Origin of the sequence: Cupriavidus sp. U2 (assembly GCF_009663685.2) — a bacterium.
Classification (GTDB): domain Bacteria; phylum Pseudomonadota; class Gammaproteobacteria; order Burkholderiales; family Burkholderiaceae; genus Cupriavidus; species Cupriavidus necator_C.
The window spans coordinates 510,103-567,773 of the sequence record NZ_RCOG02000002.1 but is presented as its reverse complement, the minus strand read 5'-3'; the positions used below and the strand labels follow the sequence as shown (position 1 = coordinate 567,773).

At 64.8% G+C, this 57,671-nt stretch carries 45 protein-coding genes and 3 tRNA genes (1 of these 48 running past the window's edge); 25 read left to right on the top strand and 23 right to left on the bottom strand.

Features of this window, described 5'->3' with window-relative positions; translation table 11 throughout:
- The first annotated feature begins 91 nt into the window (after positions 1-91).
- Both D9X30_RS04140 and D9X30_RS04135 read left to right on the top strand, forming a co-directional pair.
- Positions 92-178, top strand: a tRNA-Leu gene (locus D9X30_RS04140).
- A 360-nt stretch (positions 179-538) separates the two neighbouring features.
- A complete protein-coding gene (locus tag D9X30_RS04135; protein WP_153948151.1) occupies positions 539-1,282 on the top strand; it encodes a phosphatase PAP2 family protein in 744 nt (247 codons plus the stop codon).
- Between the two features lie 96 nt (positions 1,283-1,378).
- On the opposite strand, the gene D9X30_RS04130 is transcribed toward D9X30_RS04135, so the two are convergent.
- The 3 genes from D9X30_RS04130 to D9X30_RS04120 all read right to left on the bottom strand — a co-directional run bounded on the left by D9X30_RS04130 (position 1,379) and on the right by D9X30_RS04120 (position 4,129).
- On the bottom strand, positions 1,379-2,602 hold the full coding sequence (locus D9X30_RS04130) for a glycosyltransferase family 87 protein (protein ID WP_153948152.1): 1,224 nt from the start codon (positions 2,600-2,602) through the stop codon (positions 1,379-1,381).
- Positions 2,603-2,800: 198 nt separating this feature from the next.
- The gene (locus D9X30_RS04125; RefSeq protein ID WP_249640876.1) at positions 2,801-3,169 is read right to left on the bottom strand and encodes a VanZ family protein; all 369 of its coding nucleotides are present in this window, start codon (positions 3,167-3,169) and stop codon (positions 2,801-2,803) included.
- 102 nt (positions 3,170-3,271) lie between these two features.
- Positions 3,272-4,129 carry a 23S rRNA (adenine(2030)-N(6))-methyltransferase RlmJ gene (locus tag D9X30_RS04120; RefSeq protein ID WP_153948153.1) on the bottom strand — a complete coding sequence of 286 codons (858 nt, stop codon included), beginning with the start codon at positions 4,127-4,129 and terminating at the stop codon, positions 3,272-3,274.
- 135 nt (positions 4,130-4,264) lie between these two features.
- On the opposite strand from D9X30_RS04120, the gene mnmC reads away from it, so the two are divergent.
- From mnmC to D9X30_RS04080, 8 genes are all read left to right on the top strand, one after another.
- Entirely contained in the window at positions 4,265-6,277 is a 2,013-nt protein-coding gene (mnmC, locus tag D9X30_RS04115; protein ID WP_153948154.1) for a bifunctional tRNA (5-methylaminomethyl-2-thiouridine)(34)-methyltransferase MnmC2/FAD-dependent 5-carboxymethylaminomethyl-2-thiouridine(34) oxidoreductase MnmC1, read from the top strand.
- A gap of 154 nt (positions 6,278-6,431) precedes the next feature.
- Entirely contained in the window at positions 6,432-7,781 is a 1,350-nt protein-coding gene (gene tig, locus D9X30_RS04110) for a trigger factor (protein WP_153948155.1), read from the top strand.
- 105 nt (positions 7,782-7,886) lie between these two features.
- Entirely contained in the window at positions 7,887-8,537 is a 651-nt protein-coding gene (gene clpP, locus D9X30_RS04105) for an ATP-dependent Clp endopeptidase proteolytic subunit ClpP (protein ID WP_008651661.1), read from the top strand.
- 275 nt (positions 8,538-8,812) lie between these two features.
- Positions 8,813-10,090 carry an ATP-dependent Clp protease ATP-binding subunit ClpX gene (gene clpX, locus D9X30_RS04100; protein ID WP_066738113.1) on the top strand — a complete coding sequence of 426 codons (1,278 nt, stop codon included), beginning with the start codon at positions 8,813-8,815 and terminating at the stop codon, positions 10,088-10,090.
- Between the two features lie 267 nt (positions 10,091-10,357).
- Entirely contained in the window at positions 10,358-12,769 is a 2,412-nt protein-coding gene (gene lon / locus D9X30_RS04095; RefSeq protein WP_153948156.1) for an endopeptidase La, read from the top strand.
- A 225-nt stretch (positions 12,770-12,994) separates the two neighbouring features.
- Positions 12,995-13,070 (top strand) — tRNA-Val (locus D9X30_RS04090).
- Positions 13,071-13,113: 43 nt separating this feature from the next.
- Positions 13,114-13,190: transfer RNA gene (locus D9X30_RS04085), tRNA-Asp, on the top strand.
- A 206-nt stretch (positions 13,191-13,396) separates the two neighbouring features.
- Positions 13,397-15,343 carry a SurA N-terminal domain-containing protein gene (locus tag D9X30_RS04080; RefSeq protein ID WP_153948157.1) on the top strand — a complete coding sequence of 649 codons (1,947 nt, stop codon included), beginning with the start codon at positions 13,397-13,399 and terminating at the stop codon, positions 15,341-15,343.
- A gap of 89 nt (positions 15,344-15,432) precedes the next feature.
- Here the strand turns inward: D9X30_RS04080 and D9X30_RS04075 are convergent, their stop codons facing one another.
- Positions 15,433-16,029: an arylesterase gene (locus tag D9X30_RS04075; RefSeq protein ID WP_228770945.1), complete on the bottom strand. Its 597-nt coding sequence runs from the start codon at positions 16,027-16,029 to the stop codon at positions 15,433-15,435.
- A 97-nt stretch (positions 16,030-16,126) separates the two neighbouring features.
- On the opposite strand from D9X30_RS04075, the gene D9X30_RS04070 reads away from it, so the two are divergent.
- Positions 16,127-16,825 (top strand): ABC transporter ATP-binding protein, encoded by a 699-nt coding sequence (locus D9X30_RS04070; RefSeq protein WP_153948159.1) that lies wholly within the window; start codon positions 16,127-16,129, stop codon positions 16,823-16,825.
- A 58-nt stretch (positions 16,826-16,883) separates the two neighbouring features.
- Here the strand turns inward: D9X30_RS04070 and pgi are convergent, their stop codons facing one another.
- The 7 genes from pgi to D9X30_RS04035 form a co-directional block, all read right to left on the bottom strand.
- Positions 16,884-18,512 (bottom strand): glucose-6-phosphate isomerase, encoded by a 1,629-nt coding sequence (gene pgi, locus D9X30_RS04065; RefSeq protein WP_153948160.1) that lies wholly within the window; start codon positions 18,510-18,512, stop codon positions 16,884-16,886.
- 279 nt (positions 18,513-18,791) lie between these two features.
- Positions 18,792-19,739, bottom strand: a complete 948-nt coding sequence (locus tag D9X30_RS04060) for a DMT family transporter (protein ID WP_153948161.1) — start codon at positions 19,737-19,739, stop codon at positions 18,792-18,794.
- Positions 19,736-21,361, bottom strand: a complete 1,626-nt coding sequence (locus D9X30_RS04055; RefSeq protein WP_153948162.1) for an NAD(P)H-hydrate dehydratase — start codon at positions 21,359-21,361, stop codon at positions 19,736-19,738. The genes D9X30_RS04060 and D9X30_RS04055 overlap by 4 nt, the downstream gene beginning before the upstream one ends.
- A 55-nt stretch (positions 21,362-21,416) precedes the next feature.
- Positions 21,417-22,727, bottom strand: a complete 1,311-nt coding sequence (locus D9X30_RS04050; RefSeq protein ID WP_153948163.1) for a TRAP transporter large permease — start codon at positions 22,725-22,727, stop codon at positions 21,417-21,419.
- Entirely contained in the window at positions 22,727-23,278 is a 552-nt protein-coding gene (locus D9X30_RS04045; RefSeq protein WP_153948164.1) for a TRAP transporter small permease subunit, read from the bottom strand. Before D9X30_RS04045 ends, D9X30_RS04050 begins: the two co-directional genes overlap by 1 nt.
- Positions 23,279-23,402: 124 nt before the next feature.
- Complete coding sequence (locus D9X30_RS04040; protein ID WP_153948165.1) at positions 23,403-24,374, bottom strand: TRAP transporter substrate-binding protein; 972 nt, start codon at positions 24,372-24,374, stop codon at positions 23,403-23,405.
- Between the two features lie 133 nt (positions 24,375-24,507).
- Positions 24,508-25,878 (bottom strand): amidase, encoded by a 1,371-nt coding sequence (locus D9X30_RS04035; RefSeq protein ID WP_153948166.1) that lies wholly within the window; start codon positions 25,876-25,878, stop codon positions 24,508-24,510.
- Positions 25,879-26,082: 204 nt separating this feature from the next.
- Here D9X30_RS04035 and D9X30_RS04030 point away from each other — a divergent pair, with 204 nt between their 5' ends.
- Together D9X30_RS04030 and purL are read left to right on the top strand one after the other, a co-directional pair.
- The gene (locus tag D9X30_RS04030) at positions 26,083-26,679 is read left to right on the top strand and encodes a winged helix DNA-binding protein (protein WP_153948167.1); all 597 of its coding nucleotides are present in this window, start codon (positions 26,083-26,085) and stop codon (positions 26,677-26,679) included.
- Between the two features lie 301 nt (positions 26,680-26,980).
- Entirely contained in the window at positions 26,981-31,027 is a 4,047-nt protein-coding gene (gene purL / locus D9X30_RS04025) for a phosphoribosylformylglycinamidine synthase (RefSeq protein WP_153948168.1), read from the top strand.
- Between the two features lie 66 nt (positions 31,028-31,093).
- Here purL and D9X30_RS04020 read toward each other — a convergent pair whose 3' ends face one another.
- From D9X30_RS04020 to D9X30_RS03985, 8 genes are all read right to left on the bottom strand, one after another.
- Positions 31,094-31,234 (bottom strand): hypothetical protein, encoded by a 141-nt coding sequence (locus D9X30_RS04020; RefSeq protein WP_153948169.1) that lies wholly within the window; start codon positions 31,232-31,234, stop codon positions 31,094-31,096.
- Positions 31,235-31,276: 42 nt separating this feature from the next.
- Positions 31,277-31,720, bottom strand: a complete 444-nt coding sequence (locus D9X30_RS04015) for a hypothetical protein (protein ID WP_153948170.1) — start codon at positions 31,718-31,720, stop codon at positions 31,277-31,279.
- A 163-nt stretch (positions 31,721-31,883) separates the two neighbouring features.
- Positions 31,884-32,225, bottom strand: coding sequence for a hypothetical protein (locus D9X30_RS04010; RefSeq protein ID WP_153948171.1), 342 nt, complete (start codon positions 32,223-32,225; stop codon positions 31,884-31,886).
- Between the two features lie 201 nt (positions 32,226-32,426).
- Entirely contained in the window at positions 32,427-33,221 is a 795-nt protein-coding gene (locus tag D9X30_RS04005) for a peptidylprolyl isomerase (RefSeq protein ID WP_092595716.1), read from the bottom strand.
- A gap of 35 nt (positions 33,222-33,256) precedes the next feature.
- Positions 33,257-33,541 (bottom strand): BolA family protein, encoded by a 285-nt coding sequence (locus D9X30_RS04000; protein ID WP_092595714.1) that lies wholly within the window; start codon positions 33,539-33,541, stop codon positions 33,257-33,259.
- Positions 33,542-33,588: 47 nt separating this feature from the next.
- Complete coding sequence (locus D9X30_RS03995) at positions 33,589-34,143, bottom strand: septation protein A (protein WP_153948172.1); 555 nt, start codon at positions 34,141-34,143, stop codon at positions 33,589-33,591.
- 94 nt (positions 34,144-34,237) lie between these two features.
- Positions 34,238-34,645, bottom strand: a complete 408-nt coding sequence (gene msrB / locus D9X30_RS03990; RefSeq protein ID WP_153948173.1) for a peptide-methionine (R)-S-oxide reductase MsrB — start codon at positions 34,643-34,645, stop codon at positions 34,238-34,240.
- A gap of 38 nt (positions 34,646-34,683) precedes the next feature.
- The gene (locus tag D9X30_RS03985) at positions 34,684-36,234 is read right to left on the bottom strand and encodes a protein adenylyltransferase SelO (RefSeq protein WP_153948174.1); all 1,551 of its coding nucleotides are present in this window, start codon (positions 36,232-36,234) and stop codon (positions 34,684-34,686) included.
- A gap of 324 nt (positions 36,235-36,558) precedes the next feature.
- On the opposite strand from D9X30_RS03985, the gene D9X30_RS03980 reads away from it, so the two are divergent.
- The 6 genes from D9X30_RS03980 (at position 36,559) to D9X30_RS03955 (ending at position 43,459) form a co-directional block, all read left to right on the top strand.
- A complete protein-coding gene (locus D9X30_RS03980) occupies positions 36,559-38,184 on the top strand; it encodes a 3-(methylthio)propionyl-CoA ligase (RefSeq protein WP_153948175.1) in 1,626 nt (541 codons plus the stop codon).
- A 162-nt stretch (positions 38,185-38,346) separates the two neighbouring features.
- Entirely contained in the window at positions 38,347-39,606 is a 1,260-nt protein-coding gene (locus tag D9X30_RS03975; protein WP_153948176.1) for a branched-chain amino acid ABC transporter substrate-binding protein, read from the top strand.
- A gap of 105 nt (positions 39,607-39,711) precedes the next feature.
- Positions 39,712-40,659: a branched-chain amino acid ABC transporter permease gene (locus D9X30_RS03970; RefSeq protein WP_249640875.1), complete on the top strand. Its 948-nt coding sequence runs from the start codon at positions 39,712-39,714 to the stop codon at positions 40,657-40,659.
- 3 nt (positions 40,660-40,662) lie between these two features.
- Positions 40,663-41,976, top strand: coding sequence for a branched-chain amino acid ABC transporter permease (locus D9X30_RS03965; RefSeq protein ID WP_153948177.1), 1,314 nt, complete (start codon positions 40,663-40,665; stop codon positions 41,974-41,976).
- Positions 41,973-42,749 carry an ABC transporter ATP-binding protein gene (locus tag D9X30_RS03960; RefSeq protein ID WP_153948178.1) on the top strand — a complete coding sequence of 259 codons (777 nt, stop codon included), beginning with the start codon at positions 41,973-41,975 and terminating at the stop codon, positions 42,747-42,749. Before D9X30_RS03965 ends, D9X30_RS03960 begins: the two co-directional genes overlap by 4 nt.
- Complete coding sequence (locus tag D9X30_RS03955) at positions 42,746-43,459, top strand: ABC transporter ATP-binding protein (protein ID WP_153948179.1); 714 nt, start codon at positions 42,746-42,748, stop codon at positions 43,457-43,459. The genes D9X30_RS03960 and D9X30_RS03955 overlap by 4 nt, the downstream gene beginning before the upstream one ends.
- 43 nt (positions 43,460-43,502) lie before the next feature.
- Here D9X30_RS03955 and D9X30_RS03950 read toward each other — a convergent pair whose 3' ends face one another.
- A complete protein-coding gene (locus D9X30_RS03950; RefSeq protein WP_153948180.1) occupies positions 43,503-44,852 on the bottom strand; it encodes a dicarboxylate/amino acid:cation symporter in 1,350 nt (449 codons plus the stop codon).
- A 381-nt stretch (positions 44,853-45,233) separates the two neighbouring features.
- Here D9X30_RS03950 and D9X30_RS03945 point away from each other — a divergent pair, with 381 nt between their 5' ends.
- On the top strand, positions 45,234-46,739 hold the full coding sequence (locus D9X30_RS03945; RefSeq protein ID WP_153948181.1) for a DASS family sodium-coupled anion symporter: 1,506 nt from the start codon (positions 45,234-45,236) through the stop codon (positions 46,737-46,739).
- A 45-nt stretch (positions 46,740-46,784) separates the two neighbouring features.
- Here D9X30_RS03945 and D9X30_RS03940 read toward each other — a convergent pair whose 3' ends face one another.
- From D9X30_RS03940 to D9X30_RS03930, 3 genes are read right to left on the bottom strand one after another with little or no spacing between them, the layout of a single operon-like run.
- Positions 46,785-48,029 (bottom strand): complex I 51 kDa subunit family protein, encoded by a 1,245-nt coding sequence (locus tag D9X30_RS03940; protein WP_153948259.1) that lies wholly within the window; start codon positions 48,027-48,029, stop codon positions 46,785-46,787.
- Between the two features lie 8 nt (positions 48,030-48,037).
- Positions 48,038-49,687, bottom strand: a complete 1,650-nt coding sequence (locus D9X30_RS03935; RefSeq protein WP_153948182.1) for an FAD-binding protein — start codon at positions 49,685-49,687, stop codon at positions 48,038-48,040.
- A 12-nt stretch (positions 49,688-49,699) separates the two neighbouring features.
- A complete protein-coding gene (locus D9X30_RS03930; protein WP_153948183.1) occupies positions 49,700-50,344 on the bottom strand; it encodes a 4Fe-4S dicluster domain-containing protein in 645 nt (214 codons plus the stop codon).
- A 554-nt stretch (positions 50,345-50,898) separates the two neighbouring features.
- On the opposite strand from D9X30_RS03930, the gene D9X30_RS03925 reads away from it, so the two are divergent.
- From D9X30_RS03925 to D9X30_RS03905, 5 genes are all read left to right on the top strand, one after another.
- Entirely contained in the window at positions 50,899-52,980 is a 2,082-nt protein-coding gene (locus D9X30_RS03925; RefSeq protein WP_153948184.1) for a 3-hydroxyacyl-CoA dehydrogenase NAD-binding domain-containing protein, read from the top strand.
- Positions 52,981-53,029: 49 nt separating this feature from the next.
- Positions 53,030-53,695 carry a bifunctional nicotinamidase/pyrazinamidase gene (pncA, locus tag D9X30_RS03920; protein WP_153948185.1) on the top strand — a complete coding sequence of 222 codons (666 nt, stop codon included), beginning with the start codon at positions 53,030-53,032 and terminating at the stop codon, positions 53,693-53,695.
- 80 nt (positions 53,696-53,775) lie between these two features.
- Complete coding sequence (locus tag D9X30_RS03915) at positions 53,776-54,954, top strand: acetyl-CoA C-acyltransferase (protein WP_153948186.1); 1,179 nt, start codon at positions 53,776-53,778, stop codon at positions 54,952-54,954.
- Between the two features lie 183 nt (positions 54,955-55,137).
- Positions 55,138-56,997 carry an acyl-CoA dehydrogenase gene (locus tag D9X30_RS03910; RefSeq protein ID WP_153948187.1) on the top strand — a complete coding sequence of 620 codons (1,860 nt, stop codon included), beginning with the start codon at positions 55,138-55,140 and terminating at the stop codon, positions 56,995-56,997.
- A gap of 39 nt (positions 56,998-57,036) precedes the next feature.
- Positions 57,037-57,671, top strand: the 5' portion of a protein-coding gene (locus tag D9X30_RS03905) for an SDR family oxidoreductase (RefSeq protein ID WP_153948188.1). 148 nt of this gene lie beyond the right edge of the window; the window shows 635 of its 783 coding nt (coding positions 1-635); the start codon lies at positions 57,037-57,039; the stop codon falls past the right edge of the window.

Here is a 57,671-nt window from a genome sequence, read left to right as displayed (position 1 = left end):
CGGCGCGCAATGCGCCAAAGCAAGCCACAAGCAGGAAAAGGCGGGCAGTCCAGCCGCCTTTTTTGCTTTGTGAATGCCCGGTTCCAGGACTGCGAGGGTGGCGAAATTGGTAGACGCACCAGGTTTAGGTCCTGACGCCAGCAATGGTGTAGGGGTTCGAGTCCCCTCCCTCGCACCAACCTACCTTTTTGTTGCGTAATCGCAACTTTTACACTCTGCGCCATTTGGTGGCACTAGACGCCGGAAAGTCAGGGCCAGCTACACGCACCATAGTGCGTTCCCCTCGCGCGCACGTACCAATGGCTTGTCGAGCTTGGCTTTCTGCACCGAGCAAAAGCCGCGCCCAGCGCGAACAGGCGAGACCTCGGTGCTGTACGCAGGCTCTCGTCTATTTTTCAAATCACTCAAGGATTAACCGCCGATTAACCAGTGTGGGGATACCCACATGTGCCCGGCGGGCCAGGCAACTCAGGGGCCGCGGCGACCCTATACTTCGGCCCCATAGAGCTGACTATCTCCAGCGCAGTCGAAAGCAGCCATGAATCCATTTGACGCCAGCCTGTTGCACGCGCTAAACCACTTTGCGTTCCGCTCGGAACTGTTCGATCGGCTGGCCATGGCGACCACGCAGTTCTACCTGCTGCGCGGCGTGCCGCTCATCGCTATCCTCTGGTGGCTGTGGTTCCATGAGTCGGACCCCGCCCGGCGCGACAGGAACCGGGAGATCATCATTGCGACCGTATTGGCGGGGCTGTGCGCGTTGCTGATTGGCCGTCTCCTCGCCCATTGGGTGCCGTTCCGCCTCCGGCCCTTCGCCAATCCGCAGCTCGGCCTGCACTTCCCTATGTCGTCCGAGGACCGGATCAGAACGTGGAGCGCCTTTCCCAGCGACCACGCCATGCTTTGGTTCGCCATTGCCACGGGCATCTGGGTGGCTTCGAAGCGGCTGGGCATTGTGGCACTGCTCTACACGCTGGTATTCATCTGCCTGTCGCGGGTGTACGTGGGCCTGCACCATCCGACCGACGTATTGGGTGGCGGCGTCATCGGGATTGTCGTCTGCCTGGTAATGACGCGCCCCTTCTGTCGCCGGCTCCTCGCCGAGCCATTCCTGGTCTTGTCCCGACGATTCGAAGCCACGTTCTACGTTTGTATGTTTCTGCTCAGCTTCGGGCTTGCGACACATTTCGACGAGGCGCTGATGATCGGCTCAGGCGTCCTCAAGACCCTCCGCAGCGACCACGAACGGCCACCGGCCTCCTCAGCCAGCGCTCGGTTCTAGACAACGCCGATCGATGCCCTGAAAACGCAATGCGCGGGAAACGCAGCATCGTAGATCATCAGCCGGCCACTGCTGCCTCAAAAGGCCCCAAGCACCTCAACAAGTGCGCCGCGATGGCTCACCCGAGGGGTTGGTGAATTCGGGTGCCGTCGCCCCATGCCGCCGCACCACGATGATGACCAAGGCAATCATCACGGCCGGGAGAATGTTCAGGTATTGGTGAAGGTACGCCGAGAGGACTGCTTGTGCTGGCGCCAGCCAGGCTGCGCCGATGACAATCCATTCCATGCGTCCCAGCGCCACGGTCCGGTGGTCACGAACGAGAAAGACAAGCGGCAAGATCAGCCACACCAGGTCGTAGAACATGATGTAGGGCTGCACCAGCAACGTGGCGATAATGAGCGAGGCTGCGCGAAGTTCGAATCTGGCCCGCCGCATCCACAGGTAAGCCATCGCAAGCACTGCAGGTGCCGCGACAACGCCGTGCAACAGATAAGAAGCATTGACTGACAAGCCGGCACTGCGGCCAAGCGCGAAGGCGGTTGGCATACCCGGCCACATCATGATGCCACCTTGCTCTACCGCCAGCGTGCTGAATTGCGGCAGGAATTCTGCAAATGCCAGCCAGGCATCCACGCCGAACGCCACAAGGCTAGCCCCGACGATTGCGAGGGTGCAGAGTGCGGAGACGCCAAACGTCTTCCATTGTCTGCCGCAGATCAGGGCCAAAGGAAACAGGACGCCAAACTGCGGTTTGATGGCAAGTATGGCGATGCACGCTCCGGCAAGAGCGGTTTCAACCTCGATCATGGCCAGTGCAGCACCAGCGGCCGCGACCGTGAACAGGGAGTTCTGCCCCAGCCCGATCGCAATGGCGACGCCGGGGAATGCCAGCACCAGCGGCAAATATGCGCGGTCGATCCCGCGGCAGAGTCGCGCGAGCACGGCCCCATAGGCCAGCAATCCCAGTATGGAGTAAATGGACAGGGCAATACCAAACGGCAGCCGTCCGAACGGCAAGACTGCCAGCAGAAAAGTCGGCGGATAGGGCCAGGGGGAATAGTTGTCGAGCCCCAGCGCGAGCTCCATCGGCAGCATCCACTGCGGCGAAAAGACGTAGGCGGCCCCATGCGCCATGGCCACCCTTGCCGCTGACCAGAAAATCGCGAAGTCGATACCAACCATCGGAGACGAGTGGTCTTCCAGGATGTAGAACCGGAAGATCCATATCCCCAGTGCAAGGATCTGGATGGCGAGAGCCGCCAAGGCGTAGACCGTCACGCGGCGCGTGGCCGGGCGCTCGTTATTCGTCGACGGCATAGGCTCCCTACGGGATGGCTCGTTTGCCGAGTCTACTTCCCTGAACTCCGCGCACACACCGCCCAGTAGGGGGAAGTGTTTTCCCTCACCAACCGGGGCCTAGGACGGAAACTGGCGACGCGCGATGAATCGGGCCCACCGACGGCGCAAACTTGTACGTTGAAAGTGCGCCACTCGGCTCTTTATCCCACCGGGGGTTCAGGGTCGGATGCCGCCGGATGTCGATCGTCCGGCGCGGATCGCGCGAAAACTGAGTGCCATCCCTATCGCGATGCCCAGCACATCGACCAGCAGGTCAGCCCAGGACGACGTGCGATAGGGCGTCAACGACTGAAGAACCTCGATTGCCGCGCCGTAAGCCGTCAGGGCCAGGGCCAGCTGCCAGATCCGCCCGGGCCAGGCGCGGAGGCCCAGTACGGCCAGTGTGCCGAACGCCAGCAGGTGATTGGTCTTGTCCCAGCCCGTGGTTGGTTGCGCCATATCCGGCGGCAACAGCGACAGCACCAGCACCGCCAGTGCGCAGATCGAGAAGAGCCAGCGATAGTAGGTTGGTGTCAGGCGTGTCACGGCAATCTCGGCGGTCCGGGCATCTGCGGGAATCTGTCATCATCGCGCGCCCGATCGCGTTCATCTGTGTGCTGCGGCACAGAAGGCCCCGCGCCCGCACCGTCAGCTGTCCAGCGATTCCAGGGTGAAGCCGGCGCCGGCGTCCTGCCCTAGCAATTCCACGAGTTTTGGCATCGCTTCCTGCAGTGCAGCCTTCAACGTCCAGGGCGGATTGACGACGAACATGCCGCTGCCATGCAGACCCAGGCCGCCTTCCACCGGATGCTTGACGGTCAGCGTCACATGCAGCCAACTCTTGAGCGGCAGCCGCTTCAGTTGCGCTGGCAACTGGACAGACTCGCGCCGCTGCACTTCGGGATACCAGATCGCATAAACGCCATTGGCGAACCGTTCCAGCCCGGCCTTGAGTGTGTCAACCGTGCGCGCATAGTCCTGCTTGTCTTCATACGACGGATCGATCAGCACCAGCGCGCGGCGCGGTGGCGGCGGCAGGATGGCCTTGATGCCGTTGAAGCCGTCGCCGTCGTAGAGCATGACCTTGCGGCCGGCGCCGCGGAAGTTGTCGCGGAGCACCTGGATCTCGGTGCTATGAAGCTCGAACAGCCGCAAACGGTCGGCATCGCGCAACATCTGCCAGGCCAGCCAGGGCGACCCCGGGTAGTGCTTGAGATTGCCATCCTGGTTCAGCGCGCGAACCTGCTCGAGATAAGCGTCGAGCAGTTCAGGCAAGGCCTGGCCGCTGGCCGCGGCCCGCCAGAGCGGCCCCACACCGGTTTCGAATTCCGACTTCTTCTGGGCGTAGGCGTGATCCAGTGCGTACAGGCCGGCCCCGGCGTGCGTGTCGACGTACCAGAACGGTTTGTCCTTCTGCGTCAGATAGTCCAGCAACTGGACGACAACGGCGTGCTTGAGGACATCGGCGTGATTGCCGGCGTGAAAGGCGTGACGATAACTGAGCATGGCAAGGCGGGATGACGGCGCGCAAACTCCAGTCAGAGAGGGGCAGGCGGGCGGTTGGCGCGAAGGGCGCTATGCTACCATCCGCCGCCATTTCCGGCCGTTTTCCTGTCGTTTTTCCCTTTTTTCCGTCCTTCCATGCCGCGTACCCTCGAGGCCGCCGAGCCCATCCTGTCCGATGACGGCATCCCGTATTCGCCGCGTTACGACGATGTCTATCACAGCACCGCGGGCGGCCTGGCACAGGCCCGGCACGTCTTCCTGGGCGGCAACGGATTGCCGGGCAACTGGGCGGGGCGCGAACAATTCGTCATCGTCGAGACCGGTTTCGGGCAGGGGCTGAACTTCCTGGCCACGTGGCAGGCATGGCGCAACGCGCCGCAGCCCTGCGCGCGCCTGCATTTTGTTTCCATCGAAAAGCACCCGTTCACGCGGGAAGGGCTGGCGCAGTTGCATGCCCAATTGGGCGACCTGCTGCCGCGGGCCACGCAACTCCAGCAGCAGTGGCCCGACGCGCTGCCGGGCCTGCATCGCCTGACGTTCGAGGGCGGGGCGGTGACGCTGACGCTGGCGTTCGGCGACGTGCAGACGATGCTGCCGAAGCTCGTGGCTGGCGCCGACGCGTTCTACCTCGACGGCTTCTCGCCGTCGCGCAACGCCGACATGTGGTCAGACACCGTGTTGCGCGGGCTGGCCCGCCTGGCACGGATGGGGGCGACGCTGGCCACCTATACGGCGGCCGGATTCGTGCGCCGCGGCCTGCAGGCGGCCGGTTTCGAAGTCAGCAAGGCGCCGGGGTTTGGCGGCAAACGCGACATGACGGTCGCGCGCTTTGCGCCCGTCTGGAAGAATCGCCGCCACGCGCCGCCGGACGCTGCCCGCTGGGCTGCGCGGCATGCCATCGTCATCGGCGCGGGGCTGGCCGGATGCGCAGTCACCGAGCGGCTGGCCGCGCGTGGCTGGCGCGTCACGCTGTTCGATGCCCACGACGGACCGGCGCGCCAGACCTCCGGGCATCGCGCGGCGGCCATGCACGCGCACGTTTCGGCCGACGACAGCCTGCTGTCGCGGCTGTCGCGCGCCGGCAACCTGCATGCCCTGCGCGCGTGGCAGTCGCTGGCCGATGCCGGTCACCCGGTGGGGTGGCATGGCTGCGGCGTGCTGCAGACCGGCGAGGACGATACCGAAAATGCGGCGCAACATGCCGCACTCGATGCACTGGGCTTTCCTGAATCGTTCGTGCGATGGATGGCGCCCGACGAGGCTGCGGCGTCCCACGGCGCCCCGGTGAGCCGTGGCGGGCTCTGGTTTTCGCAGGGCGGGTGGGTGGCGCCTCCCGATATTTGCCGCGCCCAGCTAGCCGCCGCCGGCAACCGGCTCGATGCCCGCTTCGGATGTCGGGTGGCGGGCATCGAGCATGTCGATGGAAAGTGGCTCGCTCGCGATGCCTCGGGCGCGGTACTGGCCAGCGCGCCCGTACTGGTGTTGGCCAATGCGCACGAGGCCGAACGGCTGGTGCCGGCCCGCTTCCTGGCGCTGCGCCGCGTACGCGGGCAACTGACCGACCTGACCCCGGCCCAGGTCGAGGCGCTGGGCGGGTGGCCCGACTGCGTGGTGACCGGCAGCGGTTATCTGTTGCCGCGTGGCGAGCAGGGTGGGGCCCGGGTGGGGTCCAGCTATGAACCCGATACGGGCCCGCTGGCCGAAAGCGCCGCAGTGCATGCCGCCAACCTGCGGCGTGTGGCGTCGCTGCTGCCCGACCGGGCGGCCGCGCTGGCCCGGATCGACCCAGGGACGCTAACGGGTTATGTCGGCGTGCGCACCGTCACGCACAACCGCTTGCCGCTGATCGGCCGCATGGCCGACGAGGCGCAGGCGCTGGCACATGCGGGTGCGCTCCGCGGCGCGCACTTGCGCGAGTTGCCTCGTCTGCCCGGGCTCTACGCGGCTCTTGCATACGCGTCGCGCGGCCTCACATGGGCCGCACTGGGCGCCGAACTGATCGCCTGCCAGGTTGAGGGTGAACCGCTGCCACTGGAGGCGGATCTCGCCGATGCCGTCGATCCGGCCCGTCTGCTGCTGCGGGCCCTGCGTCATGGGCAGGCGGCAGACCCGTCGGGGCAGGATCCGGGCCGGATCCTGACTGACTAGGGTAAAAACTGCCGGAAGCGAATGAAAACCGTGCGATAATCCGCGTTTTCCGTTTGCGCGGAGACCTCCGCTCGCGAGCACTGGCCGCGGCCAGGCGGCAAGGTGCGCAGGCGGATGCGCTGACAACAACTATTTCTGGATTGGATTAACGACCATGTCGAACGTCATTGAAAACCTCGGCAAGCTGGACCGCAAGGTGACCCTGGCTATTCCCAAGGCCGAAGTGCAGAAGGAAACGCAGGAACGCCTGGTACGTCTGTCGAAGACCGTGAAAATGTCCGGCTTCCGTCCGGGCAAGGTGCCGATGAAGATGGTCGAGAAGCAGTACGGCCAGCAGGTGGAATTCGAGGTGCGCTTCGACAAGGCCGCCCGCAAGTTCTTCGACATCACCCAGGCCCAGGACGTGAAGGTGGCCGGTCAGCCGAAGTTCGACATCAAGACCGAAGGCGTTGCCGAGGACGAACTGGCTTTCGAAGCCACCTTCGAGGTGTATCCGGAAGTCAAGATCGGCGATCTGGCCTCGGCCGAAGTGACCCGCACGAAGACCGTGATCGGCGACGCCGAGATCGACAAGACCGTCGACATCCTGCGCAAGCAGCGCGTGCACTACCACCACCGCGGTGAAGCCGGCGCCCATGGCGACGGCGGCGGCGAAGTGGATGCCAAGAACGGCGATCGCGTGACGATCGACTTCGTCGGCAAGATCGACGGCGTGGAATTCGCCGGCGGCAAGGCCGAGGACTTCGTGTACGTGCTGGGCGAAGGCCGCATGCTGCCCGAGTTCGAACAGGCCACGCTGGGGCTGAAGGAAGGCGAGAGCAAGACGTTCCCGCTGACCTTCCCTGAGGACTACCACGGCAAGGAAGTGGCCGGCAAGACCGCCGAGTTCACGATCACGCTGAAGAAGGTCGAGTGGGCGCACATGCCGGAAGTGGACGATGCGTTCGCCAAGTCGCTCGGCATCGCCGACGGCAGCGTCGAAAAGATGCGCGCCGACATCCGTGAAAACCTGGAGCGCGAAGTCAAGCGCCGCACGCATTCCATGCTGAAGGACGAAGTCATGGAAGCCCTGCTGAAGGTGAGCGAGCTGGACGTGCCCAAGGCCCTGATCGAACAGGATCAGGAACGCCTGGTGGAAATGGCGCGTCGTGACCTCGAGCAGCGTGGCATGCCAAACGCCAAGGACATGCCGATTCCGGCCGAGATGTTCGCCCAGCAGGCCGAGCGCCGCGTGAAGCTGGGCCTGATCCTGGCCGAGATCGTCAAGGCCAACGGCCTGGAAGCCAAGCCGGAACAGGTCAAGGCCGAGATCGAGGACTTCGCGAAGAGCTACGAAGACCCGAAGGAAGTCATGCGCTGGTACTACGGTGACCAGCAGCGCCTGGCCGAGATGGAAGCCTACGTGCTCGAAAACAACGTGGTAAATTTCGTGTGCGACAAGGCCAAGGTTACGGACAAGTCGGTGTCGTTCGAGGAACTCACCGCCGCGCCCGCACAAGCCTGAGGTCGGGCAAGGCCGGATGCCGCGCATTGACGCGGCGACGGTCCGTGTCAACCGGCCTCGCGCGCTGGCCGGTTGACACCATTCCTGAATATCTGGAGAACCTGCATGACCCGCAATGATTTGCTTGATCGTCTCGCCACCACGCAGGCTTCTGCCCTGGAGACCCAGGGTCTCGGACTGGTGCCGATGGTTGTCGAGCAGTCCGGCCGGGGCGAGCGCGCGTATGACATCTACTCGCGCCTGCTCAAGGAACGCGTCGTCTTCATGGTTGGCGAGGTCAACGACCAGACCGCCAACCTGGTGGTGGCCCAGCTGCTGTTCCTGGAAAGCGAAAACCCGGACAAGGACGTGTCGCTGTACATTAATTCGCCCGGCGGTTCGGTTTCGGCTGGCCTGGCGATCTACGACACGATGCAGTTCATCAAGCCTGACGTGCAGACCCTGTGCATGGGCATGGCGGCGAGCATGGGCGCTTTCCTGCTCGCTGCAGGTGCCAAGGGCAAGCGCAGCGCGCTGCCGAACTCGCGCATCATGATTCACCAGCCGCTCGGTGGTGCACGTGGCCAGGCCTCGGACATCGAGATCCAGGCGCGCGAGATCCTGTACCTGCGCGAGCGACTGAACAGCATCCTGTCGGAAGTCACCGGGCAGCCGGTCGAGAAGATTGCCCGCGATACCGATCGCGACAACTTCATGAGCGGCGACCAGGCGGTGGACTACGGTCTGATCGACAAGGTGATCACCCGCCGCAGCTGAAATCTGGCCGGTGTGCCGGCACATGGGCCCGGAGGCATCCTGTCGGAAGCATCCGGGCGGTGACCGCAGGCCGGGCACCTGCCGTATTGGCCTGCGTCGTGCGCCAAATGACGAAGGCTACACCGGAACGAGGCTGTGCGCCTCGTTTTTGCGTTTTGCCCCACACGCAGGGGATGCCGCCGACTGTGCCAATTGTTTTGGCGTATGATGCGTTTAATGCGTTTCCCGCCGGGACGTTTCTGGCGAGATCCACACTGCTAATGTGACTGATTCCTATGGCGGACAAAAAAGGTTCATCCAGCGAGAAACTTCTCTACTGCTCGTTCTGCGGCAAGAGCCAGCACGAGGTAAAGAAGCTGATCGCGGGCCCGTCGGTGTTCATTTGCGACGAATGCATCGACCTGTGCAACGAGATTATCCGTGACGAGGCCGCCGCGACCGACAAGGACGCCGCCGCTGTCACGCGCTCGGATCTGCCCACGCCCCACGAAATCCGCGAAAGCCTTGACCAGTACGTGATTGGTCAGGAACAGGCCAAGAAGATTCTGGCCGTGGCGGTCTACAACCACTACAAGCGTCTGAAGCACCTCGGCAAGAAGGACGACGTCGAGCTGTCGAAGAGCAACATCCTGCTGATCGGGCCCACCGGCTCGGGCAAGACGCTGCTTGCCCAGACGCTGGCGCGCCTGCTGAACGTGCCGTTCGTGATCGCCGACGCCACCACGCTGACCGAAGCCGGTTACGTGGGCGAGGACGTCGAGAACATCATTCAGAAGCTGCTGCAGAACTGCAATTACGAGGTCGAGAAGGCCCAGCGGGGCATCGTCTACATCGACGAAATCGACAAGATCTCGCGCAAGTCCGACAACCCGTCGATCACGCGCGACGTGTCTGGCGAGGGCGTGCAGCAGGCGCTGCTGAAGCTGATTGAAGGCACCATGGCCTCGGTGCCGCCGCAGGGCGGCCGCAAGCATCCGAACCAGGACTTCCTGCAGGTGGACACGACGAACATCCTGTTCATCTGCGGCGGCGCATTCGACGGCCTGGAAAAGGTCATCATGCAGCGTTCGGACAAGACCGGCATCGGTTTTGACGCGCAGGTGCAGAGCAAGGAAGAACGCGAGGTCAGCGAGGTGCTTCCGCAGACCGAGCCCGAGGATCTGATCAAGTTCGGTCTGATCCCGGAACTCATCGGGCGTCTGCCGGTGGTGGCAACGCTGGCCAAGCTGGACGAGGCCGCGCTGATGCAGATCCTGGTCGAGCCGAAGAACGCGCTGGTCAAGCAGTATCAGAAGCTGCTGGCCATGGAAGGCGTCGAGCTGGAGATTCGCCCGGCTGCGCTGACCGCCATTGCGCGCAAGGCCATCCGTCGCAAGACGGGCGCCCGTGGCCTGCGTTCGATTCTCGAACAATCGCTGATGGACGTCATGTACGACCTGCCCAATTACAAGGGTGTGCAGAAGGTGGTGATCGACGAAAGCACGATCACTGGCGACGCACCGCCGCTGCTGATGTACGAAGAGCAGCAGCCCAAGGTGGCAGGCTCGAACTGAGCGAGGTCCAACTGACGCCGAACGTGCCGGACCCGCGTGGTCCCAACCATACTGGCGACACTTTCAAGCTGCCGTTCGCTGGAAAGCGAGCGGCTTTTTTTCTTCAATTCCACAAACTAACGGGAGCAAACGCGGGTATGCTGTTTCAGAGTGGGTCCCGGGTGCAGTTTGCGGCACGTTTTTTAAGTGCCGGGAATTGATGATGGGTATCTTGCAATCGAATCCCGAGACCCTATTTACGCCTTAAATGACTGACTGGGGAAAATGATGTCCGGAACACAACTCCTCCCGGCTGAGCCGATTCGCCTGCCACTGTTGCCGCTGCGCGACGTGGTGGTGTTTCCGCACATGGTGATCCCACTGTTCGTGGGACGCCCGAAGTCCATCAAGGCGCTCGAGACTGCGATGGAGTCGGGCAAGAGCATCATGCTCGTGGCACAGAAGACGGCCGCCAAAGACGAACCGACAGCCGAAGACCTCTACGAGGTTGGCTGCATCGCCAATATCCTGCAAATGCTGAAGCTGCCCGACGGTACCGTAAAGGTGCTGGTCGAGGGTACGCAACGTGCAAACATCACCGAGGTGAGCGAGGACGATTCGCACTTCATGTGCGAAGCCGTGCCTGTGCCGCCCGCACCGGCTGAATCGGCCGAGACCGAGGCCCTGCGCCGCGCGATCGTGTCGCAGTTCGACCAGTACGTAAAGCTCAACAAGAAGATCCCGCCGGAGATCCTGACGTCGCTGTCGGGCATCGACGAGGCGGGCCGCCTGGCCGACACCATTGCCGCGCATCTGCCGATCAAGCTCGAGCAGAAGCAGAAGATCCTGGAAATGGTGAAGGTGACGGAACGCCTGGAGAGCCTGCTGTCGCAGCTCGAGGGCGAGATCGACATCCTGCAGGTAGAAAAGCGCATCCGTGGCCGCGTCAAGCGCCAGATGGAAAAGTCTCAGCGCGAGTACTACCTGAACGAGCAGGTCAAGGCCATCCAGAAGGAACTGGGCGAGGGCGAGGAAGGTGCAGACCTTGAAGAGCTGGACAAGCGCATCAAGGCCGCACGCATGCCCAAGGAGGCCAAGAAGAAGGCCGACGCCGAGTTCAAGAAGCTCAAGCTGATGTCGCCGATGTCGGCCGAGGCGACCGTCGTGCGCAACTACATCGACACGCTGGTCAACCTGCCGTGGCGCAAGAAGAGCAAGGTCAATAACGACCTGGCCAACGCCGAGCGCGTGCTGGACGAAGACCACTACGGTCTCGAGAAGGTCAAGGAACGCATCCTTGAGTATCTTGCCGTGCAACAGCGCGTGGACAAGGTCAAGGCGCCGATCCTGTGCCTGGTCGGGCCTCCCGGCGTGGGCAAGACGTCGCTGGGCCAGTCGGTGGCGCGCGCCACGAACCGCAAGTTCGTGCGCATGGCGCTGGGTGGCGTGCGTGACGAGGCCGAGATTCGCGGTCACCGCCGTACCTACATCGGGTCGATGCCGGGCAAGATCCTGCAGAGCCTGTCGAAGGTTGGCGTGCGCAATCCGCTCTTCCTGCTCGACGAGATCGACAAGATGGGCATGGACTTCCGTGGCGACCCGTCGTCGGCCCTGCTCGAAGTGCTGGACCCGGAACAGAACCACACGTTCCAGGACCACTACATCGAAGTGGACTTCGACCTGTCGGACGTGATGTTCGTGGCGACGTCGAACTCGCTGAACATTCCGCCGCCGCTGCTGGACCGGATGGAAGTCATCCGTCTCTCGGGTTACACCGAGGACGAGAAGGTGAACATCGCCACGCGCTACCTGCTGCCGAAACAGATCCGCAACAACGGTCTGAAGCAGGGCGAGATCGACGTCACCGAGGCGGCCATCCGCGACATCATTCGCTACTACACGCGTGAAGCGGGCGTCCGTTCGCTGGAACGCGAGGTGTCGAAGATTGCCCGCAAGGTGGTCAAGCTGCTGCTGCTGAAGAAGGAGTCGAACGCGGTCAAGGTGGATTCCGAGAACCTCGACAAGTTCCTTGGTGTGCGCAAGTACGACTTCGGCCTGGCCAACAAGGAAAACCAGGTGGGCCAGGTGACCGGTCTGGCGTGGACGGAAGTGGGCGGCGATCTGCTGACCATCGAAGCCGCGATCATGCCGGGCAAGGGCAACATCTCGCGTACCGGCTCGCTGGGCGACGTGATGAAGGAGTCGGTCGAGGCCGCGCGGTCGGTGGTGCGTTCGCGGGCACGTCGCCTGGGTATTACGGATGAGATGTTCGAGAAGCGCGACATCCACATCCACGTGCCAGAAGGCGCCACGCCCAAGGATGGTCCGTCGGCAGGTATCGCGATGACCACCGTGCTGGTGTCAGTGCTGACGGGGATTCCCGTGCGTGCCGATGTGGCGATGACCGGCGAGATCACGCTGCGCGGCGAAGTGCTGCCGATCGGTGGCCTCAAGGAGAAGCTGCTGGCTGCCCACCGTGGCGGTATCAAGCTGGCGCTGATCCCCGAGGAAAACGTGAAGGACCTGGCGGACATCCCCGACAACGTCAAGAACGCCATCGAGATCGTGCCCGTGCGCTGGATCGACAAGGTGCTGGAGCTGGCACTCGAGCGCAAGCCCGAGGCGCTGCCCGAGGAAGATGCCAAGCCTTCCGAAGTGGCGGACAAGGGCGAGGCCAAGGTCGAGCGCATTCATCACTGATCGACGCCATCGTTGAAACGCCAAAAGCCGCGGGTTTGCGCCCGCGGCTTTTTGTTTGCGTGGCGCGCGTGACGCAAGAGAATCGTGCAATCAACGCTTGGCAAATTGAAAAGTCTCGTATTACAATCGCGGCCTCGCAACGCAAACAGCGGCAACGAAGCAGCAACCGCCGAATCGTGCGTAGCGAGAATTACCTTGCAGGCAACTGGCTTGCGTGGTCCATGTGGGTGCTTAGCTCAGCTGGTAGAGCGGCGCCCTTACAAGGCGTAGGTCGGGGGTTCGAACCCCTCAGCACCCACCACACTGGATCGCAGCGCACAGGTCTTGCAGGAACACCGACGCAAGGAGTGGTAGTTCAGTCGGTTAGAATACCGGCCTGTCACGCCGGGGGTCGCGGGTTCGAGTCCCGTCCACTCCGCCAACATAAAAGCCCGCATCTGCGGGCTTTTTGTTTTTGCATATTCTGATCCGCGCAGCGGGCGTTCCAGTTCGTTGGCGCGAACGTGCAGGCATCCTGACCCAAACGCACTCCGCGCCACATATTCCGCAGGTCTGGCGTCCCGCTCCTGATAGAATCGCGAAGTTTGACTGTCGGCCCAAAGGCCCCAACCCTTTCACCCGAAAAGCATGCTTGATTTCGTACGCAACAACCGGCGCCTGATGCTTTTGCTGCTGCTGGTGCTTGTCTTCCCGTCGTTCGTGTTCTTCGGTGTCGAGAGCTACTCGCGCTTCATGGACAGCTCGCATGACGCCGCCAAGGTCGATGGCCGTACCATCACCGTGCAGGAAGTCGACAACGTGGTGCGTGACCAGACCGAGCGCATGCGCCAGATGCTTGGCAGCAATTACGACCCGCGCATGTTCGAGAGCGCCGCGGCACGCCAGTCGGTGCTGGACCAGCTGATTCTGCAGCGCGTGGTGGCCGACGCCACGGCCAAGAAGAATCTGACGGTGTCGAACGAGCAACTGCGCCAGGCCATCGAGTCCATTCCGGCGATCGCCCAGCTGCGCAGTCCGGACGGCAAGCTCGACGAGAAAGCCTATATCCAGCTGCTGGCCCAGCAGGGCATGACGCCCGAACAGCTCGACGCTCGCATGCGCTTCGAAATGGCGACGCAGCAACTGGGCGGCGCGGTGGGCACCACCGCTTTCGTGCCGAAGTCGCTGCTCGATCGACTGATCGCCATCCGCGACCAGCAGCGCGACGTGCAGGCCCTGCTGATCAAGCCCGCTGATTTCACTTCGAAGGTGACGCCTGATGCCGCCGCGCTGAAGGCCTATTACGAGTCGCATCTGTCGGCCTACACCACGCCCGAGCAGGCCAAGGTGGAGTACGTGGTGCTGTCTGGCGATGCCATGGCAGCCAGCCAGGCCGTCACGCCGGAAGAGCTGAAGTCCTACTACGACAGCAATGCCCAGCGTTTCCGTACGGAAGAGCAGCGTCGCGCCAGCCATATCCTGATCACGGTTCCGAAGGATGCCAAGGACGCGGATCGCAAGGCTGCTAAGGAGAAGGCCCAGAAGCTGCTGGACGACGTGCGCAAGCACCCGGAAACGTTCGCGGACGTGGCGAAGAAGAACTCGCAGGACCCGGGCTCGGCAGAGAAGGGCGGCGATCTGGGGTTCATGGGGCGCGGTGCACTGGTCAAGCCGTTCGAGGACGCCATGTACGCGCTCAAGGACGGCCAGATCAGCGATCTCGTGGAGACCGACTACGGCTACCACATCGTCAAGCTGACCGGCATCAAGCCTGCTGCCACCCAGCCGCTGGACGAAGTGCGTCCGGAGCTTGAGGCGGAGCTGAAGAAGCAGCTGGCCAGCAAGAAGTACACCGAGCAGGCGGACGCCTTCGGCAACACGGTCTACGAGCAGTCCGACAGCCTGAAGCCGGCTGCCGACAAGTTCAAGCTGACGATCCAGACCGCCGACAATGTCACGCGTCAGCCGAATCCGGCCCTGGGCAAGGACAATCCGCTCAACAACGACAAGGTTCTGAAGGCCCTGTTCAGCGACGACACGATCAAGAACAAGCGCAATACCGAGGCCATCCAGGTGGGCCCGACGACGCTGGTGGCGGCGCGTATCGTCGACTACCGCCCGGCGACCGCGCGCAAGTTCGAGGACGTGGAAGCCCAGGTGCGCCAGGCATATGTTGCGCAGCAGGCGGCCGAACTGGCCCGCAAGGATGGCGAGGCCAAGCTTGAGGCGCTGAAGAAGGCCGACAGCGCCAGCGGGTTCGGCCCGACTGTTACGGTGTCGCGCGCCAAGGCCGACAACCTGTCGCCGAAGGCCGTCGATGCCATCATGCGTGCCGACGCCACCAAGCTGCCGTCGGTGGTCGGTGTGGATCTGGGTGCGGACGGCTATGCGATCTATCGCATCAGCAAGGTCAGCACGCCGACCGAAGCCAATGCCGCGCAGCGCCAGGCCGATGCGCAGCAGCTGAGCCAGCTCGCTGGCCAGACCGAACTGGCAGCCTACTATGACGCCCTGAAGGCCAAGGCGAAGGTCAAGATCCTGCATCCGGTGAAGTCGGAGGACCTGGCCCCGGCCAGCGAAGCAGCCGCACACTGATACGCCGTCGCGACGCCGGATGGCAAAAAGCCCCTGCAGTTCACACCGCAGGGGCTTTTTCTTTTCTGCCGGGGACGCCCGGCGCAGGATCAGTGGCGCCTGGCAGGCGCCTTCAGCAGCGGCTTCAGCGCGGGCCAGACCGTGTCGAGCAACGCGGGCTGGGCGGCCGATGTCGGGTGAATCCGGTCCTCCTGAAACCACTCCGGGCGTGTCACCACCTTGTCGAGCAGGAACGGTACCAGCTGGGTCCGGTATTCTCCCGCGAGCTTCGGGAAGAGTCCGAAGAACCGTTCGGTGTAGTCGGCCCCGTAGTTTGGTGGGATGCGCATGCCCACCAGCACCACTTGTGCGCCGGCCTTCTGGGCATCCCCGATGATGCTGCGCAGGTTGGTTTCGGTCGATGGCAGCGACAGGCCGCGCAGCGCGTCGTTGGCGCCCAGTTCCACGATCACGATGGCGGGCTTGTGCCGCTTGAGCAGGTCCGGAAGCCGGGTCTTGCCGCCGACCGTGGTCTCGCCGCTGATGCTGGCATTCACGACGCTATAATCAAACCGCTCGCGGCGCAGGCGTTCCTGCAGCAGGCTTGCCCAGCCCGTGCCGCGTGCAATGCCATATTCGGCCGACAGGCTGTCTCCCAGCACCAGCAGCGCGGGCCCGGCCGACGCAGTGGCCGCGCCCTGCGCCATGGCGCGCGGCGTCAGCAGTGAACCGAACAGGGCGACCGCTGTCGCACTACAAGCTGCCAGCATCCGCCGGCGACCAACGTTTGCCATCCTCTCGCGCATGTCCTCTTCCATTCTTGCTGTCGAGTCACTCGGAAAGACCGTAGCTGACACGACGGGTTCGCTGACGATTCTGCACGACGTCTCGTTTTCCGTCACGGCCGGCGAAACGCTGGCCATCGTCGGCGCTTCGGGGTCGGGCAAATCCACGCTGCTCGGCCTGCTGGCCGGGCTTGACCTGCCCAGCAACGGATCGGTTCGCCTGCACGGGCAGGATATCTTCCAGCTCGACGAAGACCAGCGCGCGGCGCTGCGCGGGCGCCATGTCGGCTTTGTGTTCCAGTCGTTCCAGCTTGTCGGGCACCTTACGGCGCTGGAAAACGTGATGCTGCCGCTGGAGCTGCGCGGAGAAACCGCGCGCGTACGCGAGCGTGCCACGGAAATGCTCGAGCGCGTGGGACTGGGCAAGCGCCTGACGCACTATCCGCGCACGCTGTCGGGTGGCGAGCAGCAGCGCGTGGCGCTGGCCCGCGCCTTCGTGGCACGGCCGGACATCCTGTTTGCCGACGAGCCCACCGGCAGCCTGGACACCGCCACCGGCGAAGCCGTGATCGCGCTGATGTTCGAACTCAATCGCGATGCCGGATCCACACTGGTACTGGTGACGCACGACCGCTCGGTGGCCGCGCGTTGCGGACGTGTCCTGACGATCGATGCCGGCCGGGTGGCCAGCGACGAACTGATGGGAACGGAAATCTAGCCGGCTACTGGCCACGCAAAAAGGCAAGGGCTGCGAAGGCAGCGATCCCGCCGCCCCCTCAGCCGCGCCCGAGCACGCCACGTGCGCGGGCGATCAGCGCAGCGGTCGACGCATCATGCGTGGCTGTGCCTTGCCCGGTCAGTTCCTGTTCGATCGGCCGCGCCAGGATCTTGCCCAGTTCCACACCCCACTGGTCGAACGAATTGATGTTCCACACCACGCCCTGCACGAAGGTGCGGTGCTCGTAGAGGGCGATCAGTGCGCCCAGCACGTGGGGCGTCAGGTCTTCCATCAGCAGCGTATTGCTGGGGCGGTTGCCCTCGAAAACCATATGCGGGATGCGGGCCTCGTCGGTGACACCGGCGGCGCGCAGTTCATCGGCGCCACGGCCGCGCATCAGCGCCTCGGCCTGGGCAAAGCAGTTGGCCAGCAGCTTGGCGTGATGGCCGGGCAGGTCGCGCGGCGGCACCAGCGGCGCCACGAAGTCCACGGGCACGATCTGCGAACCTTGGTGGATCATCTGGAAGTAGGCATGCTGGCCGTTGGTACCCGCCGTGCCCCAGACGACAGGCGATGTTTCCGCGTGTACCGGGTCGCCGTTCAGTTGCACCGACTTGCCGTTGCTTTCCATCTCCAGTTGCTGCAGGAAGGCAGGAAACAGTTCGAGCGAGGTGGAATAGGGCGCCATGCAGCTGGTCGGCATTCCAAAGAAATTGCGATACCAGATGCCCAGCATGCCCATGACCACGGGCATGTTGCGGGCCAGCGGCGCCGTGCGGAAATGATCGTCCATGGCCCGGCCACCGAGCAGCAGGTCTTCGAACGCGTCGAAGCCCACGGCCAGCGCAATCGACAGGCCAACCGACGACCAGAGCGAGAAACGGCCGCCGATCCAGTCCCAGAATTCGAACATGTTGGCCGGGTCGATACCGAACTTGACCACGGCTTCGCGGTTGGTGGACACGGCAACGAAATGGCGTGCCAACTGGTTCTCGGCCACGCCGTGGCGCAGGAACCAGTCGCGCATGCTGCACGCGTTGGCCATGGTCTCCAGCGTGGTGAACGTCTTCGAGCACACGATGACGAGCGTGCGCGCTGGGTCCAGCCGTACTAGCGTCTCGGCCAGTTCGGTCCCGTCGACATTGGACACGAAATGCATGCGGGGCCCTTGCGGGTCCGCCAGGTGGGCCAGGGCGCGGCACACCATGCGTGGCCCGAGGTCCGAACCGCCGATGCCGATGTTGACGATGTCGGTGATGGTCTGGCCGTTGAAGCCAGTCCAGCCGCCGTTGCGCACGCGGGCGGCGAAATCGCGCATGCGGCCGAGCACGTCGTTGATGCCGGGCATGACCGATGACCCGTCCACCTTGAACGGCGCGTCGGGCAAGGCGCGCAACGCCACGTGCAGCGCGGCGCGGTCTTCCGTCGTATTGATATGCTCGCCGGCGAACATGGCATCGCGGCGCTGGGCCACGCCCGCTTCCTCGGCCAGCTTCATGAGCAGGGCGAAGGTCTCGAACGTAATGCGGTTCTTCGAGAAGTCGAGGTACAGGCCGGCGGCTTCCAGCGAGAAGTCCTCGACGCGGCGGGCGGCTTCGGCCTCGGCGAACCACTGCTGCATCGGCGTGTGGCGGATGGCATCGTAGTGGTGGCGCAGGGCAGTCCAGGCGTGGAGTTCAGTCGGCATGGGGGTGTTCTGGAGATCTCGGGCATTGGCCAGCCGTAACGGGCCTGAGCGCAAGTATATCGCTCCGATGTGATGTCAAAAGCCGAAAGTAGCAGCAAAACGTAACGCCACTTGCGGCATCTGCAAAACCTTAACAGTCGAGTCGCTCCCGCCGTATCGGGCGTTGTCCGACGTGGGGCCGGGTTTGTGCGCGGGGCTGCGCAGTGGTTGTGCGCCGTCACGAACGCGGAGTATGTGCGCCAGCGCGCGTTCGCCGCCGTCGGCGGCAGCCTGGGGCGACTAGCGGCGTAGCCGCGTGGCCACCCGGCGCAGCACGGGTTCGCCGCCTGCCACGCACAGGCCGCCGGCGCAGATCACCGCAATGCCCAGGGCGGTGGTCCAGTCCGGCAGGTGGCCGAATGCGAAGTATCCGACCACGGTAGCGGAAAAGATCTGCAGATACAGGAACGGGCTCAGGAACGAAGCGTCTGCATACTGGAATGCGCGGATCACAAAGTAGTGTCCAAGCGACCCGGTGAGGCCTGCCGAAAGCAGAAGCGCCGCTTGCGTCGGCGTCGGCACGGACGCGAACCAGAAGAACGGTACCAGCAGCGTGGTCAGCGCGGCACCCGTCACGCCGCTCTGGATCAGCGTTGTCATGGGCGCGTCATGCGCGGCGATGCGGCGCGTCAGCATTTGCAGCAGCGCAAACAGCAGCGCCGACAGCAGGCCCAGCCCCACGCCCACGGCGTCGAGTTCGCCGCCGGGGCGGACCACCACCAGCATGCCGGCGAAGCCGATGCCGACGCCGATCCAGCGCGTCCATCGCGCATGTACGCCGGGGCGCTCGCCCAGCAACCACGGCGACAGCGCCACGACGATCAGCGGCGCACAGAAGTTCAGCGCGGTGGCGGTGGCCAGCGGCATCAGCTTCAGCACGCTGAAGAACACCAGCGTCGAGGCCAGCATCAGCGCGCCGCGCAGCCACTGCAGGCGCGGCGCGGCGGGACGCGACTGCCGTTGCCAGCGCGCCGGCCCGATCAGCAGGAAGATCGCCACGACGTGGCCCAGATAACGGACCCACGCCACGGCCACCACGGGCAGGCCCTGCTGGGTCAGCGTCTTGCCCGTGGCGTCGAGCAGGCTCAGAATCCATTGCCCCATAACCAGCAGGGCGATGCCGGTCAGCAGGCGCCGCCGCGCGCCATCGCCATTTTCGCCGCCGGCCAGTGTGCCAACCTGGGTCATGCCGCGCCGCCTTGCAGCAACGCGTTGAAGATGGCCCGTGCGGGCAGGTAGAGCTCGCTCGCGGTCAGACCGGCGGGACCGGTGCCGGCGTCCACCAGCCGATCGGCGGCGCGCCCGTGAATCCATACCCCGGCACGTGCGGCGGCCAGCATCGGCACGCCTTGCGCCAGCAACGCGCCGATCATGCCGGCCAGCACATCGCCGGTGCCGGCCGTGGACAACCCGGCATTGCCGGTGGGATTGAGGGTGGCGGGAGCGCTCTCGGCCGTTGCGATGACCGTGCCGGATCCCTTCAGTACGACCGTGGCTTGCCAGCGGGTGGCCAGTGCGTGCGCGGCAGCCAGGCGGTCGCGCTGCACGTCGGCCACATGGCTGCCCAGCAGGCGCGCGGCTTCGAGCGGGTGCGGCGTCATCACGTAGTCCAGCCCGCTGTCGATCAGCGACTGGTTCAGGGCTTCGTCAGCCGCCAGCAGGTTCAGGGCATCGGCGTCGAGCACCAGCGGCAGCTCCGCATTGGCACAGAAGTCGATCAGCTTGACCAGTTGCTTGCGCGCTGCCGTGCCACTGCCCATGCCGGGCCCGACCACGAAAGCCGACATCGCATCGAGCGACAGTTCGTTCACCTGATGCAGCATCAGTTCCGGGTGAACCGGATCGATGGCCGGTGCCGGCTGGGCCAGGAAGCCCACGTGCACGCGGCCCGCGCCGAGATGCAGCGCGGCGCGCGCACCCAGCAGCGGTGCGCCGGTCATGCCATGGTTGCCGCCGATCACGGCCAGGCTGCCGAAGCGGCCCTTGTTCGCGGCGTGGTCGCGGCGCGGCAGCGCATGCAGGAACGCGCCGGGCTGGTTGACGATGGCCACCGGCCGCTCGGCAGGCGGATAGTCCGGGCCTAGCGGGGCGATGTCGATGGCGCCCGCGCAGTCGCGGCCATCCAGTGTCAGCAGGCCCGGCTTGGCGGCCAGGAACGTCAGCGTGCGGCGCGCCCGGACGGCCGGCTGCCCTGCGCCCGTATCGGCAAAGAGCCCGCTCGGGATATCGAGCGCATACACCGGCAGGTGCGACGCATTCAGATGCGCAATCCAGCGTGCCATCTCGCCATCGGCGGCACGGTTCAGACCGATGCCGAGCAAGCCGTCGACGACCGCGACGCAGCCGGTGGGCCAGGGCGGCAAGGCCGCCTCGGGGTCCGGATGCGTGGCCAGCAGCGGCACGCCGGCGGCGCGGGCGTCGAACCAGGCGCGCGCGGCATCGACCGGCAACTGGTCTGCTTCGGCGATCAGCCACGCTTCGACCAGGCGCCCGGCCTGATGCAGGCGCGTGGCGGCCGCCAACGCATCGCCGCCGTTGTTGCCACGGCCGGCCAGGAACAGGATGCGGCCACTGGGCACATGCTGGTGGATCCAGTCTGCCGCGGCGGCGCCCGCGCGCGACATCAGCGTGAAGGGCGCCGTGGCGTCCAGCCCGGCCTGTTCGACCCGGCGGATCGCCGCCACGTCGTAGAGCGGGGTCGGATCGTCTCCGGCCGCATCGAGCGGGAACCAGACGGGCGCGGCGGCGGTCTCGGCCGGCGTGCCCGGCTGGGTGGCGGACAGGGAGGAAGCGGTGACGTCGGTATTCATGTCGGGCTCACGCATCCGGGTGGGTTTCCTGAGGATGACTGCGGGTGTCCGGAGCTTACTTGAGCTCCTTCGCCATCACCACGTCGGGCAGCCAGGTGACCACGGTGGGCCACACCGTGATGATGCCGATGGCAACGACCATCATCATGAAGAACGGCAGCGACACGCGCGCTATATAGTTGCTGTCCTTGCCGGTCATGCTCTGGAGCACGAAGAGGTTGAAGCCCACGGGCGGGGTCACCTCGGCGATTTCCACCAGCAGCACGATGAAGATGCCAAACCATACCAGATCGAACCCGGCCGCCTGCACCATGGGCAGCACCGTGGCCGTGGTCAGCGCGATCATCGAGATGCCGTCCAGCGCCGTGCCCAGCAGGATGTAGATCACGGTCAGCACCGCGATCAGCGCCCACGGCGACAGGTGCAGCGCGGCAACCCACTCGGCCAGTGCCCGCGGAATGCCCGTGAAGCTCATGGTGACCGACAGGAACGACGTGGCGCCCAGTACGAACATGATCATCGCGGTCAGGCGGGTGGCCGACATCAGGCTTTCCCAGAACGCCTTGCGTGTCAGCGATCCGCCCGCCCAGGCCAGGCCCAGCGATGCCACCACGCCGTACGCGGCCGCCTCGGTGGCGGTGGAATAGCCGGCCATCATGATCCAGGTGATGAAGGCGATCAGGATGATGCAGGGCATCAGTTGCCGGATCGAGGCCAGGCGGGCGCCCCAGCCGAAGGTCTCGGCCGGCGGGGTCCGGTTCGGATTCATCAGCGCCCAGACGACGATATAGCCCGAGAACAGCAGCATCAGCAGCAGCCCGGGCAGGAAGCCGGCCAGGAACACGCGGATGATCGACACATCGGCCGATACCGCATACACGACCATCGTGATCGACGGGGGTATCAGGATGCCAAGCGTGCCCGCGCACGACAGCGACCCCAGCGTGACGCGTTCGTCGTAGCCGCGCCGGGTCAGTTCGGGCAGGGCGGACTTGGCGATCGTGGCGCAGGTGGCGGCCGACGAGCCCGAGACCGACCCGAAGATGCCGCAGCCCAGGATGTTGACGTGCATGAGACGCCCGGGCAGCCAGTTCAGCCACGGCGACAAGCCGTTGAACATCTGCTCGGACAGCTTGGTGCGGAACAGGATTTCGCCCATCCATACGAACAGCGGCAGAGACGCCAGCGTATACGAGGCGCTGGACGACCACCACGCGTTGGCCAGGTTCACCAGCGCGTCGTGGTCGGAGAAGATCACCAGACCCACCCATGACGTGACGGCGATGGCGACGGGGATCCAGGCGCCAATGGCCAGGAAGACGATCATGACCAGCAACAGGACCAGTGCAACGAGTACGGTGCTCATCAGATGGTCTCCCCGAAATCGCCGGCGGCCAGCTTGGCTTCCTGCGCCAGCTGGTAGCGCGGCTTCTGCCGGCGCACCACGCGCTGCCATTCGTCGGCCACGGCCAGCAGGAAGCCGATGGCGCCGAGCACGGCAAAGCTCTGCGGAATCCAGAGCGGGATCACGATCTGGCCTTGCGAAACATCGTTGATGTCCCAGCTTTGCCAGGCGAACGTGCCAAGCGCCCACGCGGCATAGCCAGCGAACACCACGCAGATCGTGAGCGATACCACCTCCAGCGGCCAGCGGCGGCGGGGGCCGACCGCATCGAGCAGCATCTCCACGCGCACGATGCCGCCGTGCTGGAAGGTCTGGCCAAGGATCAGAAAGGCCGATGCCGCGCACAGCCAGGCGACGATGTCGTCGCCGCCCTTGAGCACGAACAGGGTCTCGCGTGAGATCGACATCGCGATCATCATGATGCAGACCGCCAGGATGCAGAGCGCACCGAGGACGGCAAACGCGTCAAGCAGATGGTCGAGCCATCGCTTCTTGATGAGAGGGGCTTCCATGAGATAACAGGCTACCGGTAATACTGCGGACAGCATGGAACAAGCCCGGCGCGATGCCCTGCGGCATGCGCGCCGTGCCGGTGGAACAAAACGCGTGGCCGGCGTTCAAGCCGTGGTCGGCTGCTTATTTGCGATAGGCGTCGAGGATGGCCTTGCCGTCGTCGCCGGCGCTTTTGGCCCATTCGCCCACCATGACTTCGCCCACCTTCTGCATGTCGGCCTTGAGCTGGGGCGACGGCGGGGCCACGGTCATGCCGTTCTTCGACAGCGTGCCCAGGTATTCCTTGGTCTTCTGTTCCGAGACCTGCCAGCCGCGCTTCTCGGCGTCCGCCACGGCCTTGAGCAGGGCGTCCTGGGTAGGCTTGTCCAGCGCGTTGAACGCCTTCTTGCTGACCACCAGCATGTTCTTGGGCAGCCAGGCATCGACGGTGTAGAAGTACTTGACCGATTCCCAGACCTTGGTGTCCACGCCGGTGGCGCCCGACGACATGAACGAGTTGACCGTGCCCGTGGCCAGCGCCTGGGCCAGGTCGGCGGCCTGGATCGTCACCGGCTGGGCGCTGACGAGTTCGGCGATCTTGGAGGTGGCCGGGTTGTAGGCGCGCCATTTCAGGCCCTTCATGTCGGCGGCGCTGTTGATCGGCTTGTTCGCGTAGATGCCCTGTGGCGGCCAGGCCACCGCGTAGAGCAGCTTCATGCCCTGGCGGTCGAGCACCTTGTCGGTGACCGGCTTCGAGGCCTGCCAGAGCCGGTACGAATCGGCGTAGCTGGTGGCCAGGAATGGCACCGCATCGACGCCGAACACGGGATTCTCGTTGGCCAGCAGCGACATCAGGATCTCGCCCATCTGCACCTGGCCGGTCTGCACCCCGCGCTTGATCTCGTTGGCCTTGAGCAGCGAGCCGTTCGGATGGATGACGATCTTGAGCTTGCCGCCCGTGGCCTTTTCCACGTCGTTGGCCATCTGCTGCAGGTTTTCGGTGTGCAGGTTGGTGGCCGGGTATCCGGTTGGCAGGTCCCACTTGGTATCCGCCCGTGCCGCCGTGGCGGCCAGCAGCAGTGCCGCCGCCGCGACTGCCATTGCCTTGACTCGCATCTCGATCTCTCCTGGTGTTGCGCTCGGGCGCCTGCCCGGCTGCGCGGGTTTGGAACTACCTGGAACTGCCGCCGCGCTGGGCCTCAATGTCTGAGACATAAGCGCGGTACCGCGGTCACGGCGCGGGCCTGGCTCAGCCTGCGTGCTGTGACGGTCGAACGATCGATTCCAATGCAAGGGCCGTGCCTAGCAGGTGCGCGTCGCGCATCGGGCCGTGCGACAGCATCAGGCCCACTGGCAGTTCGTCCGGCGCCTGGCACGGCAGCGACACCGAGCAGCCGTCCAGGAAATTGAAGGCCGACGTATTGCGCAGTAGCAGGGCATTGGTGCGGAAGAACAGGGCGTCGTCGGCCACCAGCGGGGCAATCGGCGGGGCCACCATCGGCACGGTCGGGCAGACCACGGCATCGAACGGTGCCAGGCGCGCTTCCATGCGGGCAATCCAGTCCAGCCGGGCGCGGTGCAGCGCGATGTAGTCGGCCGCGCTCATCGCGGCGCCGCGCTCGATACGGCTCAGCACGCGCGGGTCGTAGCGGTCGCGATGGGTGGCCAGCAGGGCGCGGTGATACGAAAAGGCCTCGGGCGCCGAGAAACCGCCGGCCGCGTTGAGGCCGGCCAGTTCGGCCAGCTCGGGCATGTCCACGTGTTCCACGTGTACCCCCGCCGCCGACAGCCGGCCCATGGCGCGGTCGAAGGCACGCGCCACGGCGTCGTCCATGTCGTCGAGCACCAGCTGGCGCGGAATGGCCAGCCGCAGGGCCGTGGGCGCGTTGACGACCGGAATGACCGGGGCGTCGGCGATGACGCTGTCCACGGCAATGCAGTCGGACAGCGTGCGTGCCATGGCGCAGGCCGTGTCCAGCGTGGAGGAGAGCGGAAACGCGCCGGTCAGCGGCACACGGCGCGCGGTGGGCTTGTAGCCGGTGATGCCGCACAGGGCGGCCGGAATCCGGATCGATCCGCCTGTGTCGCTGCCCAATGCCGCCACGGCCGTGCCCAGCGCGACGGAAACCGCTGCGCCCGACGAAGAACCGCCCGGAATGCGTGCGGTCGTGTCGTCGCACGGGTTGACCGGCGTGCCGAAATGGGGATTGATGCCGACGCCCGAGAACGCGAATTCGGTCATGTTGGTGCGGCCAATCAGGGCCGCCCCGACCGCGCGCAGCCGGGCTACCACGGCGGCATCGGCCGTGGCGGGTGCCGCGTCCTCACGGGCGGCCGACGCGGCGCGCGTGACCTCGCCGGCCACGTCGTACAGATCCTTGACCGATACGGGCAGGCCGGCCAGCGGATGCAGCGGCTTGCCGGCGCGCGCGGCGGCGTCGGCGGCGTGCGCCACCTGGCGGGCGGCATCTAAGGTGGTGTGAAGGTAGACGGCCTTGCCGGCGGGGCTCGCGGCCCGGGCGGCCGCGTCGGCGATCAGGTCCGCGCGGGACGTCTGGCCGGCGCGCAGGCTGGTGTGGATCGATTCAAGCGATTCGAGCGGATCGGGATGAGGCAGCATGCGGCGGCGTGACGATGAAAGGCGTTGCGGAACCAGACCGCATCCACGCATTGCCTCTGTGAATTAAGGTATTCATGCTGAGAATTCGCCGATAAACTGTCAAGCTGAAATTGCCCGAACCCGCTTCGGGCTTTCACCTATCGCCACCGTGGCCACCTTGGCCATCACCCGCTGCACCCGCCGACCTTACTGGGAGACCCATTCATGGCCCGCAAGCCCGCCCCGGAACGCCACGCCGATGCCGCCGAGGGCGCGACCCTGGACGCCCCGGCACGGACCGCGCCGCTGACCCGGGCCGCAGGCGTCAACATTGTGTCGTCGTCGCACCTGGTGTCGGTACGCAGCCCGGAGCTGTCCGAGTTCGAGTTTGGCCTGAATACGGCGTACAACGCCTATAGCCGCTGGGTGGTCCGCTGCATGGGCGCGGCCGGCGTGCGGGATTTGACCTTCCTGGATGTGCTGGTGCTGCACCATGTGAACCATCGCGGCCGGGCCAAGCGGCTGGCCGATATCTGCTTCGTCCTTAACGTCGAGGACACCCACCTGGTGACATATTCCCTGAAGAAGCTTGTGGGGCTTGGGCTGGTGGCCGGCGAGCGGGTGGGCAAGGAGGCCACCTACGCCACCACGCAGGCCGGTACCGAGGCCTGCGCCCGGTATCGGGAAATCCGCGAGCAATGCCTGACCAGCAATTTCACGGAGGGCAGTGATGAAAACGTCGAGATCGGCGAACTGGCGCGGCTGTTGCGCGTGCTGACAGGTCTCTACGAGCAGGCCGCGCGCTCCGCCACCTCTCTCTGAAGGCACTTTTTCGGGCGATTTTGCGCGGCTTTCGCGTGAAATCGGCCACTTTCGTGTTTTCGCGGAGATCAGGCCAGGGTGGATTGACGACGGCGTTCGAGGCGCCGGATGCGCCACGAGCCAGGCCAAATTGCGGTCCCGGGTCAGACTTTCCCGGGGCTGTCCGTCCGCGCCGCATTGCGCAATGCAAAAAGCGGCCGCCAACAAGGTACAATAGCGGTTTCCCGCATGCCGGCATTCCATTCAGCAGTGCCAGCCGCCGTTTAGCCTCACCTTCCTACGCCTCCTGACCGTACCGATCATGGCGCATTTCTCGTGCTTCCCCGGCGCTTTGGCGCTTTCCGCTTTCCGTCAGCAACGCCTGCTTGCCGCCCTGCAACAAGTCGACGCCGATATTGAGTCCGTGCATGGCCAGTTCGTGCATTTTGTCGATTCGGACACGCCGCTGTCCGCCGAGGACCAGACGCGCATCGGCGCGATGCTGACCTATGGCGCGCCGTTCACGGCCCAGCCCGAGGGCGACCGTTTCGTGGTGATTCCGCGCTTCGGGACCATTTCGCCGTGGGCCAGCAAAGCCACCGATATCGCCCATAACTGCGGCCTGACGCACGTGCACCGCATCGAGCGCGGCATCGAGATCACCGTGGTCTGCAAGAAGGGCCTGCTGCGCGGCCGCAAGACGCTGGACGCCGGCACCCGTGCCGCCGTGGCTGCGCACCTGTTCGACCGCATGACCGAAACCGTGATCGCCTCGCGCGAGGAAGCGGCCGGCCTGTTCCAGGAACTGCCCGCCAAGCCGCTGCAGTTCATCGACATTTCGGCAGGGCGTAGCGCCCTGGTTGACGCCAATACGGCCATGGGCCTGGCGCTTTCCGACGACGAAATCGACTATCTGCTGGAAAACTACGGCAAGCTCGGCCGCAACCCGACTGACGTCGAGCTGATGATGTTCGCCCAGGCCAACAGCGAACACTGCCGCCACAAGATCTTCAACGCCACCTGGACCATCGACGGCGTGACGCAGGACAAGTCGCTGTTCGCGATGATCCGCAACACGCACCAGCTGAATCCGCAGGGCTCGATCGTCGCCTATTCGGACAACTCGGCCGTGATGGAAGGCGACGTGGCCGAACGCTGGTTCCCGCGCGGCGCGGACCAGAAATATGGCCGCCACGAGGCGCTGACCCACACGCTGATGAAGGTGGAAACGCACAACCACCCGACCGCGATCTCGCCGTTCGCGGGCGCCTCGACCGGCGCCGGCGGTGAAATCCGCGACGAAGGCGCCACGGGCCGTGGTGCCAAGCCCAAGGCCGGTCTGACCGGCTTCACGGTGTCGAACCTGATGCTGCCCGATGCCGTCGAGAGTTGGGAAAATGCCCGCGACGCCGCACAGCCGGTGGCACATCGCAACCCGGACGACAAGCCCGGCGTGACCGGCAAGCCGGACCGCATCGCATCGCCGCTGCAGATCATGATCGACGGCCCGCTGGGCGGCGCCGCGTTCAACAATGAATTCGGTCGTGCCAACCTGGGCGGCTACTTCCGTGTCTACGAGCAAAATGTGGGCGGCACGGTGCGCGGCTACCACAAGCCGATCATGATTGCAGGCGGCATCGGCAATATCGACGCCGGCCATACGCACAAGGACCCGCTGCCGGCCGGCACGCTGCTGATCCAGCTGGGCGGCCCGGGCATGCGCATCGGCATGGGCGGCGGTGCCGCCAGCTCGATGGCGACCGGTACCAACACGGCCGACCTCGACTTCGATTCGGTGCAGCGTGGCAACCCTGAAATGGAGCGCCGTGCCCAGGAAGTGATCAACGCCTGCTGGCAACTGGGCGACGACAACCCGATCCTGTCGATCCACGACGTCGGCGCAGGCGGCATTTCGAACGCCTTCCCGGAACTGGTTGACGGTGCCGGTCGTGGCGCACGCTTCGAATTGCGCCAGGTGCACCTTGAAGAGTCTGGCCTGTCGCCCGCCGAAATCTGGTGCAACGAGTCGCAGGAACGCTATGTGCTGGCCATTGCGCCGAACGACCTGCCGCGCTTCCAGGCCATGTGCGAACGCGAACGGTCGCCGTTCGCCGTGGTGGGTATCGCCACCGAGGAGAAGCAACTGCAGCTGGTGGACGCCGATGTGGACGCCGCGCTGAAGGAGCACTTCGCAGTCGACATGCCGATGGACGTGCTCCTGGGCAAGCCGCCGCGCATGCATCGCGACGTGCAGCGCGTGGCGCGCGAACTGCCGCCGGTGGACGTGACCGGCATCGCACTGGAACAGGCCGTGAGCGACGTGCTGCGCCACCCGACCGTGGCCAGCAAGTCGTTCCTGATCACCATCGGCGACCGTACCGTGGGTGGCATGAACGCACGTGACCAGATGGTGGGTCCGTGGCAGGTGCCGGTGGCGGACGTGGCGGTGACCACGCTCGACTACAAGGGCCGCGCTGGCGAAGCCATGACGATGGGCGAGCGCACGCCGCTGGCCGTGATCGACGCCCCGGCCTCTGGCCGCATGGCCATCGGCGAGGCGCTGACGAACCTGGCGGCTGCCCCGGTCAAGGATCTGAACAAGGTCAAGCTGTCGGCCAACTGGATGGCCGCGTGCGGCGTAGCCGGCGAGGACGCGAAGCTGTACGACACGGTGCATGCCGTGGGCATGGAACTGTGCCCGGCGCTGGGCATCAGCATCCCGGTGGGCAAGGATTCGCTGTCGATGCGCACGAAGTGGTCCGATGCCGATGGCGACAAGGAAGTGGTGGCGCCGGTTTCTCTGATCATCTCGGCGTTTGCCGCAGTGGATGACACCAACCGGACGTTGACGCCGCAACTGCGTACCGACCTGGGCGATACCACGCTGATCGCCATCGACCTGGGCCGTGCAAAGAATCGCATGGGCGGCAGCATCCTGGCGCAGGTGACGCAGCAGGTGGGCGACCGCGCGCCGGACGTGGACAGCCCGGAAGACCTGAAGAACTTCTTCAATGTGATCCAGCGTCTGAACCGCGAAGGCAAGCTGCTGGCCTATCACGACCGCTCCGACGGCGGCTTCATGGCAACCGTTGCGGAAATGGCCTTCGCCGGCCGTACGGGCGTGTCGCTCAACGTGGACATGCTGACGCTGGACCCGAACCAGGAGCAGGACTACGGCGACGCCAAAAACTGGGCGCAGCAGGTTGCCGAACGCCGCAACGACCAGACGCTGCGGGCGCTGTTCTCCGAAGAACTGGGCGCGGTGATCCAGGTGCGTGCCGAAGAGCGCGATGCCGTATTCGCGGTGCTGCGCGAGGCCGGCCTGTCGGCGTGCAGCCACGTGATCGGCAAGCCGAACACGAACGACCAGATCGAGATCTATCGCGACGCGAAGAAGGTCTTCGGCGCTGCCCGTGCCGATCTGCAGCGTACCTGGACCGAGGTGAGCTGGCGTATCGCGCGGCTGCGCGACAACCCGGCCTGCGCCGACAGCGAGTACGACCGCGTTCTGGACGCCGCCGATCCTGGCATCAGCCCCGTGCTGACCTTCGATCCGGCGCAAGACATTGCTGCGCCGTTCATCGCCACCGGTAACCGTCCGCGTGTGGCGATCCTGCGCGAGCAGGGCGTCAATTCGCAGATCGAGATGGCCTACAGCATGGACCTGGCCGGTTTCGACACGGTCGACGTCCATATGAGCGACCTGATCGCCGGTCGCGCCACATTGGCCGATTTCAAGGGTTTCGTGGCTTGCGGCGGCTTCAGCTACGGCGACGTGCTCGGCGCCGGCGAAGGCTGGGCCAAGACGATTCTGTTCAACGGCCAGATGGCGGAGCAGTTCGCGGCGTTCTTCAACCGCCAGGACACTTTCGCGCTGGGTGTTTGCAATGGCTGCCAGATGCTGAGCAACCTGGCCCCGATCATCCCGGGCGCCGGTGCATGGCCGAAGTTCACGCGCAATCAGTCCGAGCAGTACGAAGCACGCTTCGTTACGGTGGAAGTGCAGCAGTCGCCGTCGATCTTCTTCGCCGGCATGGAGGGTAGCCGCATCCCCATCGCCGTGGCGCATGGCGAAGGTTTTGCCGATTTCTCGCAGCAGGGCGATATTGCGAAGGTTGCCGTGGCGCTGCGCTTCGTCGACAACCGCGGTGTCGTGACGCAGACCTATCCGCTGAACCCGAACGGCTCGCCGCAGGGCATCACGTCGGTGACGACCGTGGACGGCCGCTTCACCGCGCTGATGCCGCACCCGGAGCGCGTGTTCCGAACCGCGACCATGAGCTGGGCACCTGACGCATGGAAGGACATCCCCGATGGTGGCAGCCCGTGGATGCGCATGTTCCGCAATGCGCGCAAGTGGGTCGGCTGATAGAACCTGCTGCTTCGAACGAAACGCCCGCGCAAGCGGGCGTTTTTTATGGCCTAGGGTGCGGTGTCATCGCCTGACCAGATAGAGCCATGCGAAAAAGAAGATAAAGGTGAACGCCGCGTAGGCGATGATGCCCCACTCGGCGCGCTTCAAGACCTTGAACTGAAACTCGTCATCTTCGAAAAACCGGGTCAGAAACTTGCTCATGATTTTCTCCTCGTACGATTTGCGGAAGCCCCTTGACGAAGGTCAACTGGCAGTCGAAGTCAGCGCCAGACGGGCCGATGTAGACGCCGCGGCACCAAGAAGGCTCAGCAAGACCGAAAGGCGTAGAACGAGATTGATTTCCGCGCGCTTGCTGCGACCCCTGGGGTGGGCATCCATCGCGCCAAGCAGCACCAGCAGGCAGCCGGCGACGATCAGCAGGACGTGCAGGCACAAGAACATCCAGGCGCCCAGATGGGGGCCGTCGGTCTGATCGATCCACCCAGCAAGCCCATAACAGGCGCTGGCGCTCAGCGGAATTGCCGCCCACAGCAACTGCCCATCCTGAACCGCCCGCCGCACAATCCCCTGGCCGCGTGAGCGCGAGAACACTGCCACCTTCGCAAAGGGCAGCAGGGCGAACGGCGCCAGCAGCGGAATCGCCACGTTGAAAACAAACCAGCCGAACAGTTCGGATACGCCTGTCATACCACTCCCTGAAAGCCATTGGACAAGACTGCGTGTGGGGCAATGCATGCCTTCACGTTCGCAACGCAGTGATCCTAGGCCTCGAGAATGGGTGCGCCAAGAGGGGTTTTGTGAACTTGTGTGTCCAGAAAACCGGCGCTTGCTTCAGGTCATGAGAAAGATCTCAGACTGTGACAGGAGCGGGGAGGTCGACGGGGTGTTCGCCAGTTTGCAACGGCTGGGCTTGCTGCGCGCGCAGGCGCTCGCTCCATGGCAGGTAGCGGGAATAGAGCAGGCGCATACGGTCTGCGCCGGGCGGTACGGGGATTTCGCCACGTACTTCCATGAACGCGACGGTCGCTTGCAGCAGCTTTGACTGGGCGTAGCGGTCGCGCGTCGGCAGGTGAGGATGAAGGTCGCGCCATCGGCGGCCAGTGCATTCGATATGGGGCATGCCTAGGGCGCAGTAGACCATGCCGCTGGAATAGAGATGCCACATGTACCAGTAGCCGCTCATCATGCCCATAGCAATATGCCCTCGATCCTGACGCTCGATACCTTGGCGGGACGGGTGTCCGGCTTCGTCGAGCCCTTCGATATTACTGGGGCCGGAGGAGCGATGGAACCCGCCAACTGCACTAGAATGTTACCGAGCGCGCCAAGGTGCGCCCCAAAAAGAGAAAACCGGCGCACAGGCGCCGGTTTTTGTATGCAGCAAGCAAGGGGATTACTGGATCTTGGCCTTGTCCTTGAGCGACTTCATCATCGCCTGGAACTGCTCGCGCTGCCATGCCTGGTCGCCCATCAGCATCTGCTGGAGCTGAGGCTTCACTTCCTCGAACGTCGGGATCTTCTGGTCGCGCACGTCCACGAGTTCAATGATGTGCCAGCCGAACTGGGTCTTGACCGGCGTATCGGTCATCTGGCCCTTCTTCAGGCCGGTCATGGCCGCCGAGAATTCCGGCACGTAGCTGCCGCTGTTGGCCCAGTCCAGGTCGCCGCCATTGGCTGCCGAGCCGGTGTCCTTCGACGATGCCTTGGCTACGTCTTCAAACTTGGCGCCGCCCTTGATCTTGGCGATCAGTGCCTTGGCGTCCGCTTCCTTTTCCACCAGGATGTGGCGGGCGTGGTATTCCTTGCCATTGCCGAACTGGCCCTTGATCTTCTCGTATTGCTTGCGCAGTTCGTCGTCGCTGGCGCCATGGGTCTTGACGTAGTCCTCGAACACCGCACCGGCCAGCACGTTCAGGCGGGCCTGTTCGAGCTGGTCCTGAACGTCGTCGCGTTGCAGGATGCCGCGCTTGGAGGCTTCCTGCACCAGCAGTTCCCGGTCGATCAGCATGGTGCGGGCACGGTCGCGCAGTTCGGGCGAGGCGGGCTGGCCGGTGCCGGCGATCAGCTTGTCCACCTTGGCCGACGGGATGGGCTTGCCATTCACAACGGCGGCGTTCTGGGCGAACACGGGCAGGCTGCCAGCAGCGAGCACAGCCGCCAGGCTGAACGAGAGGACGGTGGTCTTCATGGAGTCAGGTCTGAGAGTAGCGAGAGCGCGTCGCGTCATGCTTCGCGGGATTGATATTCTTGGTCGGTGTACGCGCTGACGGCCAGCGCATGGATCTGCGCGGGGAATAGTTCGCGCAGCGCATCATACACCATACGGTGGCGGGTCACGCGCGAATGGCCAGCGAACCGGTTGCTGACGATCAGAACGTTGTAATGACCCCCACCCGACGCCGCGCCGGCATGGCCCGCATGGGCCGCGCTGTCGTCGTGGACGTGCAGGTGGGAGGGTTCGAGCGCCGCACGCAGCAGCGCGTCGATGGTGGCGGGATCGGCGGCCATCGGTTAGTCCTTCGGGATTGTCATCGGGTGCGGCAGGGCGGCTGCGCCTATTCGGAGCGGCCTTCCCGCGACGGGGTTTCCTCGATGTGGCGCGACAGCCAGATGCTCTGCGCGACGATGAAGACGACCATCAGGCCCATGCTGCCAAACAGCTTGAAATTGACCCAGGTATCGGTGGAAAACTGATACGCCACGTAGAGGTTCAGCACGCCCATCACGGCGAAGAACGCGGCCCATGCAACGTTGAGCCGGCCCCACATCGCGTCCGGCATCGTGACCTGCTTTTCCATCATGGCGCGGATCAGGTTCTTGCGCCAGCCGATGACCGAGCCGATCAGTGTGACCGCAAACAGCCAGTAGAGCACCGTGGGCTTCCACTTGATGAAGGTTTCATTGTGCAGAACGATCGTCGCGCCGCCGAAAACGCCGATGATCAGCAGGCTGACCCATTGCATCGGCTCGACCTTGCCATGACGGATGCGCACCCACGCGATCTGCAGCACCGTGGCCACGATGGCCACCGCGGTGGCCGGATAGATGCCGAACAGCTTGAATGCGACAAAAAACAGGATGACCGGGAACAGGTCGAACAGGAATTTCATGCGGACCAAATCAGGTTGGCGAGCCCGGCATGCGGCCGGGCCCGCTGGGAATCCGCCAGGCGGATCGGACGTGGCGTCCGGTGTGCGGGTGGCGTCACCCGCGATCAGCCGGATCGCGATCGTCGAATTTTAGCGCAGCCGAGTTGATGCAATAGCGCAGACCGGTCGGGGCCGGGCCATCCTCGAAGACATGGCCCAGATGGCTGCCGCATTCCTTGCAACGGACTTCCACCCGCGTCATGCCGTGGCTGTGGTCCACGTGCTCGGCAATCACCTCGCCGTTGATCGGACGGAAATAGCTGGGCCAGCCGCAGCCGGCGTCGAACTTGGTGGCCGACTCGAACAGCGGGGTGCCGCAGCCTACGCAGTGGTAGATGCCCTGGTCCCAGTGGTCCCAGTAGCGGCCCGTGAACGGACGCTCGGTGGCGGCCTCGCGCGTCACGCGGTACTCGATGTCGGACAGCTGGTCACGCCATTCGGCGTCGGTCTTGGTGGTAGTCATCTCGTTTCCTTGTTGCGATCCCGGGCAGGCTGCCAGGCTCACGACGAACAGCTGACTTCGAGCCCCGAAGCCCAGTCGGGCGGCAGGGCGGCATAGTGTTCCGCATCGGGCTGCTCGTCGAAGGGCCGCGACAGCACGGCCAGCAGGCGGTCCACCTCCGAGAAGTCCTTGTCGCGCGCGGCACGGATCGCGGTTTCGGCCAAATGATTCCGGAGCACGTATTTCGGGTTGACTTGCCGCATTGCAACCCCGCGGGCGGCATCGTCGGACTGTTCCGCCTGCAGGCGGGCGCGGTATTCGGCGGCCCATGCGTCCCAGGCCGCGCGGTCCAGGAACAGGTCGCGCACGGGCGCATCGCGCGATCCGTCCTGCGAGCCCACCTGGGCCAGGTTGCGCCAGAACAGCGTGTAGTCCACGCGATTGGCGTGCATCACACGGAACAGGTTCGTCATCAGCGTCTCGTCCTGGTCATGCGCGGTGCGCAGGCCAAGCTTGGCGCGGTAATGGCGGAAGAAGGCCTCGGCATAGCGGTCCCGGAACGGGTCGAGCGCCTCGCGAGCGGCTTCCACGGCTTCGTTCTTGGCCGCTTCGGCATCGGTGGCATCCGCGTCGCGCCACAGCGGCAGCAGCGCCTGGGCCAGGCACTGCAGGTTCCAGAACGCGATCTGGGGCTGCTGGCTGTACGCGTAGCGGCCCTGCTGGTCGGAATGGTTGCAGATGTGGTTCGCGTCGAAGGCGTCGAGGAAGCCGAACGGTCCATAGTCGATGGTCAGACCCAGGATCGACATGTTGTCGGTGTTCATCACGCCATGACAGAAGCCCACGGCCTGCCAGTGCGCCACCATGTCCGCCGTGCGCAGCGATACCTCGCGCAGCAGCGCCTGGTACGGGCTGGCCGCGTCGCGGCAGGCCGGATAGAAGCGGTCGATCACGAAATCGGCAAGCTGCTTCAGCGAGGCGTGGTCCTCGCGGGCGGCGAAATGCTCGAAATGACCAAACCGGATGAAGCTCGGCGCCAGCCGCGTAACCACGGCCGATGTCTCGATGGTTTCGCGCCGGACCGGCGCGTCGGAGCCCATGATCGCCAGTGCCCGCGTAGTGGGCACGTCCAGCGCATGCATGGCTTCCGAGCAGAGGTATTCACGGATCGACGAGCGCAGCACCGCGCGGCCATCTGCCATGCGCGAGTAGGGGGTCAGGCCGGCGCCCTTGAGCTGGATCTCCCACGGACCGTCGGGCATCGCGGCCTCGGCCAGCCGGATGGCGCGGCCATCGCCAAGCTGCCCGGCCCACACGCCGAACTGATGGCCGGAGTAGACCGTGGCCAGCGGGTCTGCCCAGTCCGGCACGGCGTTGCCGGTGAAGGTGTCGACGAACTTCGGATCCTGCGTGGCGGCGCGCAGGCCGGTTTCATCCCATCCGAGCAGGGCCGCAGCCGCGGGGGCTACGCTGACTACATAAGGCGAAGGCAGGGCGGTCGGCGCCAGCCGCGTAAAAAACCGCTCGCCGAGTGCCGCCATGCCGGGTGCGGTCTTGAACGGCACGGGCAATGAAATACGCGGCAGGGCGTCGTTGGATTCAGTAGACATAGACGGCGTGCATGACGCTAGGGGAAAACGACATATTGAGGCGCTTCAGGGCTCGCAGTATTGTACTTGCACCGGTTTTCTCCTGCCGGCCAAGGGTTGTCCGCTGCTCGCAGACCATTCAAAAAGCGACGCAAATATCGGACATCAATCCGGTGCATGGCAGGGTCTGCGTATGGGTGCCAGGAGCGCGCGCCCACTACGTGTCAGTCCACCAACAACACCAACAAGTTTCTTCATTTTTTGTCGATGCTTTTGCAGGGTGTGGGATAGTCGGCCAAAAATAAGAACGGTTGTTCGTTTTTTCCGAACCAAGGAGACCGTTTCATGGCATTGATGGGTCAAATGATGAGCGCGCCGCTGCTCATTTCCTCCATCATCAAGCACGCTGCGCGCTACTACGGCAGCACCGAAATCGTCTCGCGGCGAACCGAAGGCGACCTTCACCGATATACCTACCGCGACTGTGAACTGCGTGCCCGCAAGTTGGCCCAGGCGCTGGAGGCGTTGGGCGTGGCGCAGGGCGAGCGTGTGGGTACGCTGGCCTGGAACGGCTACCGGCACCTGGAAATCTACTACGGCGTGTCGGGCATGGGCGCCGTCTGCCACACGATCAATCCGCGCCTGTTCCCGGAGCAGATTGCCTACATCGTCAATCACGCTGACGACCAGTTCATCTTCTTCGATGCCACGTTCCTGCCGCTGGTGGAAGGCGTGGCGCCGCACTGCCCGAACGTGAAGGGCTGGGTCATGATGACGGACCGCGCGCATATGCCGGCGGAATCGAAGGTGGACCTGCTGTGCTACGAAGACCTGATCGACGCCCACGACGGCGCCTACGAATGGCCGGAATTCGACGAGAACCTGGCGTCGAGCCTGTGCTACACGTCGGGCACTACGGGCAATCCGAAGGGCGCACTGTACTCGCACCGCTCGACTGTGCTGCATTCCTATGCGTCGGCACTGCCCGATGCCCTGGGCTGCTCGGCCAAGGACGTGATCCTGCCGGTGGTGCCGATGTTCCACGTCAACGCCTGGGGCCTGCCGTATTCGGTGCCGCTGGTGGGCGCCAAGCTCGTGTTTCCGGGCGCCAAGCTCGACGGCGCATCGCTCTATGACCTGTTCGAGCAGGAGGGCGTGACGTTCTCCGCCGGCGTGCCCACCGTCTGGCTGGGCCTGCTGCAATACGTGCAGGCCAACAAGCTGAAGTTCTCAACCTTCCGCCGCACGGTGATCGGCGGTTCGGCCGCGCCGCCCGCCATGATCCGCACGCTCGAGGCGTTGGACGTGGAGGTCATCCACGCCTGGGGCATGACCGAGATGTCGCCGCTGGGCACGTCATGCAAGCTGCTGGCGCGCCACAAGGACCTGCCCGAGGACGCCCGGCACAAGATCCTGGAAAAGCAGGGCCGGGTGATCTACGGCGTGGACATGAAGATCGTGGACGGCGAAGGCCAGGAACTGCCGTGGGACGGCAAGGCCTTCGGCGACCTGCTGGTGCGCGGCCCGTGGGTGATCGACCATTACTTCCGCAACGACAACAACCCGCTGGTGGATGGCTGGTTCCCGACCGGGGACGTGGCCACCATCGACGAAGACGGCTACATGCAGATCACGGACCGCAGCAAGGACGTGATCAAGTCCGGCGGCGAGTGGATTTCGTCGATCGACGTCGAAAACGTGGCGGCGGCGCACCCGGCCGTGCATATGGCCGCCTGCATCTCCGCGTACCACCCCAAGTGGGACGAACGGCCGCTGCTGGTGGTGGTCAAGCGCCCCGGCATGGATGTCACCCGCGAGGAACTGCTGGGCTTCTTCGAAGGCAAGGTCGCCAAGTGGTGGATTCCCGATGACGTGGCATTCGTGACCGAGATTCCGCTGACGGCCACCGGCAAGATGCAGAAGCTCCGGCTGCGCGAGCAGTTCAAGGAATACAGGCTGCCCGGCGTCTGAAGGCCGGACCCCGGCATTTCCGGGCCGGCAGGGCAGCAACAGGCATTTGCGGTGTCCCGCCATGGCAATCGGATGGCGGTCACAGCGCAGACGCGGCGGCCTGGCGCGAGGAGGGCACGGGCCGCCGCCCATCGCCAATGACAACAAGTGAAGGAGACAGGTATGACAAGGTTGCGTCCGCTGGTACGAGGTGTGGCTGCAGTTGTTGCTCTGGGTTCCGCGCTGGCATCGGGCGCCGCGGCGGCCGATACGGTGAAGATCGCCTTCATCGATCCGTTGTCGGGGCTGATGGCCCCGGTGGGGCAGAACCAGCTCAAGAGCTGGCAGTACGTGGCCGAGGTGGCCAACCAGAAGGGCTGGGGCGGGGCGCACAAGTTCGAGGTGGTGGGCTTCGACAACAAGCTGAGCCCGCAGGAAAGCCTGACCATCCTCAAGCAGGTGGTGGACCAGAATATCCGCTACATCGTGCAGGGCAACGGCTCGTCGGTGGGCCTGGCGCTGGAAGACGCGGTGGCCAAGCACAACGAGCGCAACCCGGGCAAGGAAATCGTCTACCTGAACTACGCCGCGGTAGACCCGGATATGACCAACAGCAAATGCAGCTACTGGCATTTCCGGCTCGATGCCAATTCCGACATGAAGATGGAGGCCCTGACCACCTATCTGGCCAAGGACCCCAGCGTCAAGAAGGTCTACCTGATCAACCAGAACTATTCGTTCGGCCACCAGGTGGCACGGGCGGCCAAGGACTACCTGAAGCGCAAGCGGCCTGACATCCAGATCGTTGGCGAAGACCTGCACCCGCTGGCGCAGGTCAAGGACTTCGCGCCGTACGCGGCCAAGATCAAGGCGTCGGGTGCCGATACGGTGATCACCGGCAACTGGGGCAGCGACCTGGCCCTGCTGATCAAGGCGGGCAAGGATGCCGGCCTGCCGGTCAACTACTACACGTACTACGCCGCCACGACCGGCGTGCCCACCGCCATGGGCGCGGCCGGCGCCGAGCACGTCAAGTACGTGGGTTACTACAACCCGAACAACGCCACTTTCCGGGGCGGAGACATCGTCGAGGGCTACAAGAAGAGGTACAACGACGACTTCTACGTGATGGCGTCGTACACGGGCGTCGCCATGCTGGCCAAGGCCATCAAGGACACCGGATCCACCGATCCGGTCAAGGTGGCCAAGGCGATGGAGGGCCTGAAGGTGGAAAGCATGAATGGCACGGTGGAGATGCGTGCCAGCGACCACCAGGCCCAGCAGCCGCTGGTGGTGGCCACCTGGACCAAGGTCAACGGCAAGGACATCAAGTACGACCAGGAAAACACCGGCTATGGCTGGAAGACCAATGCGACGCTTGACCAGTTCGTGGCGGCGCAGCCCACCTCGTGCCAGATGAAGCGGCCGGGCAGCGGTAGCTGACACCGCGACGGGTGGGAAGGGGTTCCCCGCCACGCGGGAACCCCTGACAATATGGCTTTTGTCGGGTCAGGCTCCGGCTCCGGGAGCAGGCCCTGAGGACTTGCCGTGGAATTCTTCATCATCTCGCTACTGAACGGCGTCAGCTACGGCTTGCTGCTGTTCATGCTGTCATCGGGGCTGACGCTGATCTTCAGCATGATGGGCGTGCTCAACTTCGCCCATGCCAGCTTCTACATGCTGGGCGCCTACTTTGCCTACACCATCGCCACCAAGGTCGGCTTCTGGCCGGCGCTGATCCTGGCGCCGCTGCTGGTGGCCGGCGCCGGGGCGCTGGTGGAGCGGTTCGGCCTGCGCACGGTCCACAAGTACGGCCATGTGGCCGAACTGCTATTTACTTTCGGCCTGGCCTACCTGATCGAGGAAGGCGTCAAGCTGGTCTGGGGCCTGGCCGCCGTGCCGTACCGCATCCCGGCCGAGCTCGATGGGCCGCTGTTCACGGTCTTTACCTCGTCGTTCCCCAAATATCGTGCATTCATGATGCTGGTGTCGCTGGGCATGCTGGTGGCGATCTACCTGGTACTGACGCGCACCCGCATCGGCCTGGTCATCCAGGCGGCGCTGACCCATCCGGAGATGGTCGAGGCATTGGGCCATAACGTGCCGCGCGTATTCATGCTGGTGTTCGGCGGCGGGGCGGCGCTGGCTGGCCTGGCCGGCGTGATCGGCGGCAATGCGTTTGTCACCGAGCCGTCGATGGCGGCGGCCGTCGGCTCCATCGTCTTCGTCGTGGCGGTGGTGGGGGGCATGGGATCGCTGGTCGGGGCGTTTATCGCATCGATCCTGATCGGCGTGCTGCAGACGTTCGCCGTGACCATCGATGCATCGCTGGCCGGCCTGTTCGGCAGCTTCGGCATGGCGGTCAACGATGCCACGCCGCTCAGTTCGGTCTGGAAGCTCACCGTGGCGCAGGTGGCGCCGGTGCTGCCGTACCTGCTGCTGGTGGTCATGCTGATATTCCGCCCACGTGGGCTGATGGGCACCCGGGAGAGCTGAGCGATGGAGTCCACGACGATGCAACATAGCTCCAACCCGGTCGTGACCGGACGCACCCTGCGTTACCGCCCGCTGAACCTGGCGCGATGGATCATCTGGACCACCACGGCACTGCTGATGCTGGTGGCGCCGCTGGCCTTCACGGGCGGGTTCGCCGTGACGCTGATGTCCCAGATGGGCATCATGATCATCTTCGCGCTGTCGTACAACATGCTGCTGGGCCAGACCGGCATGCTGTCGTTCGGGCATGCCGTGTACTCGGGCCTGGGCGCGTTCATCGCGGTGCATGTGCTGAACATGATCGGCGCGGGCAAGGTCTGGCTGCCGGTGTCGATGCTGCCGCTGGTGGGCGGGCTGGCCGGCGCGTTCTTCGGCGTGCTGTTCGGCTACGTGACGACGAAGAAGTCCGGCACCACGTTCGCCATGATCACGATGGGCATCGGCGAAATGGTCTTTGCCAGTTCGCTGATGTTCCCCGATTTCTTCGGCGGCGAAGGCGGGATCTCCACCAACCGCGTGGTCGGCGATCCCTTCCTGGGCATTACCTTCGGTCCGGGCCGGCAGGTCTACTACCTGATCGCGGTCTGGTGCTTCCTGTCGATGGTGGCCATGTACGCCTGGACGCAGACGCCGCTGGGCCGCATCGCCAACGCGGTACGGGACAATCCCGAGCGGGTGGAATTCATCGGCTACAACACCCAGCGCGTGCGCTACCTGGTACTGATCCTGTCGGCGTTCTTCGCGGGCATTGCCGGGGCGCTGTCGGCCATCAATTTCGAGATCGTGTCGGCCGAAAACGTCAGCGCGGTACGTTCCGGCGGCGTGTTGCTGGCTGCGTTTATCGGCGGCGCGGGCGTGTTTTTCGGCCCGGTCATCGGCGCCATCGTCTTCACGCTGTTCGCGGTGGCACTGTCGGACCTGACCAAGGCCTGGCTGCTGTACCTGGGCCTGTTCTTCGTGACGATGGTGATGTTCGTGCCGGGCGGCATCGCCAGCCTGCTGCTGATGCAGATGCCGCTGCTGGCGAAGAAGCAGTTTGGCCGCATGCTTCCGTCATACGCACGGGCCGGCGTGGCCGGACTGGTGCTGCTGGCGGCTGTGATCCTGACCGTGGAAATGGTCTACAAGGTGCAGGTCGACAGTGCCAACGGCACGGCGATGTCGTTGCTGGGCATCGGGTTCGACGCCGGCACGCTGCCGCCGTGGATCGTGGCGGCGGCGCTGTGGGCGCTGGGCTACGCGGCCTGGCGCTGGGCGACGGCGAAGGTGCGCGCCGAACTGGACGCCATCCAGGCGGAAACGGGAGGTCTGGCATGAACGCCGCACTCGAACTTTCGGATGTCCGCAAGCGGTTCGGGCAGACCGAGATTATCCGCGGGGTGACGCTGACCATCGGCAAGGGCGAACGGCATGCGCTGATTGGCCCCAACGGGGCCGGCAAGTCCACCACCTTCAACCTGATCTCGGGCAGGTTCGCGCCCACGTCCGGGGCGGTGAAGCTGAACGGCCAGAGCATTGCCGGACTGCGGCCATTCGAGATCAACCGCATGGGGCTGTCGCGCAGCTTCCAGATCACGAACATCTTCCACCGGCTGTCGGTGTTCGAAAACCTGCGCTGCGCCGTGCTGTGGTCGCTGGGCTACAAGTATTCGTTCTGGCACCGGCTGTCGGCGTTGCGCGATGCCAAGGCGCGCGCCGACGAGGTGCTGGAACTGATCGGCATGCAGCACCGCCGCAATACCCAGGCCGGTCTGCTGACCTACGCGGAGCAGCGGGCGCTGGAGATCGGCATCACCATCGCCGGCGGCGCCGAGGTCATCCTGCTGGACGAGCCCACCGCCGGCATGAGTCGCTCCGAATCGGACCATGCCGTGGAGTTGATTCGCAAGGTGACGGTAGGCAAGACCCTGGTCATGGTGGAACACGACATGAGCGTGGTGTTCGGCCTGGCCGACCGGATTTCGGTGCTGGTGTACGGCGAGGTCATCGCGACCGATACGCCGGAGGCCATCCGCAACAACCGCCGCGTCAAGGAAGCCTATCTGGGCACTTCGCTCGACGAACCCGCGCTGGCAGGAGCCCACGAATGAGCAAGCCCATGCTGGAAGTCACCGGGCTGCACGCCTACTACGGCAAGAGCCATATCCTGCACGGCGTGGATGCCCGTGTCGACGAAGGCGAGATCGTGGCGCTGCTGGGCCGCAACGGGGTGGGGCGCTCGACCATGGCCAAGGCCATCCTGGGCATGGTCAAGGCGGAAGGGTCCGTGCGCTTTCGTGGCGACGAGATCCTGGGACGGCGTACATTCGAGATCGCCCATGCCGGCATCGGCTATGTGCCCGAGAACCGCGACATCTTCCCGACGCTGACCGTGCGGCAGAACCTGTTGCTGGGCGAGAAGCGCAATCCGCGCCAGCAGAAGCCGCGCTGGAGCGTGGAGGACATGTACCGCATGTTCCCGCGGCTCAAGGAGCGCGAGAACACGTCGGCGGGCGTGTTGTCCGGCGGCGAGCAGCAGATGCTGACGCTATGCCGCACGCTGATGGGCGACCCCGACCTGATCCTGATCGACGAGCCCACCGAAGGCCTGGCGCCGATGATCGTCACGCTGGTGGGCGACTTCCTCAAGACGCTCAAGGAGCGCGGCGTGTCGGTGCTGCTGATCGAGCAGAAACTGGCCATTGCGCTCGACATTTCGCAGCGCGTCTACGTGATGGGCCACGGGCATATCGTGTTCGAGGGCACGCCCGCGGCACTGAAGGCCAATGCCCAGATCCGGAAGGAATGGCTGGAAGTGTGAGCAGCTCCACGCAAGTTATCGGGTGTCGTCGCTGCCGCCTGGCCTATCTGTGCCGGGGGTCGGCGGCCGGCATGCGCGCCGCAACCTGATCGAGTACGACTTCCGGCTCATCCGCTTCGATATCGGTCTCGCCGTCTAGCCGGCTATGCATCCGCTCGACGTCCAGGTCGCCGGTCCACTTTGCCACGACGACCGTGGCGACGCCGTTGCCGATCAGGTTGGTCAAGGCGCGTGCCTCGGACATGAACCGGTCGATGCCGAGAATCAGGGCAAGCCCCGCGACCGGCACATGTCCCACCGCGGAAAGCGTGGCCGCCAGCACGATGAAGCCGCTGCCGGTCACGCCGGCGGCGCCCTTCGAGGTCAGGAGCAGCACCAACAGCAAGGTGATCTGCTGGGTGAGGGTCATGTCGGTATTGGTGGCCTGGGCGATGAAGACCGCCGCCATGGTCAGGTAGATCGAGGTGCCATCCAGATTGAAGGAATAGCCAGTTGGGATCACCAGGCCGACTACCGACTTGCGGGCGCCCAGGTTTTCCAGCTTGGCCATCATCCGGGGCAACACCGATTCCGAGGACGACGTGCCGAGCACGATCAGCAGCTCTTCCTTGATGTACTTGATGAACTTCCAGATCGAGAACCCATGGAATCGCGCGATGGACCCCAGCACGACGAAGATGAAAAGCAGGCAGGTGGCATAGAACGTGGCCATCAGCTGGCCAAGCTGGAGCAGCGAACTCACGCCGTATTTGCCGATGGTGAAAGCCATGGCGCCGAACGCCCCGATCGGCGCGACCTTCATGATGTACCCGACGATGGCAAACAGCACGTGCGAGAATTTTTCGATGAAGTCGAAAACCAGCGTGCCGCGCCCGCCGAATCTGTGCAGCGCAAAGCCGAACATCACGGCAAACAGCAGCACCTGAAGGATTTCTCCCTTGGCGAACGCATCCACCACCGTATTCGGGATGACGTTCATCAGGAACTCCACCGTGCCCTGCATCTTGCCAGGACCGGTGTAGGCGGCGATGCCCTTGGTGTCGAGGGTGGCAGGGTCGACGTTCATGCCTGCCCCGGGCTTGACGATATTGATGATCAACAGGCCGACCAGCAGCGCAATGCTGCTGACCACCTCGAAATAGAGCAGCGCCAGGCCGCCGGTCTTGCCGACCTTCTTCATGTCCTCCATGCCAGCGATGCCCACCACGACCGTGCAGAAGATGATCGGCGCGATGATCATCTTGATCAGCTTGATGAAGCCGTCGCCCAGCGGCTTCATGGCCTCGCCGGTCTGGGGAAAAAAGTGTCCCAGAATGACGCCAAGAATAATGGCGGTAATGACCTGAAAGTAGAGAGACTTGTAGAGCGGCTTTGAATGTTCGGCTTTTTCCATGATCGTCTCCATTGCTGGTTCAGTGTCGGAAGCCGGACATCGACCGCGTCGTCTTGGCCATCTCGCTCGAGCCTCGGGCCGTATTCCGGAAACACGCTAAGGCGAGCTTAGTGCCGCGCAGTTGGGCTTGGGTATGGACCGAAAGACCTAGGTCCGCAACTGGGCCCCGTGACCGAATCCGGCCGGCGAATTCATATAAGTGAAGAAAAAGGCATTCCGAGCGCGATCGGATGATGACCTGCGTCAACTCCAGGGCGGGATGTGGACCAAAGTCCATTGTGGGAAGCCCGTGGACGCCACATATTGAGAGCGCACAGGCCGGTAATCGGCCATCGAGACACTGATATTTGCCGCATTTTTCACGCAGGGAGGTCCAAAGCAATGCTGTCCAAGGTGATAGCGATGTATCGCTACTTCATGTCAGTCGTGCCGTTTCGGCTGACGCCCGCCATCATCGCCACGGCTGTTCTGGTCACGCTGCTGCTGCTCCCGGCGCCGGAAGGTCTGAAACCCGAGGCCTGGCACCTGGTGGCGATCTTCCTGACCACGATTGTCGCCATCATCCTCAAGGTCATGCCAATCGGCGTGATGGCCATGATGGCGATCGTGATCGTGTCGCTCGCGCAGGTCACATCGCCGACGTCGAAGGGCGCCATTGCCGACGCACTGAGCAGTTTCTCGAATCCGCTGATCTGGCTGATCGTCGTGGCGATCCTGATCTCGCGCGGACTGAAGAAGACCGGGCTGGGCAACCGGATCGGCCTGATGTTCATTGCCCTGCTGGGCAAGCGCACGGTTGGCATCGGATACGGACTCACCATCTGCGAACTGGTGCTGGCGCCGTTCACCCCCAGCAATACGGCGCGCGGGGGCGGCATCGTCCATCCGATCATGCGATCGATCGCCGGCGCCTTCGACTCCGACCCGGCCAAGGGGACGCAGGGCAAGGTCGGCACATACCTGGCGCTGGTGAACTACCACGCCAACCCGATTACCTCGGCCATGTTCCTGACGGCCACCGCGCCCAACCCGCTGGTGGTGGACTACGTGGCCAAGGCCAGCGGCCAGGCGCTGCACCTGACCTGGACCACCTGGGCGCTGTGCATGCTGCTGCCAGGCCTGCTCTGCCTGCTTGTCATGCCGCTGATCATCTACCTGCTATCGCCGCCGGAACTAAAGGTCACGCCGAATGCGGTCGACTACGCCCGCGGCGAGCTTGCGCGCATGGGGCCGCTGAGCGGCAAGGAACGCGTCATGATGGGCGTATTCGCGATGATGCTGATCCTGTGGGCCAATCTGCCCGCCATGATCTTCGGGTCCGCCTACACGCTTGACCCGACCGTCGTGGCCTTTCTTGGCCTCTTTGCGCTGATCATCACCGGGACGATCGACTGGGACGATGTGCTGTCCGAAAAGAGCGCCTGGGACACGCTGGTCTGGTTCGGTGCCCTGGTGATGCTGGCCGAGCAACTCAACAAGCTGGGCGTGATCGCCTGGTTTTCGGCCGACATGCGCGACGCCATCTCCGCCAGCGGCATGGAATGGAAGGGGATTGCCGCCGTGCTGGTGCTGGCGTTCGTGTTCTCCCACTACCTGTTCGCCAGTACCACGGCCCATATCAGCGCCATGATGCTGGCATTTCTGACGGTCGGCGCGCATCTGATTCCGCCGGAGTACATCCCCCCGTTCATGCTGATGATGACCGCCGGGTCGGCGATCATGATGACGCTGACCCACTACGCGACCGGCACGTCGCCGATCATCTTTGGCAGCGGCTACGTCACGCTGGGGCAATGGTGGCGGACCGGCGCGGTGATGTGCGTGTTCGAACTGGTGGTCTTCGCCGTGGTCGGGGGCCTTTGGTGGAAGGTGCTGGGCTTCTGGTGAAGCCGGCCGGTCTTCAGGCGGCTTGCGTGGCCGCTGGCGCCGGCGTCAGGTCATCAGCAGGGTTTCGTATTCCTCGCGAAACTGGTGCATGGAGCTTTCCACCACCGTTACCGCACCGTCGATCAGTCCGCAACGGCCGCTGCCCGGCAGGATGCTGCAGAGGTTTTCGAGCGCATCGAGGTCTGCCCGCACCCCACGGCCGGTGTCGATCCGGTTGAGCAGCCGCATCAGCTGAAAGGTGCCGCCCTTGCAAGACGGGCACTGGCCGCACGACCCCTGGGCAAAGAAGCTCACGTACTCGGCAACCTTGCGGACGATGCTGGTGCCTTCCGAGACGACGATCATGGCCCCGGTGCCCAGGCTGGAACGCCGCTGACGCACCGAATCGAAATCGAGCGCGACGTCCAGGTCGCGCTTGGTCAACAGGGTGTTGGAAGGGCCTCCCGTAAAGACCGCCTTGAACTCCTTGCCCTGCAGCATGCCGCCGCCGTGCCCGAACACCAGCGATTCCAGGCTCGTCCCCATCGGCAGTTCGTACAGGCCCGGGCGCAGTACGTCGCCTGACAGGGAATAGAGCTTCGTGCCCACCGCCCTGCCGAGACCGAGATCGCGATACCACTGTGCGCCATGGCGAAGGATGCCCGGCACGTGGGCCAGCGTCTCGGTGTTGTTGACGATGGTCGGCGCGCCATGGACGCCGTGCTCGGCCGGGTAGGGCGGCTTGCGGCGCGGGAATGGAAATCCACCTTCGACGCTGGCAATCACCGCTGTCTCCTCGCCGCCGATGTACAGGCCCGAACTCGGCATGACTTGCAGCGAGACGGCGCCGCCGACCACGGCCGCCAGCCGTTCGAACAGTGGATGGGTCTGCCATTGCTGCACAGCCAGCCGCGTGACCGCAAGCGATTGCAACTGGTGCGGGTTGACGTACAGGACGACGTGGTTGGCCCGCGTGGCCGCCGCCGCGATCAGCGCGCCCTCGATCACCTGGTGTGGCGTGTGCTCCAGCAGGAAGCGATCCTTGAAGGTGCCCGGTTCGTCTTCGTTGCCATTGCAGACGACGTACTTGTCCCCGGCAGGCGCCGCGGCGACCGGTGCCCATTTTCGATGCGTCAGGAACCCGGCACCGCCCATGCCACGCAACTCCGCCCGTTCGATTTCGCCGATGATCGCGGCCGGATCGTCGAGGGCCCTGGCCAGCCCTTCGCCGCCGCCGTGTGCGAGCCACGCGGCCAGATCGGCACCGACCTGGATGTCGTCATTGAGCAGGACCTGGTTCGGGCGTTCCATGGCGTGGCTCATCGCAGGCTCCCCACCGTACGGCCTCGCGCACCGGCACGCAGCCCGGCATCGACACGCAGATCGAAATGCGCGTAGCCCGGAAAAAGCTGGGGCGCCTGGACGTGCAATGGCAGGCCGGCCAGCGTCAGTTCGCGCTGCCATGCGTGCACGTGGCCGATCCCGGCGCGGCTGGGCAGCGCACCGCGCATCGATTCCGCCGCCTTTGCGCCGGCCCGGCGTCCCATGCTCAGGATGTCCAGCAGGGCATTGCCCATCAGCCGGTTGCGTCCGTGGAGGCCGCCGGTGACTTCTCCCACGCCAAACAGGCCCGGCACGTTGGTCGCGCCGTCCTTGTCGATGGCCATGCCGCCGTTCTGATAGTGCAGCGTCGGGTAGACCAGGAAGGGCACCTGGGCCGCGTCGTGCCCGCATTTGTGCGCCAGATGGGTCAGGGTGACCAGGCGTTTGGCGAGGATGCCAGGGTTTTCCAGCTCCAGCGTGGGCGTGTCCAGAAACACGCCCACCTGTCCGTCACGGCTGATACCGCGGCCTTCCGCGCATTCGCGCAGGATGGCCGAGGCCACGACGTCGCGCGGCTTGAGTTCGTCCACGAATCGCTCCCCTTCGCCATTGATCAGCTTCGCCCCGGCCGAGCGCGCGGCCTCCGAGATCAGGCCGCCTGCCAGGTGGGGCGGATAGGCGATGCCCGTGGGGTGGTACTGGAACGAGTCGAGTTCCCGCAGCCGCGCCCCCATGCGATAGGCCAGCACCAGGCCGTCCGCGGTGGCGCCATAGTGGTTGGACGTCGGGAACGCATTCAGATGCAGCCGGCCGGCGCCGCCCGTGGCGAGGATGACCGCACGGGCGCGCACCAGTACGAAGGCCCCCCATTCGAGGTTGTAGATTACGGCCCCGGCGCAGCGCCCGCGCTCGTCGGACAGCAGTTCGACCACCGGGCAGCGATTCCAGACGGCAACACCCGGATCAAGGTCCACCGCCTCGCGCAGCACGCGCATCATTTCCAGGCCGGTGTAGTCGCGATAGGACAGGATGCGCGCCGCGGACGCCCCACCGGGCTTCTTGCGCAGCAGGTTGCCACCGATGGCCCGATCCTCGGTCTGGTCGAACATCATGCCCAGCCGGATCAGCCACCGGATCACGTCGGGTCCGTCCGAGACCATCTGCGCGACCAGTTCGCGGTCTGCGCAGTAGTGGCCGGCGCGCAGGGTGTCCTCGAAATGCATTTGCAGGCTGTCGTCCTCGCCGATGGCTGCCTGGATGCCCCCTTCGGCCATCACGGTGTTGCTGTCGCCAAGGCGCAGCTTGGTGGCAAGGACGACCTGGGCGCCCTGTGCCGCAGCGGTCAGTGCCGCCGCGCAACCTCCGCCGCCGCCGCCAATGACCAGGACGTCGGTCGTGACCAGTTGCGCGCCGGCGATATCGACGTCGTCGATCAGCGCGTTGGCCTGAATGCTGCGCGCCAGGTCAGGCTGGCACGGGTCGCCGCGGTTCGGCCCGACGGACAGGGCGACTCTGGCGTTCGGCCCATGATCGGGGTGATAGGCCTTGAGGAGCGCCTCGACGGACGTCGTGTCGTCGCGCATGGCGGGCGTCACGCCACGCTTGTAGCGTTGGCATGCCTCCTGGTAGGGGATGCTGGCTGGCATGGGTGTCGGCTCTCAACCCTGGTGTGGAGGCTGCGCGCCCGGCGCATCCAGATCGATCGTCATCTCGCCACGCTCGATCTGCTGCAACCGCTGCATCAGGTTCGCCGGCCGCAGCGACAGCGAAGCGATCATGCGCCGCACGAACAGGCCAAGGTGGTTGGGCTGGATCAGTTCCGGGCAGGCCAGCGTGCAGAGGTTGCACATGACACATTCGTCGAAGACCTGCGCCGACGCCGCCAGTTCGCCCGCTACGGCAAGATTGACGCCGCGCTGGACATCTAGCTGCTTGGGGCAGGCACGATCACAGCCGCTGCAGTGCCGGCAGTGGGCCGCCTCCGGAAAGGTCTCGGCAATGGTGCCCAGGATCTGCCAGCTGTCGCCGATATCCTCCATCCGATAAACATGGCGCGATGACGAGGTGAAGTAGTCAAGGAAGGCCACCTGCATGCCGTCCTCGACCATCGTCTCGCAGGCCAACGCCGTCTTGACCTCCGGCTCGCCCTGGCGCCGGACCATGACCCGGCAGGAGCCGCACACCCCCTGGCCCATGCAGCCGACACCTTCCACGAGCGTCTCGCCCGCGTGGACGAACGCCTGCAGGATCGAACAGTCGGCCGGCGCCGCGATTTCCCGTCCATCTATGTTCAGACGTGCCATGCTTCCCGCGCCTCCTGTTTTGCGGTGGTGGCCTGACCCTGCCTGCCTTTCAACAGGCCGTATAAACCATAGCACAGGGAAGGTTATTGCCAAACGGATCGCGTGTTGCCGTCGGCATCGGCAGGTCTGCAGTGGCGACACTTTTTTCCGATTGGAGGGCTATGTCAAAAATTCGCCGGCCATGGTCGCCTGCCGGTCGATGGGTGATTCATGGGGCATAAATAACCCGATTCCGTCGCGCGTCCTACGGGTTCCCCCTGAGGGTTTGAACCCCTCGGCAGGCTCAACATGAACGCCGGAAAAAGCTGCCATGAAAGGCGCGCATGACGGTATTTCCGCGGCCGAAAATTGAAATTGAACGACCGTGCTATTTTGTGTATGCTTGTCCCGCTTTCGAGCCAAATGGCTTGTGGCACAAGGGATTGCGGGCCATCGCGCAGCTGGCCCGGAGTTCCGGCAGGATCAGAGCAAGACTGCATTCGAGAATTCGAATCCCGAGACAACCCATGAGCCCCTAGGAAGACGAAGGGCTCGCAAATACCAAAGGAACGCGTATGACAGCGCAGTATCAGGTACAGGACGGCGTAGCCGTTATCACGCTCGACAATCCCCCGGTCAACGGCCTCGGTCACAGCACCCGCCTGGGCATCGTCGAAGGCTTGACCCGTGCGCTGGACGATGCCGCCGTCAAGGCCGTCGTCATTACCGGCGCTGGCAAGGCGTTCTCGGGCGGCGCCGACATTCGTGAATTCAATACCCCCAAGGCCACGCAGGAGCCGACGCTGCATTCGGTGATCCGTGCGCTGGAAGCTTCGACCAAGCCGGTCGTGGCCGCCATCCACTCCGTCGCCATGGGCGGCGGCCTGGAACTGGCCCTGGGCTGCAACTACCGCGTGGCCGCCAAGGGCGCGCAGATCGCGCTGCCCGAAGTCAAGCTCGGCCTGCTGCCGGGCGCGGGTGGCACGCAGCGCCTGCCGCGCCTGATCGGCCTGGAGCACGCGCTGAACATGATCGTTTCCGGCACGGCCATCCCGTCGGAGAAATTCGCCGGCTCGAAGCTGTTCGATGAACTCGTCGATGGCGACGTGCTGCCTGCCGCCATCAAGTTCGCCCAGAACGTGGCCGCCGCCCCCGGCCCGTACCCGAAGGTGCGCGACCTGAAGGTGCGCCACGAAAACGCCGAAGGCTTCCTGGCTTTTGCCCGGAACACCGTGGCCGCCGTGGCCAAGAACTTCCCGGCGCCGTCGAAGTGCGTGGAGGCCGTGGCCGCTTCGCTCAAGCCGTTCGAAGCCGGCCTGAAGGAAGAGCGCGAAGGCTTCATGTACCTGGTCGGTACGCCGGAATCGCGCGCGCTGCGCCATGCCTTCTTCGGCGAGCGTGCCGCCAGCAAGATCCCCGATGTGCCCAGCGACACCCCGGTCCGCAAGATCGAGCGCGTTGCCGTGATCGGCGCCGGCACCATGGGCGGCGGCATCACGATGAACTTCCTGAATGCCGGCATCCCCGTGACGATGCTGGAGACCAAGCAGGAGGCGCTGGACCGCGGCGTGGGCACGATTCGCAAGAACTACGAGAACAGCGCCAAGAAGGGCAAGCTCACGCAGGAAAAGGTCGAGCAGCGCATGGGCCTGCTGACCACCACGCTGTCCTATGACGACATCAAGGACGCCGACATGGTCATCGAGGCCGTGTTCGAGGAAATGGGCGTCAAGGAGATCGTCTTCAAGAAGCTGGACGAAGTGATGAAGGCCGGGGCGATCCTGGCCTCCAACACGTCCACGCTCGACGTGAACAAGATTGCCTCGTTCACCAAGCGCCCACAGGACGTGGTAGGCATGCACTTCTTCAGCCCGGCCAACGTCATGAAGCTGCTGGAGGTGGTGCGCGGCGAGAAGACCGGCAAGGACGTGCTGGCCACCGTCATGCAGATCGCCAAGAAGATCAAGAAGACGGCCGTGGTCTCGGGCGTCTGCGACGGCTTCATCGGCAACCGCATGATCGAGCAGTACAGCCGCCAGGCGGGCTACCTGCTGGACGAAGGCGCGCTGCCGGAGCAGGTGGACCGCGCAATTGAAAAGTTCGGCTTCGCCATGGGCCCGTTCCGCATGGGCGACCTGGCCGGCAACGACATCGGATGGGCCATCCGCAAGCGCCGCGCCGTGGACAAGCCGGACATCCAGTATTCGAAGACCGCCGACAAGCTTTGCGAAATGGGCCGCTTCGGCCAGAAGACCGGCGCCGGCTGGTACGACTACAAGGCGGGCGACCGCAAGCCGTACCCGAACGCGCAGGTCAACGAGATGATCGTCGAGCATTCGAAGGAACTCGGTATCACGCGCCGCAAGATTTCCGATGAGGAAATCGTCGAACGCCTGGTGTTCGCACTGGTGAACGAAGGCGCGAAGATCCTGGAAGAGGGTATCGCGTCGAAGGCGTCGGACATCGACATGGTCTACCTGACCGGCTACGGCTTCCCGCTGTTCCGCGGCGGGCCGATGCTCTACGCCGACCAGGTTGGCCTGTTCAACGTGGCCCAGTCGATGAAGCGTTACGCCAAGGGGTACCACGGCGAAGCCTGGAAGGTGGCCCCGCTGCTGCAGAAGCTGGCCGACGAGGGCAAGGGCTTCAACGGCTGAGACACGACGGCCTGAATCGACAGGAACAGGGAACAGGGGACACGGAACCATGGCCTACGGCGCGCAGGACTGCCTGCTGGTGATCGACGTGCAGAACGACTTCATGCCCGGTGGCGCGCTGGCCGTGCCGCAGGGCGATGAAGTCGTGGCCGTGATCAACCGGCTGGCGCCGGCATTCGAGCATGTGGTGCTGACGCAGGACTGGCATCCGGCCGGGCATGCGTCGTTTGCCACCAGCCATGCCGGGCGCGCGCCGTTCCAGACCACCACGCTGCCGTATGGCGAGCAGGTGCTGTGGCCGGACCACTGCGTGCAGGACACCCCGGGCGCCGCGTTGCATGCGGACCTGCGTGTTCCGCATGCGCGGCTGCTGATCCGCAAGGGTCACCATGCCGGCGTGGACAGCTACAGCGCCTTCCTGGAAGCGGATCGCACGACAAGGACCGGCCTGGGCGGCTACCTGCGCGAGCAGGGCGTCCGGCGCGTGGTCTGCGTCGGACTGGCGACCGACTACTGCGTGGCCTGGAGCGCGCTCGATGCGCGCGCGGCGGGCTTCGAGGCAGCGGTCGTGGAAGATGCCTGCCGGGCGATCGACCTGGACGGATCGCTGGCCCGCGCCTGGCAGGAGCTGGCCGCGGCCGGCGTCCAGCGTACGACGTCAGCGGCGTTGCTGGCCGGCAGTGCGAACCACAACCCCTGGCTTCCCGAGTCCTGACGATTCACGTCGACATACCGAATATTCGTCGCAAGTTGGCTAGAGATAGCCAGAGACACCAAGATACCGAGGAGCAACACATGAACGAGGCAGTCATCGTATCCACCGCCCGTACCGGGCTGGCCAAGAGCTGGAAGGGCGCTTTCAACATGACCCACGGCGCCACCCTGGGCGGCCACGCCGTCCAGCACGCTATTGCGCGGGCCAAGATCGAGGCCGGTGAAGTGGAAGACGTGCTGATGGGTTGTGCCAACCCCGAAGGCGCCACCGGCGCCAACATCGCGCGCCAGATCGCCCTGCGCGCCGGCTGCCCGGTGACCGTGCCCGGCGCCACCGTGAACCGCTTCTGCTCGTCGGGCCTGCAGACCATCGCCATGGCCGCGCAGCGCGTGATCGCCGACGAAGGCGATATCTTCGTGGCCGGCGGCGTGGAATCGATCTCGTGCGTGCAGCAGGAGATGAACCGCCACATGATCCAGGAAAGCTGGCTGAACAAGAACAAGCCGGAAATCTACTGGAGCATGCTGCAGACCGCCGAGAACGTGGCCAAACGCTACAACATCTCGAAGGAGCGCCAGGACGAGTATGGCGTGCAGAGCCAGCTGCGTGCCGCTGCTGCCCTGGAAGCCGGCAAGTTCAAGGACGAGATCGTGCCGATGACGGTGCTCGCCGGCGTGGCCGACAAGGCCACGGGTCAGTTGATGACCAAGGAAGTCACCATCGACGCCGACGAAGGCATCCGCGCCGACACCACGCTGGAAGGCGTGTCGAAGATCCGCACGGCCATGCCCGGCGGCGTGATCACGGCCGGCAACGCGTCGCAGTTCTCGGACGGCGCTTCGGCAGCCGTGGTGATGAACGCCCGCGTGGCGGCCGCCAAGGGCCTGCAGCCGCTGGGCGTGTTCCGCGGCTTTGCCGTGGCCGGCTGCGAGCCCGATGAAATGGGTATCGGTCCGGTGTTCGCGGTGCCCAAGCTGCTGAAGAAGACGGGCCTGAAGGTCGAGGACATCGGCCTGTGGGAACTGAACGAGGCGTTCGCGGTGCAGGTGCTGTACTGCGCCGACAAGCTCGGCATCCCGATGGATCGCCTGAACGTCAACGGCGGTGCCATCGCCGTGGGCCATCCGTACGGTGTGTCCGGCGCCCGCCTGGTAGGCCATGCGCTGATCGAGGGCAAGCGCCGCGGCGTCAAGTACGTCGTGGTGACGATGTGCATCGGCGGTGGCCAGGGTGCCGCCGGCCTGTTCGAGGTGCTGTAAGGCTTCTCGGCTGCATGTTGTCTCCCCTCTCCCAGGTAATGGGAGAGGGGCGGGGAAGAGGGCGGGTGTATCACTCTGCGATATCGCGACTTGAAACGCGATGCCCTCTTCCCCAGCCTCTCTCCCGCATGCGGTAGAGGGGCGCTTTTCCTCCCCTTATTTCAGCCCGGAGCCTCGCTTTCCATGTCGCTGATTCTCTCCCGTCGTGATCTCAATTTCGTCCTGTACGAATGGCTCGATGCCGAGTCACTGACCCAGATTCCCCGTTTTGCAGACCATTCGCGCGAAACCTTCGACGCCGCGCTCGATACCTGCGAGAAGATCGCCACGGACCTGTTTGCGCCGCATAACAAGAAGAGCGACGCGCAGGAACCGCACTTCGACGGCGAGACCGTCACGATCATCCCCGAAGTCAAGACCGCCCTGAAGGCGTTCTGCGAAGCCGGCCTGATGGCCGCCGGGCAGGACTACGAGTACGGCGGCATGCAATTGCCGGTCACGCTGGAGAAGGCCGCGTTCGCATATTTCAAGGCAGCTAACGTTGGCACCAGTTCGTACCCGTTCCTGACCATCGGCAATGCCAATCTGCTGCTGACTCATGGCACGCCGGCGCAGATTGACACCTTCGTGCGGCCGGAGCTCGAAGGGCGCTTTTTCGGCACGATGTGCCTGTCAGAGCCCCAGGCCGGGTCGTCGCTGTCGGACGTCACCACGCGTGCCGAGTACGAAGGCGAATCGCCGCTGGGTCAGCAATACCGGCTGCGCGGCAACAAGATGTGGATCTCGGCCGGCGAGCATGAGCTGTCCGACAACATCGTGCACCTGGTGCTGGCCAAGATCCCGGGCCCGGATGGCAAGCTGATTCCGGGCGTGAAAGGTATTTCGCTGTTTATCGTCCCGAAGTACCTGGTCAACGCGGATGGCTCGCTGGGCGAGCACAACGACGTCGTGCTGGCCGGCCTGAACCACAAGATGGGATACCGGGGCACCACCAACTGCCTGCTCAACTTCGGCGAGGGGATGAAGTACAAGCCGGGCGGCAAGGCGGGCGCCATCGGGTACCTGGTGGGCGAGCCGCACAAGGGCCTGGCCTGCATGTTCCACATGATGAACGAGGCGCGGATCGGCGTGGGCCTGGGCGCGGTGGCGCTGGGCTATACCGGCTACCTGCACGCGCTCGACTACGCCCGCAACCGTCCGCAAGGCCGGCCGGTCGGGCCGCAGGGCAAGGACCCGGCCAGCCCGCAGGTCAAGCTGGTCGAACACGCCGACGTGCGCCGCATGCTGCTGGCGCAGAAGAGCTATGTCGAAGGCGGCCTGGCGCTGAACCTGTACTGCGCACGGCTGGTGGACGACGAGCACGCCGCAAAGGCGGCCGGCGAGGCGGCAAGGCAGCGCGAGCTGTCGCTGCTGCTCGATATCCTGACGCCGATCGCCAAGAGCTGGCCGTCGCAGTGGTGCCTGGAAGCCAACAGCCTGGCCATCCAGGTGCATGGCGGCTACGGCTATACGCGCGAATACAACGTCGAGCAGTTCTATCGTGACAACCGCCTGAACCCGATCCATGAAGGCACGCACGGCATCCAGGGCCTGGATCTGCTGGGCCGCAAGGTGGTCATGCAGGACGGGGCGGCCTTCCAGTTCCTGGGCCAGCGCGTACAGGCAACCTGCCAGCGCGCCGCAGCCAGCGGCGACAAGGTGCTGGGCGAACAGGCGCATGCGCTGGGCGCGGCGGCCGCGCGGCTGGCCGAGGTCACGCAGACGCTGTGGTCGGCCGGCGATCCGAACGTGACGCTGGCCAACGCATCGGTCTACCTGGAAGCGTTCGGCCACGTCGTGGTGGCGTGGATCTGGCTGGAGCAGGCGCTGGTGGCGCAGGCGGCGCTGGCCGGCGCGAACGGCGAGGATGCCGATTTTTATCGCGGCAAGCTCGCGGCGGCGGCGTACTTCTTCCGGTTCGAGCTGCCGAAGGTGTATCCGCAGCTCGACCTGCTGGCGTCGCTGGATCGCACCACGCTGGACATGCAGGACGCCTGGTTCTAGATCGCAAGCAACCATGCACCATAAAGAAACGGAGACAACATGAGAACCATCCAGCAACTGTTCGACCTGAAGGGGCGCACCGCACTGATCACGGGCGGCTCGCGCGGGCTGGGCCTGCAGATTGCCGAGGCGCTGGGCGAGCAAGGCGCGCGTCTGGTGCTGTCGGCGCGCAAGGCCGACGAACTGCAGTCGGCGCAGGCCCACCTGAAGGCGCGCGGCATCGAGGCCGACTGGATCGCGGCCGATGGCTCGCGCGACGACGAAATCGCACGCCTTGCGGACGAGGCGCTGGCCAGGCTGGGCCACGTCGACATTCTCGTCAACAACGCGGGGGCCACCTGGGGCGCCCCGGCCGAGGATCACCCGATCGAGGCCTGGGACAAGGTGATGAACCTGAACATCCGCGGTCTGTTTCTGCTGTCGCAGAAGATCGGCAAGCTGTCGATGATCCCGCGCCGCCATGGCCGCATCATCAATGTGGCGTCGATTGCCGGCCTGGGCGGCAACCCGCCGGGCTCGATGGAGACCATTGCCTACAACACGTCGAAGGGCGCGGTGATCAATTTCACGCGCACGCTGGCTGGCGAATGGGGCGAGCACAACATCACGGTCAACGCGCTGGCCCCGGGCTTCTTCCCGTCGAAGATGACCAAGGGGTCGCTGGACCGCCTGGG

Bases quoted from the DNA above. Each gene is read 5' to 3' on its own strand.
- D9X30_RS04135 (WP_153948151.1), top strand. From the start codon at position 539: ATGAATCCATTTGACGCCAGCCTGTTGCACGCGCTAAACCACTTTGCG.
- D9X30_RS04130 (WP_153948152.1), bottom strand. From the start codon at position 2,602: ATGCCGTCGACGAATAACGAGCGCCCGGCCACGCGCCGCGTGACGGTC.
- D9X30_RS04120 (WP_153948153.1), bottom strand. From the start codon at position 4,129: ATGCTCAGTTATCGTCACGCCTTTCACGCCGGCAATCACGCCGATGTC.
- mnmC (WP_153948154.1), top strand. From the start codon at position 4,265: ATGCCGCGTACCCTCGAGGCCGCCGAGCCCATCCTGTCCGATGACGGC.
- tig (WP_153948155.1), top strand. From the start codon at position 6,432: ATGTCGAACGTCATTGAAAACCTCGGCAAGCTGGACCGCAAGGTGACC.
- clpP (WP_008651661.1), top strand. From the start codon at position 7,887: ATGACCCGCAATGATTTGCTTGATCGTCTCGCCACCACGCAGGCTTCT.
- clpX (WP_066738113.1), top strand. From the start codon at position 8,813: ATGGCGGACAAAAAAGGTTCATCCAGCGAGAAACTTCTCTACTGCTCG.
- lon (WP_153948156.1), top strand. From the start codon at position 10,358: ATGTCCGGAACACAACTCCTCCCGGCTGAGCCGATTCGCCTGCCACTG.
- D9X30_RS04080 (WP_153948157.1), top strand. From the start codon at position 13,397: ATGCTTGATTTCGTACGCAACAACCGGCGCCTGATGCTTTTGCTGCTG.
- D9X30_RS04075 (WP_228770945.1), bottom strand. From the start codon at position 16,029: ATGGCGCAGGGCGCGGCCACTGCGTCGGCCGGGCCCGCGCTGCTGGTG.
- D9X30_RS04070 (WP_153948159.1), top strand. From the start codon at position 16,127: ATGTCCTCTTCCATTCTTGCTGTCGAGTCACTCGGAAAGACCGTAGCT.
- pgi (WP_153948160.1), bottom strand. From the start codon at position 18,512: ATGCCGACTGAACTCCACGCCTGGACTGCCCTGCGCCACCACTACGAT.
- D9X30_RS04060 (WP_153948161.1), bottom strand. From the start codon at position 19,739: ATGACCCAGGTTGGCACACTGGCCGGCGGCGAAAATGGCGATGGCGCG.
- D9X30_RS04055 (WP_153948162.1), bottom strand. From the start codon at position 21,361: ATGAATACCGACGTCACCGCTTCCTCCCTGTCCGCCACCCAGCCGGGC.
- D9X30_RS04050 (WP_153948163.1), bottom strand. From the start codon at position 22,727: ATGAGCACCGTACTCGTTGCACTGGTCCTGTTGCTGGTCATGATCGTC.
- D9X30_RS04045 (WP_153948164.1), bottom strand. From the start codon at position 23,278: ATGGAAGCCCCTCTCATCAAGAAGCGATGGCTCGACCATCTGCTTGAC.
- D9X30_RS04040 (WP_153948165.1), bottom strand. From the start codon at position 24,374: ATGCGAGTCAAGGCAATGGCAGTCGCGGCGGCGGCACTGCTGCTGGCC.
- D9X30_RS04035 (WP_153948166.1), bottom strand. From the start codon at position 25,878: ATGCTGCCTCATCCCGATCCGCTCGAATCGCTTGAATCGATCCACACC.
- D9X30_RS04030 (WP_153948167.1), top strand. From the start codon at position 26,083: ATGGCCCGCAAGCCCGCCCCGGAACGCCACGCCGATGCCGCCGAGGGC.
- purL (WP_153948168.1), top strand. From the start codon at position 26,981: ATGGCGCATTTCTCGTGCTTCCCCGGCGCTTTGGCGCTTTCCGCTTTC.
- D9X30_RS04020 (WP_153948169.1), bottom strand. From the start codon at position 31,234: ATGAGCAAGTTTCTGACCCGGTTTTTCGAAGATGACGAGTTTCAGTTC.
- D9X30_RS04015 (WP_153948170.1), bottom strand. From the start codon at position 31,720: ATGACAGGCGTATCCGAACTGTTCGGCTGGTTTGTTTTCAACGTGGCG.
- D9X30_RS04010 (WP_153948171.1), bottom strand. From the start codon at position 32,225: ATGGGCATGATGAGCGGCTACTGGTACATGTGGCATCTCTATTCCAGC.
- D9X30_RS04005 (WP_092595716.1), bottom strand. From the start codon at position 33,221: ATGAAGACCACCGTCCTCTCGTTCAGCCTGGCGGCTGTGCTCGCTGCT.
- D9X30_RS04000 (WP_092595714.1), bottom strand. From the start codon at position 33,541: ATGGCCGCCGATCCCGCCACCATCGACGCGCTGCTGCGTGCGGCGCTC.
- D9X30_RS03995 (WP_153948172.1), bottom strand. From the start codon at position 34,143: ATGAAATTCCTGTTCGACCTGTTCCCGGTCATCCTGTTTTTTGTCGCA.
- msrB (WP_153948173.1), bottom strand. From the start codon at position 34,645: ATGACTACCACCAAGACCGACGCCGAATGGCGTGACCAGCTGTCCGAC.
- D9X30_RS03985 (WP_153948174.1), bottom strand. From the start codon at position 36,234: ATGTCTACTGAATCCAACGACGCCCTGCCGCGTATTTCATTGCCCGTG.
- D9X30_RS03980 (WP_153948175.1), top strand. From the start codon at position 36,559: ATGGCATTGATGGGTCAAATGATGAGCGCGCCGCTGCTCATTTCCTCC.
- D9X30_RS03975 (WP_153948176.1), top strand. From the start codon at position 38,347: ATGACAAGGTTGCGTCCGCTGGTACGAGGTGTGGCTGCAGTTGTTGCT.
- D9X30_RS03965 (WP_153948177.1), top strand. From the start codon at position 40,663: ATGGAGTCCACGACGATGCAACATAGCTCCAACCCGGTCGTGACCGGA.
- D9X30_RS03960 (WP_153948178.1), top strand. From the start codon at position 41,973: ATGAACGCCGCACTCGAACTTTCGGATGTCCGCAAGCGGTTCGGGCAG.
- D9X30_RS03955 (WP_153948179.1), top strand. From the start codon at position 42,746: ATGAGCAAGCCCATGCTGGAAGTCACCGGGCTGCACGCCTACTACGGC.
- D9X30_RS03950 (WP_153948180.1), bottom strand. From the start codon at position 44,852: ATGGAAAAAGCCGAACATTCAAAGCCGCTCTACAAGTCTCTCTACTTT.
- D9X30_RS03945 (WP_153948181.1), top strand. From the start codon at position 45,234: ATGCTGTCCAAGGTGATAGCGATGTATCGCTACTTCATGTCAGTCGTG.
- D9X30_RS03940 (WP_153948259.1), bottom strand. From the start codon at position 48,029: ATGGAACGCCCGAACCAGGTCCTGCTCAATGACGACATCCAGGTCGGT.
- D9X30_RS03935 (WP_153948182.1), bottom strand. From the start codon at position 49,687: ATGCCAGCCAGCATCCCCTACCAGGAGGCATGCCAACGCTACAAGCGT.
- D9X30_RS03930 (WP_153948183.1), bottom strand. From the start codon at position 50,344: ATGGCACGTCTGAACATAGATGGACGGGAAATCGCGGCGCCGGCCGAC.
- D9X30_RS03925 (WP_153948184.1), top strand. From the start codon at position 50,899: ATGACAGCGCAGTATCAGGTACAGGACGGCGTAGCCGTTATCACGCTC.
- pncA (WP_153948185.1), top strand. From the start codon at position 53,030: ATGGCCTACGGCGCGCAGGACTGCCTGCTGGTGATCGACGTGCAGAAC.
- D9X30_RS03915 (WP_153948186.1), top strand. From the start codon at position 53,776: ATGAACGAGGCAGTCATCGTATCCACCGCCCGTACCGGGCTGGCCAAG.
- D9X30_RS03910 (WP_153948187.1), top strand. From the start codon at position 55,138: ATGTCGCTGATTCTCTCCCGTCGTGATCTCAATTTCGTCCTGTACGAA.